The 57,411-nt window shown below is 68.8% G+C and carries 55 protein-coding genes and 5 tRNA genes (2 of these 60 only partly in view); 23 read left to right on the top strand and 37 right to left on the bottom strand.

The features are described 5' to 3' along the window. The 3 genes from BM417_RS48615 to BM417_RS11165 form a co-directional block, all read right to left on the bottom strand. On the bottom strand, positions 1–506 hold the 5' portion of the coding sequence (locus BM417_RS48615; RefSeq protein WP_245821849.1) for a serine/threonine-protein kinase. 775 nt of this gene lie to the left of the window's left edge; only the first 506 of its 1,281 coding nucleotides appear in the window; it begins with the start codon at positions 504–506; its stop codon lies off the left edge, out of view. Positions 507–780: 274 nt separating this feature from the next. After that, positions 781–1,200: an SsgA family sporulation/cell division regulator gene (locus BM417_RS11160; protein ID WP_093591358.1), complete on the bottom strand. Its 420-nt coding sequence runs from the start codon at positions 1,198–1,200 to the stop codon at positions 781–783. A gap of 121 nt (positions 1,201–1,321) precedes the next feature. Continuing rightward, positions 1,322–2,248, bottom strand: a complete 927-nt coding sequence (locus BM417_RS11165) for a DMT family transporter (protein ID WP_245821850.1) — start codon at positions 2,246–2,248, stop codon at positions 1,322–1,324. 81 nt (positions 2,249–2,329) lie between these two features. Here BM417_RS11165 and BM417_RS11170 point away from each other — a divergent pair, with 81 nt between their 5' ends. Further along, a complete protein-coding gene (locus BM417_RS11170) occupies positions 2,330–3,232 on the top strand; it encodes a LysR family transcriptional regulator (RefSeq protein ID WP_093591364.1) in 903 nt (300 codons plus the stop codon). Positions 3,233–3,247: 15 nt separating this feature from the next. Here BM417_RS11170 and BM417_RS11175 read toward each other — a convergent pair whose 3' ends face one another. The 6 genes from BM417_RS11175 to BM417_RS11200 form a co-directional block, all read right to left on the bottom strand. Continuing rightward, positions 3,248–4,888 carry a serine/threonine-protein kinase gene (locus tag BM417_RS11175; protein WP_093591367.1) on the bottom strand — a complete coding sequence of 547 codons (1,641 nt, stop codon included), beginning with the start codon at positions 4,886–4,888 and terminating at the stop codon, positions 3,248–3,250. 118 nt (positions 4,889–5,006) lie between these two features. Further along, entirely contained in the window at positions 5,007–6,326 is a 1,320-nt protein-coding gene (locus tag BM417_RS11180) for a serine/threonine-protein kinase (protein ID WP_245821851.1), read from the bottom strand. A 148-nt stretch (positions 6,327–6,474) separates the two neighbouring features. Further along, positions 6,475–7,317, bottom strand: a complete 843-nt coding sequence (locus BM417_RS11185; RefSeq protein ID WP_093591370.1) for a hypothetical protein — start codon at positions 7,315–7,317, stop codon at positions 6,475–6,477. A gap of 205 nt (positions 7,318–7,522) precedes the next feature. After that, positions 7,523–8,344 (bottom strand): hypothetical protein, encoded by an 822-nt coding sequence (locus BM417_RS11190; RefSeq protein ID WP_093591373.1) that lies wholly within the window; start codon positions 8,342–8,344, stop codon positions 7,523–7,525. Positions 8,345–8,516: 172 nt separating this feature from the next. Next, a complete protein-coding gene (locus tag BM417_RS11195; RefSeq protein WP_093591376.1) occupies positions 8,517–9,371 on the bottom strand; it encodes a hypothetical protein in 855 nt (284 codons plus the stop codon). A gap of 103 nt (positions 9,372–9,474) precedes the next feature. Beyond that, positions 9,475–9,801 carry a hypothetical protein gene (locus BM417_RS11200; RefSeq protein WP_093591379.1) on the bottom strand — a complete coding sequence of 109 codons (327 nt, stop codon included), beginning with the start codon at positions 9,799–9,801 and terminating at the stop codon, positions 9,475–9,477. Between the two features lie 70 nt (positions 9,802–9,871). Between BM417_RS11200 and BM417_RS11205 the strand changes: the two genes are divergently transcribed. Continuing rightward, on the top strand, positions 9,872–10,924 hold the full coding sequence (locus BM417_RS11205; protein ID WP_093593513.1) for an arginase family protein: 1,053 nt from the start codon (positions 9,872–9,874) through the stop codon (positions 10,922–10,924). 21 nt (positions 10,925–10,945) lie between these two features. On the opposite strand, the gene BM417_RS11210 is transcribed toward BM417_RS11205, so the two are convergent. Next, positions 10,946–11,362 (bottom strand): chorismate mutase, encoded by a 417-nt coding sequence (locus BM417_RS11210; protein ID WP_322788958.1) that lies wholly within the window; start codon positions 11,360–11,362, stop codon positions 10,946–10,948. A gap of 134 nt (positions 11,363–11,496) precedes the next feature. Here BM417_RS11210 and BM417_RS11215 point away from each other — a divergent pair, with 134 nt between their 5' ends. Further along, positions 11,497–12,015 (top strand): hypothetical protein, encoded by a 519-nt coding sequence (locus tag BM417_RS11215; protein ID WP_143138604.1) that lies wholly within the window; start codon positions 11,497–11,499, stop codon positions 12,013–12,015. Positions 12,016–12,088: 73 nt separating this feature from the next. Continuing rightward, complete coding sequence (gene pcrA / locus BM417_RS11220) at positions 12,089–14,401, top strand: DNA helicase PcrA (protein WP_093591387.1); 2,313 nt, start codon at positions 12,089–12,091, stop codon at positions 14,399–14,401. A 1,634-nt stretch (positions 14,402–16,035) separates the two neighbouring features. Here the strand turns inward: pcrA and BM417_RS11230 are convergent. Then, a complete protein-coding gene (locus tag BM417_RS11230) occupies positions 16,036–16,824 on the bottom strand; it encodes a M23 family metallopeptidase (protein WP_093591393.1) in 789 nt (262 codons plus the stop codon). Positions 16,825–17,033: 209 nt separating this feature from the next. Beyond that, positions 17,034–18,014: an esterase/lipase family protein gene (locus BM417_RS11235; protein ID WP_245821852.1), complete on the bottom strand. Its 981-nt coding sequence runs from the start codon at positions 18,012–18,014 to the stop codon at positions 17,034–17,036. Positions 18,015–18,150: 136 nt separating this feature from the next. Between BM417_RS11235 and BM417_RS11240 the strand changes: the two genes are divergently transcribed. The 7 genes from BM417_RS11240 (at position 18,151) to purH (ending at position 26,953) form a co-directional block, all read left to right on the top strand. Beyond that, positions 18,151–19,833: a hypothetical protein gene (locus tag BM417_RS11240; protein WP_093591396.1), complete on the top strand. Its 1,683-nt coding sequence runs from the start codon at positions 18,151–18,153 to the stop codon at positions 19,831–19,833. Between the two features lie 230 nt (positions 19,834–20,063). Beyond that, a complete protein-coding gene (gene sucC / locus BM417_RS11245) occupies positions 20,064–21,230 on the top strand; it encodes an ADP-forming succinate--CoA ligase subunit beta (RefSeq protein WP_089915033.1) in 1,167 nt (388 codons plus the stop codon). A 3-nt stretch (positions 21,231–21,233) separates the two neighbouring features. Next, positions 21,234–22,121 (top strand): succinate--CoA ligase subunit alpha, encoded by an 888-nt coding sequence (gene sucD / locus BM417_RS11250; RefSeq protein ID WP_093591399.1) that lies wholly within the window; start codon positions 21,234–21,236, stop codon positions 22,119–22,121. 227 nt (positions 22,122–22,348) lie between these two features. Then, positions 22,349–23,068: a DUF5336 domain-containing protein gene (locus tag BM417_RS11255; RefSeq protein WP_093591402.1), complete on the top strand. Its 720-nt coding sequence runs from the start codon at positions 22,349–22,351 to the stop codon at positions 23,066–23,068. A gap of 112 nt (positions 23,069–23,180) precedes the next feature. Next, on the top strand, positions 23,181–24,722 hold the full coding sequence (locus tag BM417_RS47675) for a cell division protein PerM (protein WP_177320382.1): 1,542 nt from the start codon (positions 23,181–23,183) through the stop codon (positions 24,720–24,722). A 45-nt stretch (positions 24,723–24,767) separates the two neighbouring features. Continuing rightward, positions 24,768–25,385 (top strand): phosphoribosylglycinamide formyltransferase, encoded by a 618-nt coding sequence (purN, locus tag BM417_RS11265; protein ID WP_093591408.1) that lies wholly within the window; start codon positions 24,768–24,770, stop codon positions 25,383–25,385. After that, positions 25,382–26,953 (top strand): bifunctional phosphoribosylaminoimidazolecarboxamide formyltransferase/IMP cyclohydrolase, encoded by a 1,572-nt coding sequence (gene purH, locus BM417_RS11270; RefSeq protein WP_093591411.1) that lies wholly within the window; start codon positions 25,382–25,384, stop codon positions 26,951–26,953. The genes purN and purH overlap by 4 nt, the downstream gene beginning before the upstream one ends. Before the next feature lie 50 nt (positions 26,954–27,003). On the opposite strand, the gene BM417_RS11275 is transcribed toward purH, so the two are convergent. Beyond that, complete coding sequence (locus BM417_RS11275; protein ID WP_143138605.1) at positions 27,004–27,699, bottom strand: hypothetical protein; 696 nt, start codon at positions 27,697–27,699, stop codon at positions 27,004–27,006. A gap of 224 nt (positions 27,700–27,923) precedes the next feature. Here BM417_RS11275 and BM417_RS11280 point away from each other — a divergent pair, with 224 nt between their 5' ends. From BM417_RS11280 to BM417_RS11290, 3 genes are read left to right on the top strand one after another with little or no spacing between them, the layout of a single operon-like run. After that, positions 27,924–28,718 carry a hypothetical protein gene (locus tag BM417_RS11280; protein ID WP_177320384.1) on the top strand — a complete coding sequence of 265 codons (795 nt, stop codon included), beginning with the start codon at positions 27,924–27,926 and terminating at the stop codon, positions 28,716–28,718. Beyond that, positions 28,715–30,217: a DNA polymerase Y family protein gene (locus BM417_RS11285; RefSeq protein WP_245821853.1), complete on the top strand. Its 1,503-nt coding sequence runs from the start codon at positions 28,715–28,717 to the stop codon at positions 30,215–30,217. Before BM417_RS11280 ends, BM417_RS11285 begins: the two co-directional genes overlap by 4 nt. A gap of 60 nt (positions 30,218–30,277) precedes the next feature. Beyond that, positions 30,278–33,565: an error-prone DNA polymerase gene (locus BM417_RS11290; RefSeq protein WP_093591416.1), complete on the top strand. Its 3,288-nt coding sequence runs from the start codon at positions 30,278–30,280 to the stop codon at positions 33,563–33,565. A gap of 2 nt (positions 33,566–33,567) precedes the next feature. Here the strand turns inward: BM417_RS11290 and BM417_RS11295 are convergent. The 6 genes from BM417_RS11295 to BM417_RS11320 all read right to left on the bottom strand — a co-directional run bounded on the left by BM417_RS11295 (position 33,568) and on the right by BM417_RS11320 (position 36,910). Further along, a tRNA-Asn gene (locus tag BM417_RS11295) sits at positions 33,568–33,639 on the bottom strand. Between the two features lie 10 nt (positions 33,640–33,649). Then, positions 33,650–33,738, bottom strand: a tRNA-Ser gene (locus BM417_RS11300). Between the two features lie 8 nt (positions 33,739–33,746). Beyond that, positions 33,747–33,831: transfer RNA gene (locus tag BM417_RS11305), tRNA-Ser, on the bottom strand. A gap of 118 nt (positions 33,832–33,949) precedes the next feature. Beyond that, positions 33,950–34,021, bottom strand: a tRNA-Arg gene (locus BM417_RS11310). Between the two features lie 285 nt (positions 34,022–34,306). Then, a complete protein-coding gene (locus tag BM417_RS11315; RefSeq protein WP_093591419.1) occupies positions 34,307–36,244 on the bottom strand; it encodes a PIG-L family deacetylase in 1,938 nt (645 codons plus the stop codon). Positions 36,245–36,346: 102 nt separating this feature from the next. Then, positions 36,347–36,910, bottom strand: coding sequence for a dihydrofolate reductase family protein (locus BM417_RS11320; protein WP_093591422.1), 564 nt, complete (start codon positions 36,908–36,910; stop codon positions 36,347–36,349). 72 nt (positions 36,911–36,982) lie between these two features. Here BM417_RS11320 and BM417_RS11325 point away from each other — a divergent pair, with 72 nt between their 5' ends. Further along, positions 36,983–37,552, top strand: a complete 570-nt coding sequence (locus BM417_RS11325; protein WP_093591425.1) for a TetR/AcrR family transcriptional regulator — start codon at positions 36,983–36,985, stop codon at positions 37,550–37,552. Here BM417_RS11325 and BM417_RS11330 read toward each other — a convergent pair. From BM417_RS11330 to BM417_RS11340, 3 genes are read right to left on the bottom strand one after another with little or no spacing between them, the layout of a single operon-like run. Further along, the gene (locus BM417_RS11330) at positions 37,542–37,862 is read right to left on the bottom strand and encodes a DUF3017 domain-containing protein (RefSeq protein WP_407656139.1); all 321 of its coding nucleotides are present in this window, start codon (positions 37,860–37,862) and stop codon (positions 37,542–37,544) included. The two genes, BM417_RS11325 and BM417_RS11330, sit on opposite strands and share 11 nt — an antisense overlap. After that, complete coding sequence (locus BM417_RS11335) at positions 37,849–38,697, bottom strand: bifunctional methylenetetrahydrofolate dehydrogenase/methenyltetrahydrofolate cyclohydrolase (RefSeq protein ID WP_093591428.1); 849 nt, start codon at positions 38,695–38,697, stop codon at positions 37,849–37,851. The genes BM417_RS11330 and BM417_RS11335 overlap by 14 nt, the downstream gene beginning before the upstream one ends. After that, positions 38,694–39,614, bottom strand: coding sequence for a DMT family transporter (locus BM417_RS11340; protein ID WP_093591431.1), 921 nt, complete (start codon positions 39,612–39,614; stop codon positions 38,694–38,696). Before BM417_RS11340 ends, BM417_RS11335 begins: the two co-directional genes overlap by 4 nt. 138 nt (positions 39,615–39,752) lie before the next feature. Between BM417_RS11340 and BM417_RS11345 the strand changes: the two genes are divergently transcribed. Next, a complete protein-coding gene (locus BM417_RS11345; protein WP_093591434.1) occupies positions 39,753–42,443 on the top strand; it encodes a TNT domain-containing protein in 2,691 nt (896 codons plus the stop codon). 61 nt (positions 42,444–42,504) lie between these two features. Here the strand turns inward: BM417_RS11345 and BM417_RS11350 are convergent, their stop codons facing one another. Continuing rightward, complete coding sequence (locus tag BM417_RS11350; protein ID WP_093593525.1) at positions 42,505–43,056, bottom strand: pentapeptide repeat-containing protein; 552 nt, start codon at positions 43,054–43,056, stop codon at positions 42,505–42,507. Between the two features lie 140 nt (positions 43,057–43,196). Here BM417_RS11350 and BM417_RS11355 point away from each other — a divergent pair, with 140 nt between their 5' ends. Continuing rightward, positions 43,197–44,177 carry a malate dehydrogenase gene (locus BM417_RS11355; protein WP_093591437.1) on the top strand — a complete coding sequence of 327 codons (981 nt, stop codon included), beginning with the start codon at positions 43,197–43,199 and terminating at the stop codon, positions 44,175–44,177. A gap of 15 nt (positions 44,178–44,192) precedes the next feature. Next, a complete protein-coding gene (locus BM417_RS11360) occupies positions 44,193–45,014 on the top strand; it encodes an inositol monophosphatase family protein (protein ID WP_245821854.1) in 822 nt (273 codons plus the stop codon). Here BM417_RS11360 and BM417_RS11365 read toward each other — a convergent pair. From BM417_RS11365 to BM417_RS11410, 10 genes are all read right to left on the bottom strand, one after another. After that, positions 45,011–45,202 (bottom strand): DUF1918 domain-containing protein, encoded by a 192-nt coding sequence (locus tag BM417_RS11365; RefSeq protein WP_093591440.1) that lies wholly within the window; start codon positions 45,200–45,202, stop codon positions 45,011–45,013. The genes BM417_RS11360 and BM417_RS11365 overlap by 4 nt on opposite strands. Before the next feature lie 96 nt (positions 45,203–45,298). After that, positions 45,299–45,646 (bottom strand): hypothetical protein, encoded by a 348-nt coding sequence (locus tag BM417_RS11370; RefSeq protein WP_143138606.1) that lies wholly within the window; start codon positions 45,644–45,646, stop codon positions 45,299–45,301. A gap of 45 nt (positions 45,647–45,691) precedes the next feature. After that, positions 45,692–46,663 carry an ABC transporter ATP-binding protein gene (locus BM417_RS11375; RefSeq protein ID WP_093591446.1) on the bottom strand — a complete coding sequence of 324 codons (972 nt, stop codon included), beginning with the start codon at positions 46,661–46,663 and terminating at the stop codon, positions 45,692–45,694. Beyond that, positions 46,660–47,457: an ABC transporter permease gene (locus tag BM417_RS11380; protein ID WP_093591449.1), complete on the bottom strand. Its 798-nt coding sequence runs from the start codon at positions 47,455–47,457 to the stop codon at positions 46,660–46,662. The genes BM417_RS11375 and BM417_RS11380 overlap by 4 nt, the downstream gene beginning before the upstream one ends. Continuing rightward, entirely contained in the window at positions 47,450–48,160 is a 711-nt protein-coding gene (locus BM417_RS11385) for an ABC transporter permease (protein WP_245821855.1), read from the bottom strand. The genes BM417_RS11380 and BM417_RS11385 overlap by 8 nt, the downstream gene beginning before the upstream one ends. A 111-nt stretch (positions 48,161–48,271) precedes the next feature. Next, positions 48,272–48,736: a hypothetical protein gene (locus BM417_RS11390; RefSeq protein WP_143138607.1), complete on the bottom strand. Its 465-nt coding sequence runs from the start codon at positions 48,734–48,736 to the stop codon at positions 48,272–48,274. 88 nt (positions 48,737–48,824) lie between these two features. Continuing rightward, positions 48,825–50,195: a serine/threonine-protein kinase gene (locus BM417_RS11395; protein ID WP_245821856.1), complete on the bottom strand. Its 1,371-nt coding sequence runs from the start codon at positions 50,193–50,195 to the stop codon at positions 48,825–48,827. Positions 50,196–50,232: 37 nt separating this feature from the next. Beyond that, a complete protein-coding gene (locus BM417_RS11400; RefSeq protein ID WP_143138608.1) occupies positions 50,233–51,138 on the bottom strand; it encodes an esterase-like activity of phytase family protein in 906 nt (301 codons plus the stop codon). Between the two features lie 113 nt (positions 51,139–51,251). Then, positions 51,252–51,818: an HhH-GPD-type base excision DNA repair protein gene (locus tag BM417_RS11405; RefSeq protein WP_093591464.1), complete on the bottom strand. Its 567-nt coding sequence runs from the start codon at positions 51,816–51,818 to the stop codon at positions 51,252–51,254. Between the two features lie 75 nt (positions 51,819–51,893). Further along, complete coding sequence (locus BM417_RS11410; RefSeq protein WP_093591467.1) at positions 51,894–53,009, bottom strand: J domain-containing protein; 1,116 nt, start codon at positions 53,007–53,009, stop codon at positions 51,894–51,896. 106 nt (positions 53,010–53,115) lie between these two features. On the opposite strand from BM417_RS11410, the gene BM417_RS11415 reads away from it, so the two are divergent. From BM417_RS11415 to BM417_RS11430, 4 genes are all read left to right on the top strand, one after another. After that, a tRNA-Ser gene (locus BM417_RS11415) sits at positions 53,116–53,189 on the top strand. Positions 53,190–53,330: 141 nt separating this feature from the next. Continuing rightward, positions 53,331–54,566: a glycoside hydrolase family 18 protein gene (locus BM417_RS11420; RefSeq protein ID WP_093591471.1), complete on the top strand. Its 1,236-nt coding sequence runs from the start codon at positions 53,331–53,333 to the stop codon at positions 54,564–54,566. 10 nt (positions 54,567–54,576) lie between these two features. Next, positions 54,577–54,999, top strand: a complete 423-nt coding sequence (locus tag BM417_RS11425) for an MmcQ/YjbR family DNA-binding protein (protein ID WP_093591474.1) — start codon at positions 54,577–54,579, stop codon at positions 54,997–54,999. Then, a complete protein-coding gene (locus BM417_RS11430; protein WP_030478439.1) occupies positions 54,986–55,246 on the top strand; it encodes a hypothetical protein in 261 nt (86 codons plus the stop codon). The genes BM417_RS11425 and BM417_RS11430 overlap by 14 nt, the downstream gene beginning before the upstream one ends. Here the strand turns inward: BM417_RS11430 and BM417_RS11435 are convergent. Continuing rightward, a complete protein-coding gene (locus BM417_RS11435; RefSeq protein ID WP_245821857.1) occupies positions 55,243–55,857 on the bottom strand; it encodes a TetR/AcrR family transcriptional regulator in 615 nt (204 codons plus the stop codon). The two genes, BM417_RS11430 and BM417_RS11435, sit on opposite strands and share 4 nt — an antisense overlap. 60 nt (positions 55,858–55,917) lie before the next feature. Between BM417_RS11435 and BM417_RS11440 the strand changes: the two genes are divergently transcribed. Next, positions 55,918–56,253, top strand: coding sequence for a nitroreductase/quinone reductase family protein (locus tag BM417_RS11440; protein WP_093593530.1), 336 nt, complete (start codon positions 55,918–55,920; stop codon positions 56,251–56,253). Between the two features lie 5 nt (positions 56,254–56,258). Here BM417_RS11440 and BM417_RS11445 read toward each other — a convergent pair whose 3' ends face one another. The 3 genes in view from BM417_RS11445 to BM417_RS11455 are tightly spaced (at most 29 nt apart) and all read right to left on the bottom strand, a layout consistent with a single transcriptional unit that may run on beyond the window. Further along, positions 56,259–56,834 (bottom strand): ABC transporter permease, encoded by a 576-nt coding sequence (locus tag BM417_RS11445; RefSeq protein ID WP_093591480.1) that lies wholly within the window; start codon positions 56,832–56,834, stop codon positions 56,259–56,261. A 29-nt stretch (positions 56,835–56,863) separates the two neighbouring features. Then, positions 56,864–57,322, bottom strand: coding sequence for a TetR/AcrR family transcriptional regulator (locus BM417_RS11450; RefSeq protein WP_093591483.1), 459 nt, complete (start codon positions 57,320–57,322; stop codon positions 56,864–56,866). Further along, positions 57,319–57,411, bottom strand: partial view of a medium chain dehydrogenase/reductase family protein gene (locus BM417_RS11455; RefSeq protein ID WP_093591486.1) — the final stretch only. The gene runs 957 nt beyond the window's last position; only the last 93 of its 1,050 coding nucleotides appear in the window; the start codon falls outside the window, past its right edge; it ends in the stop codon at positions 57,319–57,321. The genes BM417_RS11450 and BM417_RS11455 overlap by 4 nt, the downstream gene beginning before the upstream one ends.

A 57,411-nucleotide genomic window follows, 5' to 3' on the forward strand; every position in this document is an offset into this window, starting at 1 on the left:
AGGTAGGCGGGGGTGCCCGAGATCATGCCGGTGTCGGTCATCGTGCCGTCGCCGGTGGCCTTGGAGATGCCGAAGTCGGTGATCTTGACCGTGCCGTCGTGGCCGATCAGGACGTTGCCGGGCTTGACGTCGCGGTGGACCAGTCCGGCGGCGTGCGCCGCGGCCAGTGCCGAGGCGACCTTGCCGCCGATGCTCGCGGCCTGGGCCGGCTTGAGCGGCCCGCGCTCGGCGATCAGCGCCGAGAGACTGTGCGACGGCAGGTACTCCATGACGATCCACGGCTCTTCGTCGTCGCTGCCCACGACGTCGAACACGGCGATCGCGTGCTGGTGGTGCAGCCGCGCGGCGTTGCGTGCCTCCCGCATCGCCCGCTGGTGATCGCCGGTGACGAGCTCCTTGACGGCGACCTCCCGGGCCAGCACCTCGTCCCGTGCCCGCCAGACCACCCCCATCGCCCCGCTGCCGATGCGCTCCAGCAGCGTGTAGCGGCCCCCGATGGTTGTCACACCCTGAGACTAATCAATCGCGCAGACGAGCATCGACTGATCCGGTCCGCCCGTCGGCGATCGGTGAAGTGCGTCGTGCCGAGCCGAAGTCACCGGTGGGGACTGTCTGCCTCTGTGACCGCTCGACCTGTCGAGACGTGCGTTCGCCGCTGCCCACGACGTCGCACAGCGCCGTTCCCGGTGGTCTCCGGTGACGAGCTGGTCGGCCACGCTGCCCCGCGTGCCGGCACCTCGTCCCGCGCCCGTAGAACCACCCCGGAACTTCACCAGGGGACTAGTCGATCGTCGAGACCAGCTTCTGCAGCTCACGGTCGAAGTCGATCCACAGGTCCTCCTCGCCCGGCTGCACGACGTCGTAGGAGCTGTCCAGGAACTCCGCCACGTCCTCGGCGACGGCGCTGAGGATGGCGAACCCGGTCGGCGCGTTCAGCTCGACCAGGACGCGCTCCGGGTCGTCAGAAGCGGGCCGGACGAGGATGTCGCCCTCACCGGACGGCGTCAGCAGGCCGTCGGCCAGCAGGTCGCGGGCGAACATCCACTCGACGCGGCCGGAGCCCGTGAAGAAGATGACCGCGACCGCGTAGGGGTCCTCCGGGTCGTACACGAGTTCGGCCTCGACCGGCGCCGGCGCGGCTCCGGGGGCCAAGAGCTGAAAAGTCGTCCGGGTGGTGACCTTCAGGTTCTCGTTGTTCATGTCGATGTCCTTCCCAGGCTGGTCTCCATGTCCGCTCACAAAGAGGAGACGGCCAAGCAGCCCGTTAAGGACGCGATTCGTCTCGGAACCATCCTATTGGGGGAGACGTGCGTCTCACCCCTCAGCGTTTGACCAGGTCGCGTGTCTCGTTTGGTGAGACGGTCTGACCTGCCGCGACGGGCTTCCTCCGGGTCAACGCGACGCCCAGCAGCACCACCAGCATGCCGACGACGACCCTTGCGTTGAGTTGCTCTCCGAGGAAGATCGCTCCAAGGAGTACCGAGACCACGGGCAGAAGGTAACCGACGGTAGTTGCCGTCGTGGCGCCCTCGTCGGCGATGACGCGGTAGTTGAGGATGAACGCGACGCCGGTGCCGAAGACGCCGAGGATCATCACGGCGACGATGCCGACCCAGTGCAGGTGCAGCGGCTCCAGGCCGCCGAACGGCGTCGCCAGGATCAGCATCCCCATCGCGGTGGTCAGCTGCATGGCGGCGAGCTGCGTCGAGGTGGCGCCCGTGTTGACCAGGTACCGGCCCGCGTAGGAGTAGCCGATGGCGTAGCTCGCGGCGCCGATGAGGCACAGCACCGCACCCCAGCTCGCGATGCTGTTGGCCGACTGCCACGGCGCGAAGATCACCAGCACGCCCGCGAAGCCGAGCGCGAGGCCGAGCATGCGGACCACGTTGCTGATCTTCTCCGAACCGAGCACGAGGCCGATGGCCAGCGCGAACAGCGGCGTCGTGGAGTTGAGCACCCCGGAGACACCCGAGTCGACGGTCTGACCGCCGAACGCGAACAGCGTGAACGGGATGGCGCTGCCGAACAGGGCCACGAAGAGCATGTGCCCCCAGATCCTGCGGTCACGCGGCAGGCTCATCTTCGCCAGTGCGAGCACGACGAACAGCACGAGCGCCCCGAAGAACGTCCGCACGAGCGAGATCTGCAGTGGCGCGAGACTCCCGAGCGCGAGCTTCATCCACAGAAAGCTGGATCCCCACAGCAGGGCGAGCACGCCCATCCTGATCAACGTTCCGCGTTGGTTCACGTGTCAACCATGCGCTCGCTGACACGTAATGACAATTTAATTGTTGTGCGGAACCTTTAAGCACCGCTGTAAGGTCGAGGCATGCTGGACGTGCGACGCATGCAGGTGCTCAGGGCCGTCGTGAGCACGGGTTCCATCACCGCGGCCGCGACGAACCTCGGCTACACCCCGTCCGCCATCTCGCAGCAGGTCGCGGGCCTGGAGAAGCAGGCGGGACTGCCGCTGCTGGAACGCGTCGGCAGGGGCGTGCGCCCCACCGCGGCCGGGCGCCTGCTCACCGAGCACGCCGGCCGTCTCGCCGAGCAGCTGGCCGAGGCCGAGAGCGCCCTGACGGCGTTGCGCAACGGCTGCGCCGGCACCCTGCGCGTCCGCTACTTCGCCACGGCCGGAGCGGCGCTCGTGCCACCCGCGGTGGCGACGTTCCGGGCCGAGCGCTCAGGCGTGGAGCTCGACCTGAAGCTCACCGAGCCGACCGACCCCTTCGTCGAACTGGCGGCGGGCCGCGCGGACGTGGCGATCACCGTCCTCGAACCCGACGCCCCGGCCCCGGAGGGCATGGTCGCGCGGCACCTGCTCGCCGACCCGTTCTACGCCGTGCTCCCGCGAGGCCACGCCCTGGCCCGCAAGCGCGTGCTGGATCTCGGCGAACTGGCCGACGAGCCGTGGATCGACGCGGACTGCGGCGCCGCCGGTCCGTGCGCGGACCTCGTGCGAAATGCGTGCGCGGGCGCCGGATTCTCGCCGCAGGTGGCCGTGGAAAGCGACGACTACGCGACCGCGCAGGGATTCGTGGCGGCCGGACTGGGCGTCACGATCATTCCCCGGCTCGGGCTGGGATATGCGCACCCCGGTGTTGTCCTGCGCAAGGTGCGCAATCCCGAACCCGTCCGGCACATTCACGTGGTCTATCGCGAGGATGCCGCGTGGAATCCTGCTGTACTCACTCTCGCGGAAGCCCTGGAGAAGGCCGCACGGGCCTCCTGACCAGGGCTGTCACGATCAGTAGGAGCCGAGCGACTTGTCACTCGACAGCAGGAAGTTCGGGCTTGCCCACTGGAACGAGATGCCGCGTCGCTCCGTGGTCTTGTCGCCGTTCTTCTTGGTGTACTCGACGACGACTTCCCAGTAGAAGCCTTCTTTTTCCTGGGCGCTGACGACCTTGGCCTGCTTGTACCCGGACCAGTACTCCTGGAAACCGCCGTAACCGCCGGGGTAGCCGCCCTGGAAGTTCGCGTTGCCCATCTTCCACGCGTCTTCCGGTGAGTCCGGAGCGTGGCCGAAGTAGTCGTCCAGGAAGGACCGCATGTCGTCGGGAGTGGGCTGGCTCGTCCACTGACCGGCCTTGCCCGAGGACTTCGGCGGCGTCGACTGCTTCGTCTCGCCGGGGCCCTGCGTCTGCTGCGTCGAGGTGTTCGCGCCCGCGTTGTTGTCGTTGTCGCCGTCGCCGCCGTTCGACAGCATGCTCGCGAACATGATGCCCACGACCGCCGCCGCGACGATGGCGAGTGCGGTGTAGATCGTCGACTTCTTGCTCTTCGACGACGACGACGATTGCGCGGCCGGCCTCGGGCGCTGCGAGTACTGCGGTGCGGCGGCCGGGCGGTGGTTCGACTGGGGCTGCTGGTGGGACACGGCGCGCGGTGGCGGCGTGTGCTGCATGTCGACCCGCGTCGCGTTGGGCGGCGGGGCCTGCTGTTGCCCGTGCGGCGGCGTCAGGGCGCGAGTGGCGGCCTGCTGCTGCGGCTGCTGCACCGGCACACCGCGCCACGACGGCGGGTGGGTCGGCGCGACCACGGCGGGGGTGAAGGCCGGTGCGGCCTGGCCGTTCGCGACCGCGGCGAGCGCGTCGCGGGCCTCGGCCATGGTCGGGCGGTCTTCCGGCTCGGCCCGCAGCAGGCGCATCAGCAGCGCGGTCAGCGGCCCGGCGTTGCGCGGCGGGTTGACCTTGCCGGACGCGACCTTGTGCAGCAGCGCGATGGTGTTCTCGCTCAGCCCGAACGGCGGTTCGCCCTCGATCGCGGCGTACAGCGTGGAGCCCAGCGAGAACACGTCGGACGGCGAGCCGGGGTCGTAGCCCTTGGCCACCTCGGGCGCGAGGTAGGCGGGGGTGCCCGCGAGCATGCCCGTCGCGGTGACGGTGACGTCACCGGTCGCGCGGGAGATGCCGAAGTCGGTGATCTTGACCGTGCCGTCGTCGCCGAGCAGCACGTTGCCGGGCTTGATGTCGCGGTGCACGATGCCGGCGTTGTGCGCGGCGGCCAGTGCGGACGCGACCTGCATGCCGATCGACGCCACGTCACGCGGCGGGAGCGTGCCGCGTTCGGAGAGCACTGCGGACAGGCTCTTCGACGGCAGGTACTCCATGATCAGCCACGGCTGGCTGTCGTCCTCCGCTACGTCGTAGACGGCGACGGCGTGGGGGTGTTGCAGGCGCGCGGCGATACGGCCCTCGCGCATGGCACGTCTCTTGGCCTCGTCCGTGTCAGCTTCGGCTAGTCCAGGCTGCAGGAGGAGTTGCTTGACCGCGACTGTGCGGTGCAGGCGTTCGTCGTGTGCCGTCCAAACGACGCCCATGGCGCCGCTGCCGATCCGCTGGCTCAATCGGTAGCGACCAGCGACCAATCGGCCATCGTCGGTCACAGTTGCTCCCCGCTGTGCGGTCACTTGCTCTCTGTTCAACGGCTGATCACACCTTCGGGTTCAGATCACCCATCGGTGCGGGTACCCACCTTACGAGATTTCAACGGCGTAATGATGCTTAGCCCGCTGGGGGCGCCGTGGTCGTCGTCGTAGTCGTCGTAGTCGTCGTGGTTGACGAGGAGGACGGTGGGGGTGGCGACGACTTCGTCGTGGTTGTCGTGGTGGTCGTAGTTGTAGTCGTCGTCGTTGTAGACGTCGTTTCGCGCGTCGTCGTTGCCTCGGGCGTGGTTGTCGTCACCTCAGGCAACGAACTCGTCGGTTCTACCGTCTGTGACGAACTCGCCGGCGGCGCGGACGGGTTCTGCGGTTCCTTGTTGAAGACCCCGAGCGCGACCATCAAACCACCGATGACCAGCAACAACGCCAGCACCACCGCGGCGATCACCAGCGGCCGGTTGTCCTGCCCCCTGGCGGGTGCCATCGGCGGCGCGGTGCGCGGTGGCGCGGTCCGGGCCACCGGCCGGACCACACGGGTCCGGTCGGGCTCGACGATCGTCGTCGGATCGGGTCCGGCGGTCACCGCCAGGCCGCTGAACGACGGCGAACGGCCGTGCGCGACGGCGTTGAGCACCTCGCGCGCCTGGGCCATGGTCGGCCTGTCGTCCGGCTCGAAGTTCAGCAGGTACAACAGCGTGTCGGCGAGCGGGTGGTCGACGGTCGGCGGGTTGATCCGCCCGGCCGCGACGGCGTGCAGAACACCGAGAGTGTTCTCGCTCACTCCGTAGGGCGGTTCGCCCTCCATCGCGGCGAACAGCGTCGAGCCGAGCGAGTAGACGTCGGAGGCCGGCGTCGGGTCCTGGCCTCGCGCGATCTCCGGCGCGAGGTACGCGGGCGTGCCGGCGATCAGGCCGGTCTTGGTGACCGTGATGTCGTCGGAGGCGCGCGAGATGCCGAAGTCGGTGATCTTGACGACACCGTTCTCGGCGATCAGCACGTTGCCGGGCTTCACGTCGCGGTGCACGATCCCCGCCGCGTGGGCCGCGGCCAGCGCCGCCGCGCACTGGGAGCCGATGCTGGCGACCTCGATCGGGTCCATCGGCCCGCCCTCGGCCAGCGCGTCCGCGAGGCTGTAGGACGGCAGGTACTCCATGACCAGGCACGGGACGCCGTCTTCCTCGACGACGTCGTACACGGCGATGGCGTTCGGGTGGTGCAGCTTGGCGGCGATGCGGCCCTCGCGCATGGCGCGCTGGATGGCCTCGTCCTGCTCGGTCTCGTCGAGGCCGGGCGCCAGCAGCAGCTGCTTGATCGCGACCTCGCGGCCGAGGCGTTCGTCGTGGGCGCGCCAGACGATGCCCATCGCGCCGGAGCCGATGCGATCGAGGAAGCGGTAGCGGTCGGCGATCAGACGGCCGTCCGAGGTGCCGGACGTCGTCACGGGCTCACCTCAGGGGTGCGCGAAGGTGTGACTGCGGCTGCGGCAGCAGATCCCACGCTCGTGCTCCTCGTGCGGTAGTCAGCGGGTCGTCCGGAATGCCCGCACAGGGTACCTGTCGAGGGCGGCCGCTGAAGCTACGTGTCGTACGTCAGTTCACCGGGGCGAAGAAGTCGAATCCGCCGACGGTGTCGCCCACGGTGTTCAGCACCGGGTCGAGGATGCCGAGGTCCACGCTCACGTCGACCGGGTTGGCCGGCGGCGGCACCGGGTTCTGGGAGGTGGGCGGCGTGCTGCTGAGCGGCGGGGTGGCCGTGGAGGAACTCGGCGGCGGAGGCGTCTCACTCGACGGCGGCGTGCTCGGCTGGCTGGTCTCCGTGGAGGACGACGGCGGCGGGGCCGGCGTCGAGGTCTCGGAGGTGGGCTGCTGCGTCGGCTGCTGGGTCTGCTGCGTCGGCTGCTGAGTCTGGATCTTCGGCTCGACGCGCCTGGTCGGGCTCGTGGTCGTCGGGTCGGCCTGCTGGGTCTCGGTGGCGTCGGACTGCTGCGTCTTGTTCGACGGCAGCTTCACGACGCCTTCGGTGCCGGAGCTCGCGCCACGGGCCTGGCCACGCTCGTCGAACCGCACCTCGGCGAGCGGGCGCTCGTCCGGCGAAGAGAGCCACGAGGAGGCGGCGAACGCCACCGAACCACAGATGATCACGCCACCGCTGGCCGCCGCGGCCAGCTTGCCGACGGTGAAGCCGCCGCGGTGGGTGTCGTCGGCGAGGCCTTCACGGCGCAGCAGCTCGGTGATGTGCAGCTCCTTCATGGGCTGCTTCTTCTTGCTGCCAGGAGCCTTGACCGGCTTGAACTTGACGGTCTGCTCGAACTGCTCGAACGACTCGGGGGTGATGTCGTCGGTGATCACCGGGATCTCCACGGTTTCCGCCTCGCGGCGGGCGATCAGCTCGGCGACGGACAGCTGCCCGGTCGACTCAGCCGACCCGTTCAACCGCCGACGATGGTCCTCAATCGACACCGCTCGTTCACCCTTCCAAGTTCGCGTATGCGTACTGGCGGGGATATGGATACCGAATCGTGACCGGAGATGTAACCCCTATGGGGGAATTTTCACGATCAAACCTAGGTTTTCGCGACGAGCGGTCACCGTTCGACTGCGAACGGCGAGCCAGTTGGGTGCGGCCTAACTTCGCGGCCTAGCTCCGCTGCGCCGAAAGGACCTCGGTGCCGACGATGCGCGGCTGGCTCGTGCTGGTCAGCCAGAAGAGCTGCTCGATGCGCAGCCAGCTGCCGTCGGTCTCCTGCATCGAGACGACCGCGAGCACCGATCCGTCCGGTCGTACCGACGTCTGGTCGACGTTCACCGTCTTGACGGTGCCCCAGGACCGGACGAACTCCGCGGGGTTCGCGCCGACGAGCTCGGGCGAGAGCAGCTTGGCGGCCGAGCCAGGCTTGGTCGTGAGCAGCTCGTAGAACCGCTTCACCACGTCCACCTGCGGCTGAGGGCCGACCGAGACCTCGGGCGTGGACAGTTCGGGTTCGCCCGTCTGCAGCAGCAACGCGGACGGCTGCGGCATCGGGACGGCGGTGGTCGCCACCGGTGTGCGCTCGTTCGGCAGCTGCGCCGACAGCACGTCCGGCCGCAACGCGCTCGACCCGGACAGCGCGACGGGCCGTTCGGTGACCGGGACACCACTGTTGGCGGGACGCTTGTTGGCGAGGATCGCCGCGCCCGCGATCGAGGAGACCAGCACGATCGCGCCGGTCAGCAGGCCGGCGGCCCTGGCGAGCCTGCTCGACTTCGTGCGACGGCGGCGACCGGGCACGACCGGGATCACGGTCGTCGTCGCGGTCATGTTCTCGGTCGGACCGAGCAGGGAGGTGACGAGAGCGTCGGTGGCGGCTTCCTCGTTCGACAGGATGCGCATCGGGGTCGGCTGCTGCTTGATCAGCTCAGCCACGCTGATCGAGCCGGCGCGGGTGTGCCGCCGTCCGGTCGTCGCCGCGGGACGCTGCACTGCTCTGGTCCTCCGTACTGTCCGTGTTCACCTGAAGACGTACCGTGGCCTCGCGTGAAGACGCCAGTTTCTTGATGGACTTCACTCGTTCGTGGCGGCCAGCGGCGCTCAGGATTCGCTCGAAGGTGCTACTTACTACGTTCGGTAGCTCCGGCCGTGACCTTTAGCCACTTCAGCCGCCGACCTTCAACCGTTCACTGTTGATCAGCGGCAGGTCGCCGAGCGTGAAGCTGAGCTCGCGCTTCTCGGTGCTGACCGAGCCGTCCTTCTTCGTCACCTGGAGCAGGCTGACGGTGAGGCCCTTGCTCGGGTCGACCGCGATCTCCTTCACCTCGATCAGAGAGATGTCGGCGAGCCTGCCCTCCAGCAACGCGTCGGCGTTCGAGCGCACGGTGTCCGTGGTCATGGCGAGCGCCGTGTCCGCGTTCGTCGCCATCGCGCGGTAGAAGTGCTCGGTCTGCTCGGCGATCTTGCCGCCGTCGACGACGGGGGCCTGGGTGACCGGCACGGTCGTGATGACCGGCGGGGCCGTCCCGGAGGGCTTGGGGTTCGGGACGGCGGAGGCCTGGCCGCTCGTGGCGGGCGCGCTGGAGCCCGTGCCCGGCACGGGGGCGCCCCGCCCGGTGTTCGCGGCAGACGGCGCGGTGCCCGTGGCGGACGGGGTCGTGCCCCCGGTGGGCAGCTGGGAGATGAGCGGCACGTCCGACGGATAACCGGGCAGCCCGACCGACTCGGTCGCGCCGCCACCGCCGACCAGCTTGGCCGCGGCGACGCTCAGGCCGACCAGCACGAGCACCGACGAGACGACGGCGAACCAGGCCGCGCGCTTCCAGGTGCGCGGCGGTGTGACCGAGGCGGGCACCAGCCCGATGTTGAACTTCCGCAGCCCGTCGGTGTCCTGGAGCGGGTCGATCTGACGGCGGCGGGGCAGCGGGATGCGGTCGCCCCGGACGACGGGCCGCGGCTGCGCCTCCGGTGGCAGCGCGACCTCGTCGTCGAGACGATGTTTGCCCGGCAGTTCGTCCATCCCGACACCCCTCTGCGACGCAATCAGGGTAGGGCCGTCTGGAGGTACCGAACCAACCAAAAGGGGGTGTTCAGGACGAGTGACACTCTTTTGTGTGAAGTTCTTACCTCGGTGGGAGTTGCGCTTGACCGCTGTTCAGCTGCTTGCGCGTGTTCTGGACGCCGTTGAGCGCGACCAGACCGCTGCCGCCCGCGATCAGCGCGCCGATCACGTCGGCGCCCAGTGATTCGCCGTTGGTGATCAGCAGGCCGATGACCGCGCCGGCGGTCGTCAGGATCGCGGTCTTCCAACGGCTGCGGACGAACTGCGAGACAGGTGCTCCGGCGAGGCCCTTCTTGTTCGCGGCCGAACCGAGCAAGCCCAGGTAAGCGTCGTGCGCCAAGGCGGCGAGCAGGCCGGCGATGGCGATCAGTGCGGCGATGAGGCCCATGTGTCCAGTGTGCCCCCAGAACTTTTCGGTGGACCATCCGTGATCGCCCTGATATCCGATTCGGGTGGACATGTTCTGGCACGACGACTGCCTCGAGCACGACGCCGGTGAGGGCCTGTGGGAGCTGCCGGGTTCCTGGCCGTGGCTGGACGTCGCCGAGCCGCACCCGGAGACCGCGGCACGGCTGCGCACGTTCCGGCACGCGCTGACGCACGGCCCGGTGGCGCCGCATTTGAAGTGGCACGAGGGGCGCCACGCGTCCGTTGACGAGCTTCTGCGCGTGCACACGGCTGGGTACTTGGACTCGTTGCGCGTATCGGAGCGTGTGGCGCTGGAAGTGAACACGATCGTGGGGCCGGAGACGTGGCGTGCGGCGTCCGCGGCCGCGGGTACCGCGTTGGCGGCGCTGGAGTCCGGTGCTCCTGTTGCGTATGCGCTGGTGCGGCCGCCGGGACACCACGCGCAGCCGGACATGGCGGACGGCTACTGCTTTGTGAACAACGCGGCGCTGGTGGCGGAGACCGCACGGCGCCAGGGGATGCGCGTCGCCGTCCTGGACTGGGACGTGCACCACGGCAACGGCACGCAGGAGGTGTTCTACGACCGGACGGACGTGCTGACGATCTCGGTGCACATGCGGCACGGGTCGTGGGGCACGAACCATCCGCAGACGGGCGCACCATCAGAAGTGGGCGCCAACGGCAGGAACGTGAACATCGAACTGTCACTCGGTGCGGGCGACACGACGTACCTGCGCGCGCTCGACGAGATCGCCTTTCCACTGCTGCGCGACTTCGAACCGGACTTGCTGGTCTGCGCGTCCGGGTTCGACGGGTCGGCGTTCGATCCCAACGGGCGCCACAACCTCACGGCGGACGGGTACCGCGAGATCGGACGGCGGGTGGCGTCGTTCGGACCGCGGGTCGTGCTCACCCAGGAGGGCGGCTACCTGCGCGGATACTCGGCGCTGTGCCTGCACGCGCTGGTGGAGGGCCTGCTGCGGTTGCCGGAGCCGTTGCTCGAGGATCCGCTGGCCTACGTGCCGGACGACTCCCAGCTCGCGGACGCGGACTTCGAGCGCGTGTGCGCCGCCCTGAAGCCTTTTTGGCCCGGCGTGCTGTGACGCCGGGCCCGTGGGGTCCTGCTACCTGCCGAGCGGGCCGCGGCCCATCTTGAGCAGGATCATCGCGAGGTCCTTGCCCTCGGTACCGAGCGGCCGGTACCGGTTGAGGACGTCGATCTCGCGGTTGTGCACGATCTTCGTGCCGCCGGCCGCCATGCGGGCCGCACCGATGATCTTGGATACCTCGACGCGCCGTTGCACGAGGCGAAGGATCTCCGCGTCGAGGTGGTCGATCTCCTCGCGCAGCGCGTTGATGTCGGGTTCGGTGGTGGTGTCCATCGTGGTGACCTCTCGACTCTTCGAGTCCTGGCCCGGAAGCGACGAAGCCCCGGTGTCCGAGGACTCCGGGGCTTCGTGGTGGCTTTTCAGCGCTAGACGACCACGGGAGCCGGAGTCCGGGTCCCGTAGAAAAACTCGAAAGACGTCGCGCGCATGGATTCAGTGTTGCACAGAACCTCCCGCGCCCGCCAAGTCCGCGCGGTTGGAGGGCTCACCAGGTGGGAACCCACCGTTCGAAGATTCCTGCTTCTGCCCTAGCCCCCCGATCGAAATGTGGACATACAGTCATGCCCGTGCCAGCACTCAGACCTGGGGTTCATGTGAAGAACGCGCTCGGGATGGCGGCCGTGGCGGCGCTGTCCCTCACCCTCGCTCCGGCAGCGTCGGCGGAGACCGGCTTCGCCACCGTCAAGATCACGAGGGTCTCCGGCTGGTTCGGCGTCGAGGACTTCTGGACCACCAGGGGCGGATTCATCCCACGGCAGAAGTTCGACGTGGACATCACGAACGTCGTGGGTCGCGACGTTCGGGGCCTGTCCGTCTTCATCTCGCTCCCGACCGACCGGCTCGGCGTCACCGGCTACGAGGGTGACGGCTGGCGGTGCTGGGACGTCAACGAGGGCATCGGCGCCGAAGGCATCAAGTGCACGCAGGATCACCTGATCGTGCACGAGGAGGCCTGGCCGAAGCTCACGGTCGAGACCAAGGCCGAGGCCATCTGGACGCAGGACTCGATCGACGTCTACGCCGAGGCGGACGGCCACGCGGCCGTGCACGCCCAGCAGTGGTTCAGGATCGACACCAGCACCTGATAGCTCCTGCTCATCGAACACATGGTCGGGCGGTACCGGATTTGTCGGTGCCGCCCGGTACCGTGGATGGACGATGAGCGCCTTGTTCGACTTGCCCTCAAGTCCCCCCGTTTCCCGCGCGGGCCACCTGCTCGACGACCTGAACCCCGCGCAGCGCCGTGCCGTCGAGCACGCCGGTTCACCGCTGCTCGTGGTGGCGGGCGCCGGCTCCGGCAAGACGCGCGTCCTCACCAGGCGGATCGCGTACCTGCTCGCGGAACGTGACGTGCATCCCGGCCAGATCATGGCCATCACGTTCACGAACAAGGCCGCCGCCGAGATGAAGGAACGCGTCGCCGACATGGTGGGCGCGCGCGCCCGTTCGATGTGGGTGTCGACGTTCCACTCGATGTGCGTGCGCGTGATGCGCCGCGACGCGAAGACCCTCGGCATGTCGTCGAACTTCTCGATCTACGACAGCGACGACACGCGCCGCCTCGTCACGCTCGTCGCCAGGGACCTCGACCTGGACCCGAAGAAGTACGCGGCCCGCACCCTCGCCGTGCACATCTCGAACCTCAAGAACGAGCTCATCGACCCCGAGACCGCCACCGCCCAGGCCACGAACGACCTGGAACGCCGGGTGGCCGAGGTCTACACCGTCTACCAGCGCCGCCTGGCCGAGTCGAACTCGCTCGACTTCGACGACCTCATCATGAGGACGGTAGAGCTCCTCCAGCGCTTCCCGGACGTGGCGGAGCACTACCGCCGCCGCTTCCGTCACGTCCTGGTCGACGAGTACCAGGACACGAACCACGCGCAGTACACCCTGGTGCGCGAGCTCGTCGGCAAGGCGGGCGGCGAGATCCCACCGGCGGAGCTCTGCGTGGTGGGCGACGCGGACCAGTCCATCTACGCCTTCCGCGGCGCCACGATCCGCAACATCGTGGAGTTCGAGCGCGACTACCCGGACGCCACCACGATCCTGCTGGAGCAGAACTACCGCTCCACCCAGAACATCCTCACGGCCGCCAACGCGGTGATCTCCCGCAACCCGAACCGCCGCGACAAGTCGCTCTGGTCCGACCTCGGCGAGGGCGAGAAGATCGTCGGCTACGTGGCGGACAACGAACACGACGAAGCGGCCTTCGTGGCCAACGAGATCGACCGCCTGGTCGACGGCGGCGAGGTCAACAACTCCGAGATCGCCGTCTTCTACCGCACCAACAACCAGTCGCGAGTCTTCGAGGAGATCTTCATCCGCCTCGGCCTCCCCTACCGGGTCGTCGGCGGCGTCCGCTTCTACGAGCGCAGGGAGGTCCGCGACGCCCTCGCCTACCTGCGAACCCTGGCCAACCCGGAAGACACGGTCTCACTGCGCCGAATCCTGAACGTCCCGAAACGGGGCATCGGCGAACGAGCGGAAGCCTGCGTCTCGGCCTACGCGGAACGCGAACGAATCAGCTTCGCCGCGGCCCTCCGCGAAGCCGTGGACGACCGAGTCCCGATGCTGAACCCGCGCTCCCGCAACGCCATCGCCGGCTTCGTCGAGATGATGGACCAACTGGGCGAGATGGTCGCGCGCGAAGACGACGTGGCCGACATCCTCGAAGCGGTGCTCGACAAGACCGGCTACCGAACCGAACTGGAAGCCAGCGAGGACCCCCAGGACCACACGAGGATCGAGAACCTCAACGAGCTGGTCACCGTAGCCCGGGAGTTCACCGAACTGGAGCTCCCCGAAGGCGCGGAACCGATCCCTTCGCTCCCGGCCTTCCTGGAACGCGTCTCCCTGGTAGCGGACGCCGACTCGATCCCGGACGCCGACTCGGACGGCGTGGTCACCCTCATGACCATCCACACGGCCAAGGGCCTCGAATACCCGGTCGTCTTCAGCACGGGCTGGGAAGACGGCGTCTTCCCACACATGCGAGCACTGGGCGACCCAGCCGAACTGGCAGAAGAACGCCGCCTCGCCTACGTGGGAATCACCCGAGCCCAACGCCGCCTCTACCTCTCCAGGGCCCTGGTGAGATCAGCCTGGGGCCAGCCGTCGGCAAACCCGGCCTCCCGCTTCCTGAGCGAGATCCCGCAGGACCTACTGGACTGGCGCCGAGTAGAACCCTCACGCTCAGGCCCGGCAGCCGCCACGACGTGGGGCCGCTCAGCCTCAGGCGGCATAGCCTCCCGAGGCCTCTCCCGCCCAGCCCCAGGCAAAGCAGGCTGGAAGGACGGCCCAGCGATGAAGCTGGAAGTGGGCGACCGAGTAACCCACGACAAGTACGGCCTGGGCCGAGTGATGGCAGTGGACGGCGAGGGCCTGCGAGCCACCGCGACGATCGACTTCGGCGGCTCAGGCACAGTCCGCCTGATGCTGATCGGCAGCGTCCCAATGACAAAACTCTGACGAGCCACCCCCACCACACGACACAGAGGGCGCGCTCACGGCAAGCCAATGATCGTCGCGATGCCGAAGGCGAGCCGTCTTTACCGTGCGCTAAGGGTGGGGTGGTTTCGTCACGAGTCGTGCCACAGCTCTCGCTGCGCATGAGTAGGGGTGTCAACTCGACACGCTTTTCGTCGAGTTGACACCCCTACTCATGTGTGGCCCGCTCTTGGTGCGGCTCGTGACGAAACCACCCCACCAACGCGCCCCTCTACGCAACGCGCCTCCGCCCAACGCACCAGGCGTGCCATCAACCCGCGTATGGCGTAGGCCCCGGTTTTGGATCAGATTGGCGGGGTCTGGGGCGGAGCCCCAGGAATCAGCCGCCGCATCCCCTCGCACGGTGACCACCTACGGACAACACAACAGGCACCCGCCAACGCAACCGGGGGACGACCCACAAAACCGACGCGCACGCCGAAGGCGGCCCCACGACTTACGGAACGCCACCGACCCACCATCCGGGTGCACGACACAAGCCACATCCCCACCCAAACCGGACCACCCCCACCCCCGTGACCAGCACTTTCCCCACCCCCGAAGAAATCCCCCAAAATTCCTGAAAACCAGCGCAACGGACCGCCGGAACGTGCGTCTATGTGGGTGTCGCAAGCAGCACAGCCAGGGAACGTTCGGGGCGGTCCAAGGCACACGAGCAGCCTGCAGACGAAGGGGAGCGAAGGGACGGCGGGGGCCTATCTTCGCGGCGAAGTGCGGCCGGACCGAACGGGAGAGCGGTCCGGCCGCACTGTCTTTTAAGCACTGTCTTCTCTGGACTGCCTCTGCCGGCAGGGGCCCGGCACAGGCACAGGCAAGGGCCCGGCTTTCTTCGGCACAGCCCCGGCTTCTGCCCGGCGCAGCCCTGGAACAGGCCCAGACGCACCAGTGAGCCGGAAGATCGACGCAGGTCATCCCTGCCGCGTCCAAAAATTGTCAGACCCCCGGAGCATCATCAACCGCATGAGGCCACAACCCCAGCGGGAGAACTCAAGATGGATCACGTACTGGCCGGTGCCCTGCACGAACGTGTGTTCGCAATCCTCAGCCAGCTGGAATCCCCGGAGACGACCAACCTGGTCGAGGCCTGGCGCACCCTGCTCCGCCACCACGAACCAACGGAGAGCGGGTCCTGCAAGGCGTGCGGCCCACGCTGGCGCAGACACATGTGCTCGGTCTGGCGCGTAGCGGCCAACTATTTCGTCCGGCCTGAGATCGCTCGGCCTGAGATCGCTCGGCCTGAGATCGCTCGGCCTGAGATCGCTCGGCCTGAGATCGCTCGGCGGGATGTCGCTCGGCCGGAAGTCTCCCGGCTGGAGCTCTCCCGGCACGAAGGCGCCGAGGAAGGTCCCACGGGAGCACAGCTGGAGCGCAACTAGAGCGACGCCAGAGGCTCCTGGGCCGCATGAGCCCCCTGAGCCCTCTGGGGCTTCTCAAACGCCCTGACCCACACCGCGAGGTGGGCCAGCCGCGAAAATCCCGTCAGAAAGCTACTGAGCCGTAGTTCAATCAATCCCGAACCGGAGGCCCGGAAGACCCGCGAACCGAAGTCCGGCGAACCGAAGTCCGGCGAACCGGTCGACCAAAGGCCAGGTGGATCAGACAGTCACGCCGCGAGCGTTGAGCCAGGTCAGCGGGTTGATCTTCTGACCGCCCGGGTTCCAGACCTCGAAGTGCAGGTGGGGACCGGTCGAGAAGCCGCGGTTGCCCATGCGGGCGATCTGCTCGCCGGCCTTGACGACCTGGCCTTCGCGGACGTTGAACGTGTCGACGTGGCCGTAGACGGTGACGGTGCCATCGGCGTGCTCCACGCGGACCCAAAGCCCGAAGCCGGAGGCGGGACCCGCCTCGATCACCTTGCCGTCAGCGGCGGAGAGGATCGGGGTGCCGATGGGGCCGGCGATGTCGATGCCGAGGTGCATGGTGCCCCAGCGGCCGCCGTAGCCGGAGGTGAAGTCACCGGCGGCGGGGCGGACGAACTTCGGGCGCTTCTTCTCGGCCTCGACGGCCTCGCGCTCGGTGGTGAGCTGCTGGCTGCGCAGGAGCTTGGCGGCCTCGGCGGAACCCTCCGCCGTGGTCTTGGAGACCGCGAGGATCTGCGGGGCGGGAGCGGTGTCGCCGCCCACGCCGTTGAACGTGGCGGCGCCGTCGGCGTGGTTCGCGAGCTGGACGTCACTGCTGTCGTCCGTTGCTGCCTGACCGATCTGACCTGCGCCTGCTGCTGCGAACGCGCCTACTGCGACGGCGGCGACGACGATGCGTCCGCGAAGCGCCGACGGTGGCGGGGGGAGCCGGTGGGAGCTGACCGTGCGCGTGTTGGCGCGGTCGACTGCCTCTTCAAGCGCAGCACTGCGTTCATGGCCGCCGGGGGAGCGGTGGTGACTCAAAGCTTGCCCTTCCGCCTTCGGGGAGCCTGATCTTGTGGACTGCCGGGCGGGGGATTCCCGGTGAGTCAGGATTCGGGGTTCTGACTCGGTGTCCTTCTGTGATCAGACCGTGACAACGGACCGGGGGAAGGTAACGGCTGGGAGCCTCGGAGGGCAAACCCCAGTTCGTTATGTCCTCCCAATGGGCGGCAACCAGCGGGTTTCAACTGTCAACTGTGACCGTCGGTGATTTGAGACGGGCGACACGCCTCACCGCCAGCGGCGATGGGGTGAGCTGACAAGTCATCCGATCGGGTGATGGCCGTCACAACTACGTGAAGAGTCCTCGTGTCAACCGGCAAAGAAAGGTGACCTGAATCACGTATCTGGTGCTCTTCGACGAGTAACGACGAGTGCTCCAGCCGGGCGTTGCGCTGAGGCACGATGATCTGATCCATCTCCGACCAGACCACGACGAAGCGCGTGCGGCACGGCCGGCACGGTTCGGCGAGCTCCTCCAGCAACTCGGAGCCCGGTCGCAGCTGCTTGGTCAGCGGAGTCGGCAGCAGATAGGCGGCGAGCGTGCCGCTGTGCGGGGTTCCGAGTGTCACGAGTGTGCGAACGCGTGCGTCGCCATGCAGCCGCTGTACGTAGTACCTGGCAATGAGCCCGCCAAGTGAATGGCCGACGACATGCACCTGATCGGATCCGGTCTGCTCACAGATCCGCTCGATGTGCGCGCCGAGCAACGCCGCCGAACGGCGGACGTCTCCGGTCAACGCCGTCAGCACGCTGTAGTTGATGGCGTGAACTACGCCGAAGCCCCGCCTTCGCAGCGCCCCCGACAGCACCGCGAAGGCGGAACGGTTGTCCCCGATGCCATGCACCAACACGATCGGGGTGCCCGCCGCGTCCATCGCCGAAACCATCAGGCCGCGCTGGCGCGGTGGCAGGCCGTCCGTGCGGTAGTGCCGGTACTGGCCGTCCTGGCGCAACTGCTCGGCGATCGCGCCCCACGGGTAGAGCACCGCGTGGGTCGTCAGCCAGGCCGCTTCCATCGCGACCCCGCGCATCCCGCCGGGCGTGGCCATCGCCCGCAGGGCCACCTTCACTTCTTCCGCGACATCACGGGCCGTGTGCACGCCCCAGCCGGCACGGTCGAGGACCGCGTCCGTCAGACGCGCGATCCACGACCGGCCGCTCTCGCTCATATGAGCGACGGTAAGTGATGAAGTCACGGGTTAGGAGTACCCGCCGGACGTTTTCCACATGCGAACGAATTTCGTCTTGATACGTCGACCACGTAGGACGCGGAACCCGACACCGGTGTTGCTAGGTTCGCCCGCGATGACTCGCACCGAGCTCGAGAACCAGACCCCGGCGGCCGCGAGGCTGCGCACGTCGTGGGCACTCGCCGCGGCAGGCTCCCTTCTATTGGCCGCCGGCCCGCTGCTCGGCGTGGTCGACGGCGCGGAACCCGCCTTCACGTCGTGGCCGCTGCTCGCCCTGCTGGCGCTGTTGCCGCCGGCGGTCGCGGGTGTGCTGCTGATGCGCGGCCGTCCGTTCGTGGCGGCGGGGCTGATCGCCGCGGTCGGTGTCTTCGCGGTCGGCCGGTTGCTGAGCGACCTCCAGATCGTCTTCGACGCGATGGAGGTGGCGCGACCGGAGCTGTTCCGGCCGACGACCCTCATCGCGGTCGTCCCGTCGGCGGGAGTCTGGGTGCTGATCGCCGGGCACCTGCTGGTGATCGCGGGCGGCGCGCTCGCGGCCGGTCGCGCCGGCATGCCGGCGGACGAGTCGGAGCCCCCGACGCTGGTGGGCCTGCCGGTGATCATCGCCGCGTGGGCCGCGATCGGGTTGCTGGGCAGGCCGTTCATCTCGACGGACCCGTTCCAGCTGGACCGCGGGCCGTGGGACCTGCCGGTGCTCGGCTTGACCGGCGGCCTGCTGATCGCACTGGCCGCACCGCTCGCCACCGCGCTCGCGGCCAGCTCGCCCGACCCGGACACCCGTCAGGGCGGGACGATCGGCGTGACGCTCGCGTTGCTGGCCGTCGTGCTGCCGCCGCTGGCGGCGGGCACCGTCGCGGCCGGTCTGAGCATCAGCGTGGGCTCGATGATCGCGTTGGTCGCCGCTCTCGTGCTGCCCGTCACGCCCCTCTACGGCCGGACCCTGCGACTGCTGCGCGGCAACCGCGACGAGACGCGTGACCCGGCGTTGCCCTCTGCCCGGCGCATGCACCTGGCCGCGGGCGTCTTCGCCGTTCTCGCGGCCGCCGCGATGCTCGTCGGCGCGTTGCTGCCGCAGCTCGTCCTCTCCACGGGCGGTGTGGCGCCCGACCTGGCGTCGGTGAACCTGCTCTGGGTGGCCGGGCTCGCGTTCAGCGGGCTCGGACTCCTGTTGGTGCTGCCGTCCACGGCCGCCGTGGTGCGCCCGGCACTGGTGGGCGGCTACTTCGCCATGCAGCTCGCCGCCGCGGGTGCGACCGAACCGGTGCTGGCGGCGAGTCAGCTGGGCGTCGCGCAGCCGGGAGCGGGTTTCTGGTTGATGACCGCGGAACTGCCGCTCGGCCTGCTGGCGCTGGCCTGCGCGGGCCTCGCGGGCGCGATCGAGCGGGAGAACGCCGACGACGGCAAGAAGAAGGAACAGGTTCCGGTGACCGAGCTGGGCGCGGTCCTGCTGGCCGGGCTCTTCGCGGCAGGCGCCTTCGCGCTGCCGACCCTGCGTGGCGACAGGTACACGTCGCCGACCCTGATCCCGGACAACGACCCGGCGGTCTCCTGGGCCTTGCTGAGCTCCCTCATCGTGCTGATCATCACCCTGGTGCTCGCGCTCCGGTCGAAGCCCGCTCGTGGCGCGGCCACGCTCGTTGGCGGCGCGCTGCTGCTCGGCGTGCGGGCGCTCGAACTGCCGCTGACGGGCGGACGCGTCGAGGGCGCGGTGGCGGCGCCCGGCACGTGGCTGGCGTTGGCGTCGATCGCGGCGCTGCTGATCGCGGCCGGCTTGATGGGGACTCGCGCGACCCGCTGAAACGTGTCGCAAAAGACTCTTAGGGGTTCTCGTGTGCCTGCTTTTCCCTATAACGCGCGCGCATGCGTGATCGACCTCACCGCTGTTGAGACCGACCTCACCAGTGGTGGCGTGCGAGCGGTACCTGCAGCTCGATAGTGTCTGGCCCCAGCCGCGTCAAGTGGGTTCGCACGGCCCCTTGAGGACCACCCAGGCGCGGTGTTCCGACACCGACGTCGCAGGAGACCCGAGTGGACCTGTACGAGTACCAGGCGAAGGACCTCTTCGCCGCCCACGGCGTCCCGGTACTGCCGGGCGATGTGGCTACCAACCCCGCCGACGCCAAGGCCATCGCCGCGAAGTTCGGCCAGGCCGTCGTCGTCAAGGCCCAGGTCAAGACCGGCGGCCGCGGCAAGGCCGGTGGTGTGAAGCTCGCTTCCACCCCCGAGGAGACCGAGGAGAAGGCGACCGCCATTCTCGGCCTCGACATCAAGGGGCACATCGTTCACCGCGTTCTGGTGACGCCCGCCTCCGACATCGCGGAGGAGTACTACTTCTCCTTCCTGCTCGACCGTGCCAACCGCACCTTCCTCGCCATGGCGAGCGTCGAGGGCGGCATGGACATCGAGGAGGTCGCCGCGACCAAGCCCGAGGCCCTCGCGAAGATCGCCATCGACGCCATCAAGGGCGTCGACGTCGCCAAGGCCACGGAGATCGCCGACGCGGCGAACTTCCCGGCCGAGGTCAAGGACCAGGTCGTCGACACGATCGTCAAGCTGTGGGAGACCTTCGTCTCGGAGGACGCCACGCTCGTCGAGGTCAACCCGCTGGTCCGCGACCCGCAGGGCAAGATCGTCGCGCTCGACGGCAAGGTCACGCTCGACGAGAACGCCGACTTCCGCCACCCGGCCCACGCCGAGCTGGTCGACAAGGCCGCTGAGAACCCTCTCGAGGCGAAGGCCAAGGAGAAGGGCCTCAACTACGTCAAGCTCGACGGCGAGGTGGGCATCATCGGCAACGGTGCCGGTCTCGTGATGTCGACGCTGGACGTCGTCGCGTACGCCGGTGAGCAGTACGGCGTGAAGCCCGCGAACTTCCTCGACATCGGTGGCGGCGCGTCCGCCGAGGTCATGGCCAACGGCCTGGACGTCATCCTCGGCGACGAGGCCGTCCGCTCCGTGTTCGTCAACGTCTTCGGTGGCATCACCGCGTGCGACGCCGTCGCCAACGGCATCGTGAAGGCGCTGGAGATCCTCGGCGACTCGGCCACCAAGCCGCTCGTCGTCCGCCTCGACGGCAACAACGTGGAGGAGGGCCGCGCGATTCTCGCCGAGGCCAACCACCCGCTGGTGACCGTTGTCGACACGATGGACAACGCGGCCGCCAAGGCCGCCGAGCTCGCGGCTGCGGGGGTCTGAACGATGGCTATCTTCCTCAACGAGAACAGCAAGGTCATCGTCCAGGGCATGACCGGTGCCGAAGGCACCAAGCACACCAAGCGCATGCTCGCGTCCGGCACGAACATCGTCGGTGGTGTGAACCCGCGCAAGGCGGGCGAGAAGGTCGACTTCGACGGCACCGTCCTCCCGGTCTTCGGCACCGTCAAGGAGGCCATGGAGGCCACCGGCGCGAACGTGACCGTGATCTTCGTCCCGCCGGCCTTCTCGAAGGCCGCCGTGGTCGAGGCGATCGACGCCGAGATCGAGCTGGCCGTCGTCATCACCGAGGGCATCCCGGTGCACGACACCGCCTACTTCTGGGCGCACGCCGTCGCGACGGGCCACAAGACCCGCATCATCGGCCCGAACTGCCCCGGCATCATCAGCCCCGGCAAGTCGAACGCCGGCATCATCCCCGCGAACATCGCGGGCAGCGGCAAGATCGGCCTGGTGTCGAAGTCGGGCACGCTGACCTACCAGATGATGCACGAGCTGCGGGACTTCGGTTTCTCCACCGCGATCGGCATCGGTGGCGACCCGATCATCGGCACCACGCACATCGACGCCCTCGAGGCGTTCGAGGCGGACCCCGAGACCACCGCGATCGTGATGATCGGTGAGATCGGTGGCGACGCCGAAGAGCGTGCCGCGGCGTACATCAAGGAGAACGTGACCAAGCCGGTCGTCGGCTACGTCGCGGGCTTCACCGCCCCCGAGGGCAAGACGATGGGCCACGCCGGCGCCATCGTCTCGGGCTCGGCGGGCACCGCGCAGGCGAAGAAGGAGGCCCTCGAGGCCGCCGGCGTCAAGGTCGGCAAGACGCCGTCCGAGACGGCCGACCTGATGCGCGAGATCATGCAGGGTCTCTGAGGAGACCGCTGAGCGCAGGCACACGAGCCCGCATCGGCCAAATGGCCGATGCGGGCTCGTCGCTGTGGAGCAGCGAAAACAAACACAGTGCCGGGTTCCGCTTACTTTCGGAGTCCGGTCCTCGCTCGTATGGCGGAACCGGCATGATCGGTCCATCGTCTTAGTAGCGGGTGCAGAGCACTGCTAGCGTCAATCGACGCACCCTGGTTTGAGGAGGAGACCTCGACATGTCCGTGCCTTACGGCGCACCCCAACAGCAGCCGCCGGGTCCGGCACAGCACCAGGCTCCGCCGCCGGCCCACGGGGCCCCCGGCGCCAACAACATCAACCTGGCCCTGATCCTCCCGCTGGTCGCGGCGGGTCTCGGCCTCGTCGCGTACCTCGTCGCGTTCGCGGACGACGTCAGCGGCAACGTGACGTACCTGCTCGCCGCGGGCATGCTCGCCGGCCTCTCGGTGCTCCCCAGCATCCCGAAGGGCTTCGTCCCGGTCGCCGCGGTCCTCGCGGGCGTCCAGACGCTGCTCCAGCTGCAGGGCATCATCAAGTCGCCGTCCGTGCAGGGCCTCGACATCGTGCTGCTCATCGTCGCGCTGCTCGAGACGGCCGCGGTCGTGCTCGCGTTCCTGCTCGCCGAGGGCATCGTGAAGTTCGAGCCGAAGCCCGCGAACCCGTACGCGGGTCAGCAGCAGGGGCAGCCGGGCGGCTGGAACCCGCAGTCCGGCGCGTTCCCGCAGCAGGGTCAGCACCCGCAGCACGGTGCGCCCCAGCAGGCTCCGCAGCAGCAGGCGCCCGCGCAGCAGTTCGGCCAGCAGCAGCAGTTCGGTCAGCAGCCGCAGCAGCCCGCGCAGCCGGGTCAGCCGCCGCAGCAGACCAGCTTCATGCCGCAGCCGGGCCAGTTCGGCTCGCCGGGCACGCCGCCCGGCGGCTTCGGCGGACCGCAGCAGTAAGGTCCGCACACCGTTCGACCTCAGGGGTGGTGCCGGTTCTCCGGTGCCACCCCTGTCGTATGACCCGGCGTGCCTGCCCCGAATGGCTCAGGCGGCCTGACACAGTGGAGAAGTGCCCGTGCTGCAACGCGATGTGACCCGCGAGGTCAACACCGTGCGCCCACCGGAGTTCTCGCGGTCCGAACGCACGCGCGTGCTCATCGCCTCCGCGGTCGGATCGGTGGTCGTCGGATACGCCGCGGTCGCGGCGGTCCTCGCGCTGGTCTCCGCGACGGCCACGTACGCCGAGTTCTCCACGTCAGGCGTGCTCAGCGCCGCCGCGCCCGCCTGGCTGGCAGCGCACCACGTGCCGTTGCGCTTCGACTCAGGTCAGCTCGGCGTGCTGCCGCTGCTGCCCACGGCGTTGCTGATGCTGCTGGTCGGCCGCACCGCCGCGGGTGCCGCCGACCGTCTCGGCCTCTACGAACCGCTGCAGGTCCGCGGCGTCGTGCTGAGCATCGCCGGATCGCACGCGGTCGTCGGCGGCACGATCGCGCTGGTGATGGGCGAGGGTGTCGTGCGCGCCACACCGGCCGTCGCGTTCTTCGGCTGTGCGGCGGTGTCCGGTCTCGCGGCCACGATCGGCGTCGCTCGCCGGTGCGGCCTGGTCGAGGTGGTGTTCGACAAGCTCGACCCGGTGGCGCTGCACGGTCTGCGCGGCGGTTTCATGGCATTGTTCGCGCTGGTCAGCATGGGTGCGTTGGCGGTGGCGGCCGGTCTCGCGGCGTCCTGGCCGACGACCGGCATGCTCTTCGCGGAGGCCGGTCCGTCGTTCGGTGTCGGCCTCGGCGTGTTCCTGCTGTGCCTCGGCTATCTGCCGAACGCGATCATCGCGGGCTTCTCGTACGTCGTGGGCGCCGGTTTCTCGCTGGGCGGGGTCGAGGTCGCGCCGACGCGGTTCGTCGGCGGCCCGGTGCCCCCGGTGCCGCTGCTGGCGGCCATGCCGGAGAGCGCCTTCGCGTGGAGTCCCGTCGTGCTGACCGGCGGCGCGGTGATCGGCGTGCTGGTCGGCTGGACCTGTCGCAAGGTGTCCGACCGGCCGGCTTCGCGGCTGCGCGCGGTGCTGGTGGCGGCGATCACGGCGGGCGTGGGCAGCCTGGTGCTCGCCGCGACGGCCGGTGGACGGCTGGCGGGCGGCGCGTTCGACCCCGTCACGGTGCCCGCAGGCCTGCTCGCGCTGCTCGTGGCGTTGTGGGTATTGGTGCCCGGCGCGCTGGTGGCCTGGCTCGCGGGGAATCGCAGGAAGGTCGCGGTCGCGGACGGCGCCGAGTTCGTGGAGCCGGACTACGACGAGGACTCGGAGGGCGTCGACCCGGACGTCGTGTTCGAGGACGACGAGCTCACCGACCAGTTCGAGCAGCTCGAAGTGGTGGACGAGGACGAGTTCGAGGTCGAGGAGGACCTCGAGGACGACGACTACTACGACGAGGACGAGTACGCCGAGGAAGAGCCCGAAGACGTCGACGAGGCCGAAGACGTTGAGGACGAACAGGAAGACGAACCCGAAGACGACGCTGACGAGGACCTCGAAGACGAGGAGGACCTTGATGCGGAGTTCGACGAAATGCTCGGTATGGAGTCCGAGGAGGACCTGGACGGCAAGCCGGGACGGTGACGTCCTAGGCTGCTCCTGAGCTGCTGCAACGACCAGGAGTAGACGCTGAGCACCGAACTTCGGCTTCCCACACCGGCGCGCGTCGTCGTACTCGTCTCCGGTTCCGGAACCCTCATGCAGGCCCTGCTGGACGCGGACCTCCCGATCGAGGTGGTCGCGGTCGGCGCCGACCGCGAGAACATCGAGGGCCTCAAGCGCGCCGAACGCGCCGGGGTGCCCCACTTCGCCGTGAAGCTGCGCGACCACGCCGACCGCACGGCCTGGGACGCCGCCCTGACCGCGACCGTCGCGTCCTACGAACCCGACCTGGTCGTGTCCGCCGGCTTCATGAAGATCATCGGTGAGCAGTTCCTCGCCCGCTTCGGCGGCCGCATGATCAACACCCACCCCGCGCTGCTGCCGGCCTTCCCCGGCGCGCACGGCGTGCGCGACGCTCTCGCCTATGGCGTGCACGTCACCGGATCGACGGTGCACCTGGTCGACGCGGGCGTCGACACGGGGCCGATCCTCGCGCAGGAGGCCGTTGTCGTCGAAGCCGGCGACACCGAGGAGACCCTGCACGAACGCATCAAGGTCGTCGAACGCCGGCTGCTCGTCGAGACAGTCGGCCGGCTCGCCCGTGAGGGCTGCACCGTGAACGGACGAAAGGTGAGCATTCCGTGAGCACTCCTGCCGAGAGGCGACCGGTCCGCCGGGCCCTGATCGGGGTCTCCGACAAGGCCGGCCTGCTGGAACTGGCCACCGGCCTGCACGCGGCCGGAGTCGAGATCGTGTCCACCGGCGGCACCGCGAAGGTGCTGGCCGACGCGGGCGTCCCGGTGACGCCGGTCGAGCAGGTCACCGGGTTCCCCGAGTGCCTCGACGGCCGCGTGAAGACGCTGCACCCGCGCGTGCACGCCGGTCTGCTGGCCGACCTGCGCAAGGACTCGCACGTCCAGCAGCTGCGCGAGATGGACATCGCGCCGTTCGATCTGCTGGTCGTGAACCTGTACCCGTTCACGCAGACCGTCGCGTCCGGTGCCGACGCCGACGAGTGCGTCGAGCAGATCGACATCGGCGGCCCCGCGATGGTCCGCGCGTCGGCGAAGAACCACGCCAACGTCGCGGTCGTCGTGGATCCGGCCCGCTACGACTGGGTGCTGGAGAACGTCCGCGAGGGCGGCTTCACCCTGGCCGACCGGCAGCGCCTGGCCGCCGACGCGTTCCGCCACACCGCCTCCTACGACGTCGCTGTGGCCTCGTGGATGGGCAACGTGCTCGCGCCGGACGACGAGGGCAGCGGCTTCCCCGGCTGGGTCGGTGCGACCTGGAACCGGTCGAACGTGCTGCGCTACGGCGAGAACCCGCACCAGAGCGCCGCGATCTACACGCAGGGCGACGGCCGTGTGGGCCTGGCGTCGGCGAAGCAGTTGCACGGCAAGGAGATGTCGTACAACAACTACCTCGACGGTGACGCCGCGTGGCGTGCCGCGTGGGACCACGAGCTGCCGTGCGTCGCGATCATCAAGCACGCCAACCCGTGCGGCATCGCGGTGTCCGAGCTGAGCATCGCGGACGCGCACCGCAAGGCACACGAGTGCGACCCGGTCAGCGCGTTCGGTGGCATCATCGCGGCTAACCGCGAGGTCACCGTGGAGATGGCCGAGTTCGTCTCGGAGATCTTCACCGAGGTCGTCATCGCTCCGTCCTATGCGGACGGTGCGGTGGAGGTGTTGCAGCGCAAGAAGAACGTGCGCATCCTCGTCGCCGAGGCGCCTGCTCGCGGTGGCGCGGAGATGCGTCCGGTGTCCGGCGGCCTGCTCCTGCAGCAGCGCGACGCCATCGACGCGTCCGGTGACTCGCCGGCGAACTGGACCCTGGCGGCCGGCAAGCCCGCGGACGAGAAGACGCTGGCGGACCTCGAGTTCGCGTGGCGGTCCATCCGCGCGGTGAAGTCGAACGCGATCCTGCTGGCGGACAACGGCGCCACCGTCGGCGTCGGCATGGGCCAGGTCAACCGGGTCGACTCCTCGCACCTCGCGGTGAAGCGCGCCGGTGAGCGGGCCAAGGGCGCGGTCGGGGCCTCCGACGCGTTCTTCCCGTTCCCGGACGGCCTCGAGGTGCTGCTGGAGGCCGGCGTGCGCGCGGTCGTGCAGCCCGGCGGTTCGGTGCGCGACCCCGAGGTCATCGCGAAGGCTGAGGAAGCGGGCATCACGCTGTACCTGACGGGTACGCGTCACTTCGCTCACTAGGCAAGGTGTTGCGAGGGGCCGCTCCCGGTTCGGGGGCGGCCCCTTTCGCGTCAGATCTTCGCGACCATCTCTTCGGCGACGCCCCTGGCGGCTGCTTCGAGCTCCGCGGGGTCGGGCTTCGTGTTGGCGAACAGCCCCGCGTCCCAGCCGGAGAGGTCGACCTCGACGATCATCTCGCCCTGGCGCACGATGACCGACATCTCGGTGAACGCCGACTTCGTCTCCACGAGGATCACCACGGCCTCGTCGCCGAGTCCTTCGATCGGCTTCTGCAGCGGCGTGCCCTGGGTGTTGGCCATGTTCATCGAGATGGACCGGCCGAAGGCGGATTCCGCCTCCTCCCGCTCGTTGGTGACGGAGACGTCGGTGGTGCGGTGGCCCTTGCCGTCGACACCCTTGGTCTGGTTCCACGAACAGGTCGTGCGCACGCCCTTGGACAGCTTCGTCTCACGCGACATGAGCCCGTTCGGGTTCGTCGTGCGTGCCTTGGCCAGCGTCGCTTCGGAGACGTTGCCGCACAGCGCGGGCAGCTTGTCGGCGCGCTTGCTGGTGCCGCTGTCCTGGTTGACGCTGAGGTAGAGCACGAGCCCGGTGACGACGCCGGCGAGCACCAGCACACCGACGAGGATGCCGACGACCAGTGGCGCCTTGCTCTTCTTGGGTGGCTCTGGCGGACCCCAGCCCGGCGGTGGTCGCTGTGGAGGCGGCGGCTGCTGATGCCAGCCGTGCGGGGGTGGTTGAGTCACGGTTTCCCCAGTTCCCAGTAGTGCTGAGGGCGCCGTAGAGGAGCCTCCGGACCCGTGTGGCCGTGTCCACCAAAAGGGTGACGTTCTGGGATTGACACAGGGGTGCGCTCGCACGCTACGATCATCTCGTTCGTTCGAACAGGAGTTCGAATAAGCAAGTCGCCGAACTTCCCTCGGCGGTCGTGCACAGGGGTGCGCACGGTCCGTGACGGGAGGTGGGTGGAGTGTCCAGGTCGGCAACGGCGTCGTTGGCCGCGCTCGGGGTGAACCCGGCCAGCGAGCTGACCAGCACCACCACCGACCACGCCACGGGGCGGGTTCTGCCGGTTCGCGGGGAACTGGCGGGCCTGCTCCCGTGGGGCGGCTTGCGGCGTGGCAGCACGGTGTCGGTGGGCGGATCGACATCGTTGCTGCTCGCCCTGCTGGCGGGTGCGACCGCGGACGGCTGCTGGGCCGCCGTGGTCGGCCTGCCCCAGGTGGGAGTGCTGGCCGCGGCCGAACTGGGCGTCGCGGTGCAACGCCTGGCACTGGTCCCACGCCCCGGCTCCGATCCGGGCCCGGTCATCGCGGCCCTGCTGGACGGCATCGACCTGGTGGCCGTCGCCTGCCCACTACCTCCCTCACTGGCCCGCCGCCTGACGGCCCGCGCCCGCCAACGGCGTTCCGTGCTCATCGCCTTCGGCCCCTGGCCCTCGGCCGACGTGGAACTGACAGCGGAGTCCGTGAGCTGGAACCCGCTGCACGACGGGGCGGAAACGTTGCGGCGCCAGGAGATCACCGTGCGCAGCGGCGGCCGAGGCTCGGCAGGGCGCGCCAAGAACGTGCTGCTGACCTTCGGCGCGGAAGAAATCGAGCTCCCGCTGGTGGCCGGTGACCCGGACCGCTCCGACGAGCCGGCTGATGCCGGTCCGGGCCGGGCCGACGAACTGGCCGCCAGGCGGGCTGACAGTGCCGTCACCAGGCGGGCGGAAGCAGTGGAGCGCCTGGTCAGGCTCGCGCAAAAGGGTCCATCGGAGTGAAGGACACACGGCTGCTCGCCGTCTGGTGCCCCGACTGGCCCGTCATCGCCGCCTGCACCGCCACCGGCACCGCCCCGCACGTGCCGGTGGCGGTGGTCGACGGCAACGAGATCGTGTCCACCTCGGCGGTGGCGCGGGCCGAGGGCATCCGGAAGGCGATGCGCAAGCGCGCGGCCGAGGCGATGTGCCCTGAGCTGATCACCTTCGAGCACGATCCGCAGCGCGACGCCCGGTTCTTCGAGCCGGTCGCGGAGGCCGTCGAGGAGCTCGCGCCCGGCATCGAGGTCGTGCTGCCCGGGCTGGTCGCGGTGCCGGCGCAGGGGCCGGTCGGCTACTTCGGGTCCGAGGAGCAGGCGGCCGAACGGATCGTCGACCACGTCGCGACCCGCACCGGGACCGAGGCTCAGGTGGGCATGGCCGACAGTCTGTTCGCGGCCACGAAAGCCGCGCACCGCAACGTGATCGTGCCGCCCGACCGGACGCCGGAGTTCCTCAGGCCGTTGGGCGTGCACGAGCTTGATGCCCCAGAACTGGTCGACCTGCTCAGAAGGCTCGGCCTGAAGACGCTCGGCGCGTTCGCGGAGGTGCCGGAGAACGCGGTGGCGTCGAGGTTCGGCGGCCCGGCCACCCGGCAGCACCGGCTGGCACGCGGGTTGCCGGAACGTCCGCTCGACAAGCGCAGGCCCGCGCCGGAGCTGGCGGTCACCGAGACCTTCGACGAACCGGTCGAGCGCATCGACGCGGCCGCGTTCGCCGCGAAGATCCTGTCGGAACGGCTGCACGAGAACCTCGCGGCCAGAAGTCTCGCGTGCACGCGGCTCGGCATCCACGCCCGCACCGAGAACGACGAGGAGCTGCACCGGGTGTGGCGGGCCGCGGAACCGTTGACACCGCGGGGAATCGCGGACCGGGTGCGCTGGCAGCTCGACGGGTGGCTCACCCGCGAACGCCTCACCTCCGGCATCCGCACGCTCACCCTCGAACCCGTCGAGGTCGTCAACGGCACCGCGCTCCAGCTCGGGTTGTGGGGCCACGACGACGAACGCGCGGTGCGGGCGTTGCTGCACGTCCAGGGTCTGCTCGGCCCGGACGGCGTGCTCACCGGGGTCATCGACGGCGGCAGGGGGCCGCAGGAACAGGTCAGGCTCGTGCCATGGGGTGACGAACGAACCCCGGCCCGAAATCCGGACCACCCGTGGCCCGGCCGGCTCACCAGGGCACCCGCGACGCTCGCCGACGACCCCGCGGAACTGAAGGACGAGGCAGGCGGCGAGGTCGGCGTGACCGGCCGGCTCGAGCTCACCGCGCAGCCGAAGAAGCTGACCGTCAAAGGGAGAACGCGCGAGATCACCGCGTGGGCCGGGCCGTGGCCGGTCGACGAGCGGTGGTGGGCGCCGGACCCGCACCGGGCCGCGCGCATCCAGGTGCAGACGAACGACCAGGCGTTCCTGCTGATCCGCAGAAACAAGAAGTGGTTTCTGGAAGGGGTGTACGACTGATGTACGACGAGTACTGGGATCTGCTGGAGACCCTGATCCCGTTGCCGCGCAAGGAACCTGATGGGCTGGAATAACCCGCCCGTCCGCTGGAGGGAGCTGGAACGGGCTCTCTCCGGCAAGCCCTACGAACAGAAGCCCGACGGCGGTGACGGTCCGGGGTGGGGAAGACACCGCGACCGCTACACCGCTCCACCGGGTTTCGAGCTGCGCGCGGACGAGCTCGCGACCACCCGCAAACGCGTGCCGTACGCGGAACTGCACTGCCACTCCAACTTCAGCTGGCTCGACGGCGCGAGCCACCCCGAGGAACTGGTCGAGGAGGCGCAACGGCTCAAGCTCGACGCCATCGCGATCACCGACCACGACGGCATGTACGGCGTGGTCCGCTTCGCCGAGGCAGCCAAGGAGCTCGGCATGCACACGGTGTTCGGCGCCGAGCTGAGCATCGGACTGAACAGACCCGCCAACGGCGAACCGGATCCCGAAGGAGATCACCTTCTTCTCCTTGCGCGCCAACAACCCGGCTACCACGCGCTGTGCCGCACGCTCACCACCGGTCATCTCGACGACAACGCCGAGAAGGGCAAACCCGTCTACGACATCGACCAGATCGTGGCCGACACCAAGGGCGACGTCGTGGTGCTGACGGGCTGCCGCAAGGGAACCGTCCGCCGGGCGTTGGTGAGAGAAGGCCCGGAGGCGGCGTTCGAGGAGATCGTCAGGCTCACCGACCTGTTCGGCAGGGGCCGCGTCTACGTCGAGCTGACCGACCACGGCCTGCCCGAGGACAGCAGGCGCAACGACATCCTCAACGCGATGGCGCAGAAGCTACAACTCCCAGTCGTGGCAACGAATGCGGTGCATTACGCGACCCCGAGCCGGGGCAGGCTGGCCGCCGCGATGGCCGCCGTGCGCGCGCGAAGCAGCCTCGACGACATGGCCGGCTGGCTGCCGCCGTCACCCGCCGCGTTCCTGCGCAGCGGTGAGGAGATGTTCCACCGGTTCCGCCGTTTTCCCGGTGCCGTGCACAACGCCGCGTTGCTCGGCATGCAGCTGGCGTTCGACCTGCGGCTGGTCGCGCCGAAGCTGCCGCCGTTCGACGTGCCGGACGGCCACACCGAGATCAGCTGGTTGCGCCACCTCACCTACGAGGGCGCGCGCCGGCGGTACTCCGACAGTGACGAGAAGGCGTTCCGGCAGATCGAGCACGAGCTGAGGATCATCGAACAGCTCGGGTTCCCCGGCTACTTCCTCGTCGTGCACGACATCGTGGACTTCTGCAAGAAGAACGACATCCTCTGTCAGGGCAGGGGCAGCGCGGCGAACTCCGCGGTGTGCTTCGCGCTCGGCATCACCAACGTCGACGCGGTCCGCTTCGACCTGCTCTTCGAACGGTTCCTGGCGCCCGCCCGCGACGGCCCTCCCGACATCGACGTCGACATCGAGTCCGACCGGCGCGAGGAGGTCATCCAGCACGTCTACGCCAAGTACGACCGCAGGCACGCGGCGCAGGTCGCGAACGTCATCACCTACCGCGCCCGTTCCGCGGTGCGCGACATGGCCCGCGCGCTCGGCCACTCGCCGGGCCAGCAGGACGCGTGGAGCAAGCAGATAGACAGGTGGGGTCCGCTCGACGCCACCACCGACGACTGCGACATCCCGCGTGACGTGCTGGAACTGTCCGCGCAGCTGGAGAACTTCCCGCGCCACCTCGGCATCCACTCCGGCGGCATGGTGATCTGCGACCGCGCCGTCAGCGAGGTGTGCCCGGTGGAGAAGGCGCGCATGGACAAGCGCACGGTTCTTCAGTGGGACAAGGACGACTGCGCGTCCATCGGCCTGGTGAAGTTCGACCTGCTCGGCCTCGGCATGCTCTCCGCGCTGCACTACGCCATCGACCTCGTCCGCGACCACGAAGGCGTCCACGTCGACATGGGTGAGATCGACCTCGCCGACTCCGCCGTCTACGACATGCTCCAGAAAGCCGACTCGGTCGGTGTCTTCCAGGTGGAGAGCCGCGCGCAGATGGCGACGCTGCCGCGCCTGAAGCCGCGCAAGTTCTACGACCTGGTCGTCGAGGTCGCGCTGATCAGGCCCGGCCCGATCCAGGGCGGCTCGGTGCACCCGTACATCCGGCGCCGCAACGAGGTCGAGAAGTGGGACTACGACCACCCGTTGCTGGAGAACGCTCTGCACAAGACCTACGGCGTGCCGTTGTTCCAGGAACAGCTCATGCAGATCGCGGTGGACGTGGCCGGCTTCACCGCCGCCGAGGCCGACGAACTGCGTCGCGCGATGGGCGCCAAGCGCTCGACCGCCCGCATGGAACGCCTGCGCGACCGCTTCTACGAGGGCTGCGCCGCGAACGGCATCGGCGAGGAACTGGCCGGCCGCATCTACGCGAAACTCCTGGCGTTCGCCAACTTCGGCTTCCCGGAGTCGCACGCCCTGTCGTTCGCGCACCTGGTGTTCGTGAGCGCGTGGTTCAAGCTCTACTACCCGGCGGCGTTCTGCGCGGCCCTGCTCAGGGCCCAGCCGATGGGCTTCTACTCGCCGCAGTCGCTGGTGATCGACGCCCGCCGCCACGGCGTGACGGTGCACGGCCCGTGCGTGAACCGATCGCTTCCCTGGGCGGGTCTGGAACCGTTCGAGGGCAAGAACTCCGTCCGCATCGGGCTGACCGCCGTCCGTGGCATCGGCGACGCGGACGCCGAGCGAATCGTTGCCGCACAACCGTTCCGCGACATGGAGGACTTCGGAACCCGCGTGCAGCTCACGGCAGCCCAGGTGGAGGCCCTCGCCACCGCGGGAGCCTTCTCCTGCTTCGGCCTGGAACGCCGCGAGGCGCTCTGGGCGGCCGGCGCGGTGGCCGCCATCAGGTCCGACCGCCTGCCCGGCACCGTGGTCGGCGTTGACGCGCCCGCGTTGCCCGGCATGGACGACGTCGAACTGGCGGTGGCGGACGTCTGGGCCACGGGCCTGTCCCCGGACAGCTTCCCGACCCAGTTCGTTCGATCCACTTTGGACTCGATGGGCGCACTGCCGGTGACCACCCTCGCGTCCGTCGAACCCGGCACACGAGTGCTGATCGGCGGCGCCGTGACGCACCGGCAACGGCCGGCGACGGCGGGCGGGGTCACGTTCCTCAACATCGAGGACGAGACGGGGATGGTGAACGTCGTGTGCTCGCCGGGTCTGTGGGCGCGGTACCGGCAGGTGGCGCGCGGCAGCGGTGCGATGCTCGTGCGGGGCGTGGTCGAGTCGGCGGAGGGCGTGGTCAGCCTGCTGGCGGACCGGTTGCAGCACCTGGACCTGCGGATCCCGTCGAAGTCACGGGACTTCCGCTGAAGTTCCCCTGCCAGGATTCGAACCTGGTCCTCCCGCGTAACAGTCGGGCGTGCTGCCATCAGCACTTCAGAGGACACGGTGGAGCGGAGGATGCAGGATTCGAACCTGCGCAGCGCTCGCGCGCTGACCACTGTTTTCGAGACAGCTGCCTTACCGGGCTCGGCCAATCCTCCCCAGGACGCGGAGGGCGCGCGGATCGAACGCGCGCCAGACGTTGCTGGACCTCGGATTAGCAATCCGGTGCCTTACCACTCGGCCAGCCCTCCTTTGCCCTGTACAACCGGTGCGTTCCGAAGAACGCCTTTCCGTCGGATGCCCGCGAGTCGAACGCGGTGTGTCCTCATCCCAAATGAGGTGGGTTGCCGTCTCCCTCGCACCCGTGAGTACCCCTGCCAGGAGTCGAACCTGAATCTCGGCGTTCGTAGCGCCGCACTCTTTCCATTGAGCTACAAGGGCGAATTTAATGCACAGCAAACAAAGAGAGCCGCCCTGATCGGTTTCCCGATGGGCGGCTCCCCGTGTGACCTGAAGCTTGGCCACTACAAGGAGCTCACCTGCGAAAACGGTCGCGAGGAGCTGGGGAGCCGCGATGAGCGCACGCAGGCGACGACGCTGCTGGAGCGTCCGCGTCGCATGTCCTGGCTCGTCATGACGTTCCCCTTCGGCTTGGTGTGTGGCACAAGTATTGCGGCGGGTGATGTCCGCCGTCAATCATTTTTTCGAACGAATTCAATTGTTCGGCTAGTTACCGGCGGCCTGCCAGTTGTCGAACGGGTTCGCGGGGCCGGCCGCGCTCTGCTTGCGTTCGTAGAGCTTCGCGTCCGCGCCGACGACCAGCACCCGCACGAAACCCGAGGCGTCGCGCACGGCGGCAGGGCCGACCTCCGCGTATCCGCCGAGGTCCTCCCACGGGCCGAACGTGTTGCCGCTGGTCTGCCGCGCCACGCTGATGCCGTAGTTGTCGTTGCGCGCGAACGCCAGCACGCGTGCGGCCGTTCCACCGCCAGAGGTCACTGCCGCGACCGGTCCGACACCGCCTTGCCCACCGAGGTGGGCGAGCGCGCCGAACGTGCCGTTGCTCGAGCCTTCGGCGACCGTGCCGACAGCGCCGTCGCCGTGCTCGCGGACGATCGCGCGGACCTTGTTGCCGTCCATCGCGACGGCGGGTGCGTGCGTGCACTCGACGGACCCGAGCGACTTGTACCCGAGAGACGCGCCGGGGTTCTGCTGCCAGTGGGCGACCTGGCCGTTGTTGTCGGCGAACAGGTGCAGGCGGCCGGTCGACGACGTGAAGCCGACAGGGGGCGACACGACCATGCTGGTCATACCGCCGCTCGACAGCGCCTCCCACCCGCTGAACGACCCGTCGCCGTTCTGCCAGGCGTTGCTGACGCCGTTGGCCTCGTTGATCGCGAACAGCTCGAGGCCGCCGTCGCCGTTGAGCACGAGACCCGGCGTGCCGAACGCGGGCGTGGCTCCGTCCGGGTTGCCGACGTCGACCCAGGAGCCGAACCCGCCTCCCGGCGAGGACTGGCCGGCGACGAGGATCGAGCCGGTGTCGAGGTCCAGCACGGCGACGTGCACGAGGCCCGATCCGTTGAGCGCCACGGCGACACCCGGCGCGAACGTGCCGGAACGCAGGGCCACCGGGCCGGTCCAGGCGCCGCCGACGGCCTGGTGCCACCACATGATCGAGTCACCGGCGGCGACGAACGCGTGCAGCTTGCCCGTGCTGTCGACGATCGCCCACGGCGCGACGACGGGCCACCGCTGGTAGTTGTGGAACACGTGCTCGTCGAAGGCGTTGCCCGTGACCGGGTCGTGCTCGGCGAACGCCTGGTAGGCCGCGCTCTTCGGCCCGGCCAACGCGTCCGGCACGTTCCTGGGCGACGCGGCGATGTTGTAGCAGCGGTAGCGGGTGAGCAGCACGAACCCGCGACCGGTGGTGCCCTCGTAAGCCTTGACGGCCTTGGTCGCGAACTTGGCCGCGTGGATGTGGTCGGTGTGCTCGGTGTCCTGGTTCGGGAAGCTGAGGGACGGCAGCGGGTCCTGGACGCGGATCACCGTCGGCTGGAACTCGTCGAGCAACGCGAGCAGCACGTTGTTCACGTCCGCCTGGTTGTACCACTGCGGGACCTGGACCGGCCCGCCCGTCGGCCTGATGGCCGGGGCGGCGTGGTTCGGGTCGTTCCACAGCTTCTCGAGCGCCTTGTCGTGCTCGGGGAGGTCGCCGCCGCCGTCGGGCAGCTGCAGGTAGATCAGCTGGACGTTCGGCGCGCCCACGAGGGTGTCGATCTCGAGGACCATCGTCGCGACCTCCTTGGTCGCGCGGGTCCAGTTGTTCGGCTTGCCCGCGAGCGTCGCGTAGGCGGAGCGCTGGCCCTCCTGCACGCTTGCGGCCAGGTCCTCGCGGGTCAGGCTCCCGTGGCCGTTGTACTGGTCCGCGGTCAACACGATCGTCCTGACCGGGAGCCCGGAGAGGATGGACGGCTGGATGTCCGGGTTGAGGAACAACAGGTCGTCGTCGGTGTGCGCGACGATGTTGACGAAACTTCCCTGACCGGGCAGGGCGCTGGTGCCTGGTGCCGCGGCGAACGCGATGCCGGTGTTGGCGATCGCGGTCGCGGCGGCGGCAGTGGCACCTGCGACGAGCACTGTGCGTCGGCTGATGCAGGTCATCGAGAATCCCCCAGATTCTGTCCAATGCAACAAACCACAGGACGCACGGTCCTGCTGGAGGTTGCACACGAGGTTCAGACCACTGGGGGACCGCAGCCGTGCTCAGGGACGTTCGTAGGTCATGAACGAAACCCCGCTCTCGAACAGTTGCGCAGCCGTGCGCTGGAACTTCGTGATGTCGGCCTTCCCGTCGAACAACGGGATGCCGCGCCCGAACACCACCGGGTGGATCTTGAGCAGCAGCTTGTCGATCTCGGGCAGGAGTTCGCCCGCGAGCTTGCCGCCGCCGCACAGCCAGATGTCGAGGCCGTCCTCCGCCTTCAGTGAGCGCACACGCCCGAGGACGTCCTCGCCGATCAGTTCGACGTCGTCCGGGGTGTCGAGCGCCTGGGACGTCACGACGAACTGGCGCAGGTGCGCGTAGGGCGAGGCCAGGCCACCGGGGATCTGGTAGGTGTTGCGGCCCATCAGGACCGTGTCGAAGTTCCGGTTCGGTGCGTCCTGGAGCCCGAGTGCCTCGCGGAACTGGGTGGGCAGCGTGTCCGCGTACACGGCGTTGATGCCCTCCATGTGGTCGCCTTCGAAGACGAACCCGTCGAAGGTCCCGTCTTCGGCCGCGATGTAACCGTCCAGCGTGACGGCCACGTAGTAGACGAGCTTTCGCATGCAAACCCCCTGGATCTCGTTCAACCACGACAACTGTAGTACTATGCCTGTAGTGGTTGTCAAGGAGGCATCGTGGTCCGGAACGAGGCACGGCGAACTTCTCTGCTGGACGCGGCGATCGACGTCCTGGCCGAAGAGGGCGCGCGGGGACTGACCTACCGCGCGATCGACGCGAAGGCGCAGGTGCCGGCAGGCACGGCGTCGAACTACTTCGCGAACCGCGACGAGCTGATGTCGAACGTCATGACGCGGGTGCACGACCGGCTCATGCCGTCCGACGAGTCGGTCGCCCAGTCGCTCGCGTTGCCGCGCGACAGGTCGCTGACGGTGAAGTTCATGCACGACATCATCAAGCGGGCGGACGCCGACAAGGCCTGCTACCTCGCGATGATGGAGCTGCGGCTGGAGGCCACGAGAAGGCCGGAGATCCGGCAGGCGCTCACGAGGACGATCGCCGGCAACATCGAGGCCAACGTCGCGTTCAACGAGGAGTCGAAGCTGCCGGGCGACCGGATGACCGTCGTCTCGCTGTACTTCGCGATGACGGGGCTGATCTACGAACGGCTGACGCTGCCGGACGTGGTGGCCACCATGGACCTCGACGAGCTGGTCGAGGTCATGGTGGACCGCGCTATCGGCTGAGGGGGCCGCCGGTGATCGTCAGGGCGACGGCGATCACCACGATGCCCAGCGTCGAGTACAGGAACGCGTCCATGCCACGGCCGCGGATCTTGATCAGACCCGCCTGCTCGTCGGTCACGAGGATCCGCAGCACGGCCGCGACCAGCAGCGACACACCGAGCAGCACGGCGCCCTGCCGCCAGTGGTACTGGAAGATCCGCACCAGCCCGAGCGCACCGACCCCGAGCACCAGCGCGAACGGCAGGTGCTTCCCGGGGCCTGAACGCCAGCGCTGTTCGCCCATGAGCGCTTCCGCGTCAGACCGCTGCATTGGCGCGCTCGGCGGCTTCGACGGTGTTGGTCAGCAACATCGCGACGGTCATCGGGCCGGAGCCACCGGGGATCGGGGCGAGCCAGCCGGCGACCTCGCGGACCTCGGGGGCCACGTCGCCGACCAGACCGGCCTCGGTGCGGGTGATGCCGACGTCGACCACGGCCGCGCCCGGCTTGACCATGTCCGCGGTGATCAGGCCGGGGCTGCCGGCACCGGCGATCACGATGTCCGCGCGGCGCACCTCGGCCGCCAGGTCCTTGGTGCCGGTGTGGCACAGCGTCACGGTGGCGTTCTCGCTGCGGCGGGTCAGCAGCAGGCCGATCGGGCGGCCCACGGTGACACCACGGCCGACGACGGTGACGTTCGCGCCGGCGATCGGCACGTCGTAGCGGCGCAGCAGCTCCACGATGCCGCGCGGCGTCGCGGGCAGCGCCGCGTCCTCGCCGAGCACGAGCTTGCCGAGGTTGACCGGGTGCAGGCCGTCGCCGTCCTTGGCCGGGTCGACGCGCTCCAGGATCGCGTTCGCGTTGAGGTGCTTGGGCAGCGGCAGCTGGACGATGTACGCGGTGACCTCGGGGTTCGCGTTCAGCTCGTCGATGACGGCCTCGAGCTCCGCCTGCGTGATCGACTCGGGGAGGTCGCGCCGGATCGACTTGATGCCGACCTTCTCGCACGCCCGGTGCTTGCCCTTGACGTACGAGCGCGAGCCGGGGTCGTCGCCGACCAGCACGGTGGCCAGACCGACTGGGCCGGGCAGCGCGGCGACCCGCGCCTTGAGGTCCTCGAACAGCGCGTTCCGGGTTTCGTTGCCGTTGAGCAGCGTCGCAGTCACGTCCTCATCCTCCCATTGGGCAGGGCCGCGACGCCCACCGACACCAGCGTCAGCGCCACGCCGATCACCGTCGGCAACGCCAGCTGCCCGCTCACCGCGTCGAGAAGCACGGCCCCGATGAGCTGCCCGCACACGCCGCACAACCCGACCATCAACACGCCGATGAACCGCACCGACGTGATCGCGCCACCCACGCCGACGATGCCCAGCAACCCGCCGAGGTACAGCCACCACTGCGAGGGGAACGCGCCGGGCACGCCACTCCACGTCACGGCGTTGACCAGCGACAACGCCGCCGTGCCCACGCTGAAGTTCACCAGGATCGTCGCCACCGAGCTGACCGCGGCCTCGCGCACCAGCCCGTTCACCGCCTGCTGCCAGCCCATCAGCAGGCCCGCGACCAGCGGCAGCACCGCGAGCCACAACGCGCCGGGCGACGTGAACCGGTTCGACACCGCGATCGTGACGGCGATAACACCGACGGCCGCTCCGACGACACGTGTCTTTGTAATCGGCTTCGAGTCGCCGGGACCGACCCCGAGGTTGTCCATGACCATGCTGCTCACGACCTGCCCGATCACCACCGCGACCGTGAACACCGCCACACCGATGGTCGCGACCGCGAGCCCCTGCGAGCCGACGAGCACCGCGCCGCTGACGCCGCCGACGCACTCCCACCACCGGATGCGCCGGTGCCGCAGCGCGTCACGCAGCCGCAGCAGCCCGTCCCGTCCGGACTGCCGGGACAGCACGACCGCGAGCAGCACGAACCACCCGCCGCCGAAGGAGATCAACGCCGCGAGCAGGCCGTTGCCCAGCGACTGCGCGAGCGACCCGTTGACGCGCGCCTGGACCGCGATGGCCACTCCGCCCGCCGCCGCCAGCAGACCACCGGTCACCTGCGCGGACCGCGTCACATGGCCTCCAGACCGGACGAACGTGTTCTTGATCAGCTTTAACCATGCACGTCCACCGCGTTATGGTCGGGCCTCCACCGTTCGGCGCATCGGCGGGGGACGTGTGCGATCCGGCGAGTTGCGGGGGAAGATGTTGGCGTGTCCGAGCCGAAGCCGTTGAACCCTACCGAGCAGGACACTCTGGTTAAGCAGATCGGCCTGACTCTGATGCGGGCCGCACCAGAGGACTGGCGCAGTGTCATCGCGCAGTACCGCGCCACCGGCCGGTACTTCGAACTGGAGGCCGAACTCAAGCTGCAGGACGGCTCCAAGCGCGCCTGGGCGGTGCCGCAGGAGGCGGCCTCGCTGTTCGCGCGCCTGCGGGCCGGAATGCATCGCGAGGGCCGTGGCAGCTGGACCAATGCCCGGTACCAGCTCGACCATCCCTCCAGCTACAACCTCGACTTCGACCGCGCGGAGCCGAGCTGGCAGACACCACCTCCGCAGCAGGCGTACTTCGACGAGATGCGGTTCTTCCCGCGTGCCGAGGAGAACGTCCCGGAGTGGCTGCGCCGCAGGCTGAACCCGCCGACGCCGGTGTTCCGCACCGTCCGCGTGTTCGACGGCGCCGGACCGAACGGTCGTCCGTCGGTCAACCGGCCGCCGGTGCCGGAGCCCGAGGTCGCGCCGCTGCTCACGTACCTGTCGAACGCGCCGGTCGCCGTGGCCGGGCGTGGCTTCGACAACGACGTGCTGCACCCGGACGCGCCGCCGGTCGTGCCGTCCGGGTTCCAGACGGACGGTGCGTGGATCTGGCCCGCCGGAGTCGCGTACTACCTGCGCAAGTACGGCGTGCCGCCCGAGCCCGAACTGGTCGAACGCGCGCGTGCGGCCGGTTTCACCCTGCCGGAGGTCAGCGAGGAGTCGAGGCTCGCCGCCGCGGCGAACCTGGGCGCTCCCGCCGCGCCTCCCGGCACCGTGGTGCCGACGCCGGTCGAGCCGGAACCGGAACCGGAGCCCGAACCCGCGGTGGACGCGACGCAGTTCGTCACGCCTCCCAAGTTCGAGGCCACGAAGTTCGAGGCTCCCCAGTTCGAGGCTCCCAAGTTCGAGACGGCGGACGAGGCGGAGGAGGAGTACGACTTCGAGCCGCTGTACCCCGAGCCGCCGGTCGTCGAGGAGCCGCAGCGCAAGCAGAAGCCCGTCGACGACCTCGGCGAGACGCTCGCGGTGGCCGTACCGCCGCTGGGTGGTGACGGCCCTCCCTACCGGGTCGTCTTCGACTCGGACGGCGTGCCCGGCACCGTCGACGACCGCACCCTGCGCGACACGTACGGCGCGGGCATGGACCTCTTCGCCCCGCATCCGAGCGAGGTCGCGGAGGCCGAGGCACCGGCGCCCGCCCCGGAGATCGTCCGGGAACCGGAGCCCGTCGCCGAGAAGCCGAACGAAACCGACCTCCAGGACGAACACGTAGACGTGGACGCCCCCGAGGAACCCGAGATCCCCACCGCAGGGCCGGACGAGCCCGAGCTCCTCACGCACCACCGCGAAGCGGAGCTCACGGACCACCTGGTCGCCGAGACCGAGGAACATCCGCGCGACGCCATGCAGGACACGATGGCGTGGAGCCCCGTTCTCGACGAGCCGCTGGAGAGCCCGGCCGAAGTCACCGAGGAGCACCCGGTCGTCGCGGTGACCCAGGACGAGCCGGACCTCGCCGAGGAGGAGATCGAGTCCACGACCTCCTTCGAGGCGACCGCGTTCGAGCCGGAGTTCGAGGACCGCTTCGAGGCGCAGCTCGACTCGCACTTCGAACCGGAACCCGTCGCCGAGGCCGTGCCGGTCGTGCCCGTGGTTCCCGTGTCCCCGCCGGCGCCGACGCGCTCCGAGGAGACCACCCAGTTCGACGCGGCGCTGTTCAACGAGCCGGAACCCGAGCCCGAACCCGAACCGGAGCCGGTCAAGCCGCCGCGGCAGGTCACGCAGGAGGAGGACCGCGAGCTGGCGGGCACCCGCCGTGCGCTCGACGACCTCAACGTGCCGCACGGCGTGTTCCGGATCGGCGGCGAGCCCGCCGACCGCACCTGGACGCTGCGCCTCGACGGCGACAGCTGGGAGGTGTGCTGGTTCGACCACGGCCCGAAGAGCCCTGTGCGGTTCGACAAGGTCGAGGACGCGTCGGCGTACCTGGTGGGCAAGCTGGTGCTGGGCAACTTCCGCACGATTCCGCGGACGCCGCCCCCACCCCCGCCGCGGCCGATCACCAACGGCTTCCGCGAGGAGCCGCGCCGTCCCGTTCCGCCGCAGCGCCCGCCGATGCCGCAGCCTCAGGCACAGCCTCAGCCTCAGGCACAGGCGCCGACGCAGGTGCAGCAGGCGCCGTTGCCCCCGGCCGCGGCCCCGACGAAGGTCCAGCCGGTTCCACCACCCGCACCGCAGCAGGCCCCGGCACCCTCGCCGGTCGCCGCCGCCGTGGCGCAGGAGGAACCGTCGAAGCGGAAGTTCCCGATCTCGCCGCTCGCGGGCGAGCCGCCACTGACGTTGTTCCGCCACAAGCAGATGTTCGAACTGCCGGCGGGCACCGAGATCGACCGCTACGGCGACCAGAGCGGCAACCTCGTCTACGTGGCGGGCACGCCGTTCCCGGAACGCAGCCTCGTGCCGTCGTGGATCAACCGCCCGTACCGCGTGTACCGGTTGCGCCGCCCGCTCGAGGTGCTGACGGGCGTGGCCGTGCCGTGGTTCGAGCAGCCCGGTGGCGGTACCGCCTACCTGCTGCCGAGGGCGGTCGAGGAGATGGTCGCGGACGGCGTTCTCGTGGAGATCACGGGATCAGCCGACCACTGATCGCTTGCTTCTGAGGTGGCCGGGATCCTCGCGATCCCGGCCACAGCCGTGTGAGCGCACTTCACGACACAACCAGGCCGTAGGCGGCCGCGAAAGCGATCGCCTGGTCGATGTCGATCAGGGCTCCGGCGAGCTTGGCCTGCCGGAGTCCGTTCGCGTCCACCACCGCCCCGCGCAGGTCGGCGCCCTCCAGCTTGGCGTCGAGCAGCCGTGCGCCCAGCAGGTCCGCCTTGCTCAGGTCGGCGTTGCGCAGATCCGCCTCGCTGAGGTTCGTCTCGCGGAACCGCTGACCGCCCAGCTTCAGGTCGTACAGCGGCGCCTTGACGAACGACGCCAGTGTGAAGTCCACCTCGACGAAGGTGACGGGCCGCAACACGCAGTCGACGAAGTTCGAACCCATGAGGCTGCACGAGTTGAACGACGACCGCGTCAGCACCGTGCGGTCGAAGGTGCACTGACGGAACGCCGTCGCCTGGTGCTTCGACTCGCCGAGGTCCGTCCGGGTGAAGTCGCAGCGGGTGAACGTGCACCCCGTCGTGACGAGTTCGCGAAGGTCGGCCTCGGTGAAGTCGCAGTCGGTGAAAGACCGCTTCTCCCAGTGCTGACCGGGCATGACGGCGTCGGAGTAGTCCTCGCCGATCTCTTCGTCGGGGATGTCCACTCTCACACTCTGCCATTGGCCACGTGTTGGTAACGTGCGGGTCGCCGGGCGACCTGCCCGACGTCAACGAGGACCGTCATTCGGGAAGGCTCATGACCCGCACGCCCGTGAACGTCACTGTCACCGGTGCAGCCGGCCAGATCGGCTACGCACTGCTCTTCCGCATCGCTTCCGGCCACCTGCTCGGCCCGGACACCCCGGTCAACCTGCGGCTGCTGGAGATCACCCCCGCGCTGAAGGCCGCCGAGGGCACCGCGATGGAGCTGGACGACTGCGCCTTCCCGCTGCTCAAGGGCATCACGATCACCGACGACGCGAAGACCGCGTTCGACGGCGTGAACGTGGCCCTGCTCGTCGGCGCCCGCCCCCGCACCAAGGGCATGGAGCGCGGCGACCTCCTCGAAGCCAACGGTGGCATCTTCAAGCCGCAGGGTGAGGCGATCAACGCCGGCGCCGCGGACGACGTGAAGGTGCTCGTGGTCGGCAACCCGGCCAACACCAACGCCCTCATCGCCCAGCAGCACGCGCCGGACGTCCCGCGCGAGCGCTTCACCGCGATGACGCGGCTGGACCACAACCGCGCCCTGTCGCAGCTCGCCAAGAAGCTGGGCGTCGCGGTCACGGACATCCAGAACATGACGATCTGGGGCAACCACTCGGCCACCCAGTACCCGGACCTGTTCCACGCCAAGGTCGGCGACAAGACCGCCGCCGAGGCCGTGAACGACCAGGCGTGGCTGGAGAACGACTTCATCCCGACCGTCGCCAAGCGCGGTGCGGCGATCATCGAGGCCCGTGGCGCGTCTTCCGCCGCGTCGGCCGCGAACGCCGCCATCGACCACGTCTACGACTGGGTCAACGGCACCGAGTGGACCTCGATGGCCATCCCGTCGGACGGTTCGTACGGCGTGCCCGAGGGCATCATCTCGTCGTTCCCGGTCCGCACCTCGGGTGGTTCCTACGAGATCATCCAGGGCCTGGAGATCGACGAGTTCTCCCGCTCCCGCATCGACGCCTCGGTCGCCGAGCTCGTCGAGGAGCGCGACGCGGTCAAGGGCCTCGGCCTGATCTGAGTTTTTCGTGGCAGTGTGGGGAACGTGCTGATCCCGTGGGACGTTCCCCAGCCACAGCTCTCCGATGACGTGCACCCTGCGCTCGCTGATGCCGCTCGCGCGGCGTCGGCGGCGTACGGGCGTGCCCGATCTCTGCACACGCGCCTCGAACTCCGCGAAGAAGTGGCGGACGGCGCGGACGGAACACCGACGATGCTCGTCGACCGCATCGTCGAGGACGCGATCCTGGAGTCCATTCACCGCAGTCGCGTGAATCTGCTCTCCGAGGAAGCCGGGTTCGTCGACAACGGTTCCTCGATCACCCTCGTCATCGACCCGGTCGACGGGTCCGCGAACGCCGCGTTCGGCGTCCCTCTCTCCTGCTTCGCCGGTGCCCTCGTCGAGGACGGCACGGCAAAAGAAGCTCTGACGACATGGTTCGACACGGGCCGTGCGTGGCATGCGCTCGCCGGAGTGCCGACGTCGTTCCGCACCACCGGACGTACGACGCTGGACGGCGCGTCGGTGTGCATCATGCGTCCCAAGAAGGGCACTCAGGACGCGTGGCTGCGCATCGCGAACCGCGCCGACCGCATCCGTGTGCTGTGCACGACGTGCCTGGAGACCATGCTGGTCGCGGAAGGCACGGTCGACGCGTTCATCGATCCGGGCAGCGACACGCACCGGATCATGGACCTCGCGACGGCACTGGTCACCGTCCCCGCCGCGGGCGGGGTGCTGGTCGACCTGCACGGGCGGCCGTTCACGTTCGAACCCGACCTGACCCACCGGTGGTCAGGCGTGGCGGCAGCGACTCCTCAGCTGGCCGAGGAGCTCATCGCGACCGTGCTGGGCTAGACCGTGCCCCGCGACTCGACGACGCAGTCGGGGCCGGGGAACACCAGGCCCTCGTGACCGTCGTTGAAGCGGACGAGGTACGGCGGATGCCCATCGCTCCCGCGCACTTCGAGGATCTCGCCGAGGCGTTCCTCGAGGCCGACGGAGCGGCTGTGGACGTGGAGCCTGTCACCCACTGTTGCTTGCATGGTGCTGCAACACCTCCGGTGTGCGGCCGAGGCTTGGCGCGTTGAACGCGTCAAAGCCTAGGCGCACACCGGAGGCGCGCAACAGGGCTCAAGTGCTCATCCGCCGCAAGCCGAGGAGACCTTCGCGGCGAGGTCGGCCTTCTGGGCCACCCAGTCCGCCGCGGAGTTCACGTTCTGCATGCCGTTCGCGGCCTCTTCGAGAGCCTTCTTCACCTGCTCGTCCGGCGCCGAGTTCGCGAGGGTCTCGAGCTCCTTCGCCTTGGCCTGGGTCTCCTCCAGGGCCTTCTGCGGGTCGCTCATGTCCGGCGAGAAGCCCAGCAGCGAGATGGCGTCGGCGCACAGCTTCACCTTGTCCGCGGTGTCGCTGACGCCCTGGATCGTGTCGCACGCCGTCAAGCTGCCCAACGCGATGACAGCCGCGGCAAGCGGTCCAACTAGGCGCATTCGCGCTCCTTCTGCCCGATGTGTCCGTTTGTGTTGCCTATGACTCTACCGACGTACGTCTTGATCGAGTTGGCGTTGGTAGAGCTTGCGGATGACGTCGTCGATTTCCGGCTCCACGACGGCGAGGTCGTGGACCTCCACCTGCCGCACCACCTGGGTGATCAACTGTGCCGCCGTCGTCTCCGCCCTCCTGAACGTGAGGTGGTGTCGCAACCCGTTGGCCTCGCTGCGCACCGCCGTTACTCCAGGGACGTCCGGTGCCGGTCCGGGTTCCCTGAGGTCGATCACGAGCTCGCGGTCCGGGGTGACCTCGGCACGCAGCTCGTCCAGTGGGCCGTCGGCGAGCACCCGGCCGTGGTCGATCACCATCAGCCGCGGGCAGAGACGTTCGATGTCGTCGAGGTCGTGCGTGGTGAGCAGAAGCGTTGTGCCGCGGCGGGTGTTGATGTCCGCGAGGAACTCCCTGAGGCGTTCCTTGGACTCCAGGTCCAGGCCGATCGTCGGCTCGTCCAGCACCAGGAGCTCCGGTGCGTGCAGCAGAGCCGCGGTGATCTCGCCGCGCATCCGTTGCCCCAGCGAGAGCTGCCGCACCGGGGTGATCAGAAGCTCTTGCAGGCCAAGGAGTTCGACGCACTCGTCGAGCCGCTTCCGGTAGTCCTCGGCTGACACGCGGTAGATGGACCTGAGCAGGTCGAAGCTGTCCCTGAGCGGCAGGTCCCACCAGAGCTGGCTGCGCTGGCCGAACACGACACCGATGCGTTTCGCGAGATCACGCCGTTGCCTCGACGGGTCCACACCGTCGACTGTGATGTGCCCGCTGGTCGGCACCAGGATCCCGGTCAGCATCTTGATCGTCGTGGACTTGCCGGCACCGTTCGGTCCCACGTACCCGACGGCCTCCCCGGCCTGCACCTCGAACGTGACGCCGTCCACCGCCGTGACGGTCTTGTAGTTGCGCCGCAGGCCCTTCGACGTGGCGACCTTGAACTCCCTGCGGAGCTCCCTGACCTCGATCATGATCCCGTTCCCCGGTAGTGCCTGATCGCGAACCGCCACACGAACCCGGCAACCGTGGCTGCCAGGGCCGCGACGAGCGGTGATGTCCAGCCGACCCAGCCAGGAAGGCCGAGCGGATCCTGCTTCCCGAGCAGCGCGAGGCTCGGGTAGTACGCGACGAACGCCCCCGGCACGATGAACGCCATCAGCCAGCGCAGCGGCCGCGAGTAGACGTTGATCGGGTACGACGTGAAGGCGTTGCTGCCATAGGTGACCGCGTTGGCGAACTCGCGCCCCTCGACGATCCAGAAGCAGACCGAGCACGCGACCACCCAGACCGCGCTGTAGATGACCGCGCCCGCCATCGGCGTCACGATCGTCAGCACGACCTTCGCCGGCGACCAGTCGATCGGCACCTGCGCCAGCGCGTAGAACATGACCGCCAGCGCACCGGTGATGCGCCCGATCCGACGCAGCCTGATGTCGGAGCACATGATCTGCGGCAACGTGCCGAGCGGCCGCATCAGCAGCACGTCGAAGCTGCCCGTGCGGATGTAGGTCGGCAGGTTGTCGAGCTGCCCGGCGAACAGGTCCGCGACCCCGAACGCCGCACCCGCGAACGCGTACATCAGCAGCACTTCGTTCTTCGTGAACCCGCCGAGCGCGTTGATCTGGGTGAACAGGATCAGGATGACGATCAGCTCGTACCCCTGCGCCAGCACCTGCGTCACGAAGTCCATCGCGAACGACGCGCGGTAGGAAAGCTGACTGCGCAGCCGCGCCCCGATCAGCTTCGGGTAAATGAGGTCAGCCACCCTGCACCACCACCTTGCGCACCGCTCGTTGCAGCGTGAGATGGCCGATCGCCAGGATCACCACGGCCCAGAACGCCTGCAGGAGCAGGAGTTTCACCGGATCGCCGTGCCCGAGGAACACGTCGATCGGCGCCTGGAGCACAGCAGGGAACGGCGTCAGCCAGAGCACCTCGCGCGCCCACTCGGGGAAGAACGAGATGGGCACGGTCAGCCCGCACAACAGGCCGGACGAGACGTTCCAGAACCCGTAGAGCCCCCGGTTGTCGATCAGCCAGAACGAGCTGATGTCGATGAGGAACCGGAAGCCGAAGCTGATCACCAGCGCGATCAGCGCGCTGACCAGGAACAACGGCCACTGCACTGCGGTGGCGGGGAACTGGAACGGGAACAGCAGCATGCCGAACACCATCGGCGGAGCGAGCCGCGTCAGAAACGCGTAACCGCCCCGCCCGACGTCCTCCGCGAGAAGGGCGCCCTGCAGGTTCCACGGCCGATAAAGGTCTACTACTACGTCACCGGATCGCACGCGCTCGGCGAGCTCGTTGGTTCCCCACAACAGGATGAACCCGAGCAGCCCCTGCCCGATCCAGACGTAGGTGTTGGCGGCAGCGACGGTGTAGTCCGCGATCTCGCCGTTCGCCGCCTTGAGCGCGGCGACGAGGATGGCGACCCGCAGCAGGCCGAAGACCACGTTCGTGGTCATTCCGGCCAGCATCGCTTGTCGGTAGGTCGAGTACCTTCGGAATCCAGCAATGATCAAATCGGCGTGAACACGCACGTCGGTCTACGTTACCGACCGTCGCAAGTGGATTAACTAGTTGATCTGGACCCTCTTCTCGTTGTCCGGGCCGGGGGTCCTCCAGTACAGCCCGGGTACCGGCCTCTCGCCAGGGTAGGTCGCGGTGTTGCCGAACCCCGCAGGGCAGTGGCCGAGACCAGGAACAGGCTCCATGTTTCCGCCTGCGGAGAAGTGCGTGGCACTCACCCAACCCCAGTACCCGTTGTCTCCCAGGGTGTAGGCGAACCAGTTGTTGATGAGATCCGGGCTGCCGTTGACCCCGTAGGTCAGCGTGATCCCGAAAGAGCGCTGGCAGACGAACCAGCTGTTACCCGCGTTGAGGATGCCCTGGACGTTGCCGACCGGGGTGAAGGTGTTCCCGCCGTACATCGCCCACTGGTGGTTGAGGCGCCAGATGCTGCAGGTGTACGTCGTCGAGTACCCGGCGTGGGCACCGGACTGGTAGCAGGCGCCGGCTGCCTGCGCTGCCGGAGCGGTCACGACCAATGAACTTGCGACCGCGAGGCATGCGACAAGTGCGCGAAGCTTCTTCATGATCCCCCCAGGATGTTTGTCCAGCGGATCATAGTCAGCTGCCGAACGCGCTCGTCACGTCTTCGCCGACCTCAGGGTTCTTGGCCAAGCACAGGTAGTAGTTGCGGGTACCGTCCTTGAAACCGACCGCGGTGATCTCCCATCCGGCCGTGTCCACACCCTGTCTCGTGTTGGCCTTCATGACCTCGGACGTGCACGTCTTCGCGAGCTCCGGGGACTTTGCCAGGTCGTCGGGGTCAGCGACGGGAAGCTCGCCGGACAGCCACCCGCCCGCGAAGGCTTCCCAGTAGTGCTCTTCAGCGCAGCTTCCACGACGACGGGCGACGGGGGCGTTGCCGCCGGAATGGGTGATTCCGCCGTAGCAGGTGGACTTGTCGACGCAGAACTTGTCGCCGCACACCTTGAGGAACGGCGGGACGTCCTCCGCGCCGCCCGGCTGTGTCGTCGCCGGTCCGGGCCCCTGGGCGGTCGCCTTGTCCTTGTCGAAGAGGTTCCACACGAGCACGCCCGCCACGATCGCGACGACCAGCCCGGCCGCGGCGACCAGCGGCCACGCCTTGCGCTTGGGCGGGGCAGGAACCGGCACGGTCGGCATCCGCATCGGGTCGACCAGCTCGTCACGCAGCTGCGCGGCACTGGGCGTGCGCAGGTTCGCGTCCGGGTGCAGCGCTCTCGCCAGAGCCTCATGCAACGCGGGCGGCACCCCCGGCACCGCGGGCACGGGCCGGCGCAGGATCTCGCCGAGCTGGTCGAACGACGTGATGGGCCACGGCACCGGGCGCGGCGGCTTGCCCGCGAGCAGCGTGTAGAGCGTCGCGGCGAGCGAGTAGACGTCGGCCTGCGGCGTCGGCTCGGCCATCGCGAACGCCTCGGGCGGCGCGTAGCTGGGGCTCAGGGCGTCACGCGTGACCGTGCTGCCGCCCTGAGCGTCGAGCAACGCCGCGAGCCCGAAGTCGGCCAGCTTCGGCGTGCCGTAGCGGTCGACGAGGATGTTGCCCGGCTTGATGTCCCGGTGCAGCACGCCCGCCTGATGCGCGGCGGCCAGTGCGTCGGCGAGCTTGATGCCGAGATCCCGCACCTGGTCCGGGTGCAACCGGCCCTGCCGGTCGAGCTGGTCGGCGAGCGACCCGCCCGTGCACAGCTCCATCACGATGTACGGCGTGCCCTGACCGGTGATGTTCGCGTCGTGCACCCCGACGACGTGCGGATGGCCCGACAACTTGGCAGCCGCCTGCGCCTCGCGCAGGAACCGCCTCCGGTCGCGTTCGTCGACGAGCACCCGGTTGTCGATCTTGACGGCGACGTCGCGACCGAGCTGTGCCTGGTGCGCGGTGTAGACGGTGGCGAAACCGCCCGCGCCCAACGGTCTCAGGTCGGTCAGGCCGGGGATGTGGGGTGCGGTCACGCGCGGGAGCATAGTTCCGCACCCCGACAATCCTCTTCTAGACCGTGCAGTTCAGCGAACCGCTCCTGAGCGCGTGGCTGCCCGTGTTGTCGTCGTCCGACCACAGCACGACCTTCTTGCCGCTCACACAGGTCGGCGAGATCGCGAAGCCTTCGAGGTTCACGTTCGGCAGCTTCGCCGGCCGGTCGTACGTCGCCGTGACCTTGAACCTGCCGTCACTGATCGCGAGCGTCGTCGCCCGCCCGCTGCAGTTGCTGTCGCACGTGGCCCAGAGCCTGTTGTTCTCCCACTCCAGGTCCATCACCTGCGCCTGCCCGCTCGCGAACTTCGAGACCAGCTTCGCCCCGCCGTCCTGGAGCGCGTACAGGAAGATCCCGCCCGTCGCCTCCAGCCCGACCGCGAACAACCCGGCCCCGTGCGCGGGGTAGTCGGCGGGGTTGTAGAGCTTGCCGGTGTCGTCCTTGAACTGCCGCGCGGTGAGGAACGAGTCCGGAATCCACGAGATGGCCTCGGGCCCGTCGTTGGGGTCGACCGACGGCATCCCGGGCAGCTTCCACTCGGCCACCGCGTTGCTGCCACTGCCGAACTTCAACACCATCGGCGAACTGACATCACCGTTGTCGTTGTCCCGCTCGGTGACGACGAACAGCCCGTCCGGCGTGCTCACCACACCCTCGGCGTCCGGGTCGCCCTGCCCGTTCTTGAAGTTCAGCGACCGCTTCGAGTCGACCTTCCACGTGCTGCCGCTGGGCACGAGCCGGTAGAGCGTGGACGGCCCGTTCTTCACCGCCCACACGACCCCGGCACTCTCGAACGACAACCCGCTCAGGTTCTTGCCGAACACGTTGGTGCCGTCAGCCGTCCTGGTGGCCGAGTCACCGGGCCACGTGGTGGCAGCGCCGGCCACCGCGGTGCCCAGACCGAGCGCCAGGACCGTGAACACGCCAATCGCCTTGATGCGCAACGAAACCGCCCCTTCTCTCACGAGGCAGCAAGATCGCACCTCGTGCGGACAGGCGGCGGACGTCCAGTGCACCAGACGATGAACAGTCCGTGCTACTTCTTGGCGGCGGCCTTCGCGGCCTTCTTGAAGTCGCGAACCTCGAGCAGCGACTTCTGATCGCGCACGTCAGCGACGCTACGTCGGCTTCCTTCGTCCCCGTAGTGACCGGCCGCCTCACGCCACCCAGCGGGCGTGACGTCGAACTGTTTGCCCAAAAGGGCCAGGAAGATCTTGGCCTTCTGATCCCCGAACCCGGGCAACGCCTTGAGCCGCTTGAACACCGCGGCCCCGTCCCCGTCGGCCCAGATCCGCGTGACGTCCCCGTCGTAGGTCTCGACGACGAACTGCGACAACGCCTGCACCCGCTTGGCCATGGAACCGGGGAACCGGTGCACGGCGGGCGGCGTGGCCATGATGGTGGCGAAGGCCTCCGGGTCGGCCTCGGCGATGCGGTGCACGTCCAGGCCGCCCATGCGGTCGGCCAGGACCTTGGGGCCGGAGAACGCCTTCTCCATCGGAATCTGCTGGTCCAGCAACATCCCAGTCAGCAGGGCGAACATGTCCGACGCGAGGAGTGCGTCCGCGTCCGGGTTCTGCGCGAGGCACAACGTGCGGGTCATGGCGGCAATCCTGACACGAACTGCTCCGTCCGGCCTCACGCCGGTTGGTCGTCAGGCGCGGGTGGGCGCGGGCGTTCAGGCGCCGGCCACGCGGACCTCCGAGATCACCTGACGCACCAGGGCGCGCAGGGCCTCGCGGTCGACGGTGGCCGGGTCGTCGGCCAGCCAGTCGCCCATCTCGCTGACGAACTGCTCCGGGGTCATCGGCGGTACGTCGAAGTCGAGGTCGTCGTCGCAGGTGACCTCCCCGGCGCGGCTCGGGTAGACGATCAGGGCTCCTCGGACGTCCAGCCACGGCAGGAGTTCGGCGAAGCGTTCGACGCCTTCGAGCAGTTGTGAGCCGCCGCCGCGGAACGGGTGGCCGTTGCGCCAGAGTTCGCCGTCCTCGTCGCAGTAGTAGTGGCCGGGCAGCCACGACTTCGACTCGATCAGGACCAGGCGGCGGCCGCAGAGCAGGGCGTGGTCGATGTCGGTGAAGACCGAACCCGGCCAGGCGAGGCCGTGGAAGATGCGCACGCCCGGTAGTTGGGTCATGTACTCCGTGAGCAATCCGGCGGTCAGCCGTTCGCGTCTGTTTTCACCCGGACGGCCGAAAATCGTGTTCCCGTCGTACTCACCGGCGAACGCCCGTTCGGCCCGCGCGACCGTCATGTAGCGGCGCACCAGTCGGAACGCCCCGTAACCGGCGCCCGCGATGAGCGGTAGCCAGACGGCGAGGAGCAGTGGTGACAGCGGCATCGCCAACGGGATGAGCAGGACGAACCACCCACCGATCGCGGCCGCCGCGGGGGCGTGGCCGAGGCCGGTGGCGGGGACGTAACGGACGCGCGCGCCCAGGTCGATGCGGTTCCACCACTCCATCGAGCCGAGGTCGACGCGGGGGCGTGGCGCTGCGTAGTTCGGGTCGTCGCCGAAGTCGCGCAGGCGGCCCGTGTGGCCTGTTCGGCGAGGTCGCGGGCGTGTTTGCGGGCGAACGACCGGAGGTGGCGGTGCGGCTGGGCGGTCGTAGTCGGCGCGCCGGACCGGGTCCTTCAGCGTCTCGTAGGCCTCCTGGAGCAGCCGGAAGCTGCCAGACGTCCCACCCGCGTCGGGGTGCATGACCTTGGCGAGAGAGCGGTAGGCCGACTTGATCTCCGAGGCACTGGCGCCCCGGTTGACACCGAGCAACTCGTAGTAGTCGATCCCGGGCACGACACCGTCCAGTTCGGGGTTGGTCCGTGAACCTTATTGGGTCCAACACTTTCGCAGGGCATACGGCCCGCAGTTCGCCGACTAGTGTGAAGGGCGCGGTGGCTAAGGGGCCTGTAGCGCAGTGGTCGACGCGCCCTCCGGAACGGAGGGAGAACGCCGGTTCGAATCCGGCCGGTCCCGCTCGGAACGTTCACTGGCTCCCGCCTTTCCTCTTCCTCGTACGGCTCTGCCGTGTCGCCGGTTCAGCTGTTGACGGCAGTGGTCTAGTCCACCTAGCTTGAGAGCAGCGCCGCCGCGCAGTCACCCATCGAGGAGACCGCTATGTTCAGGCGCAGAATCATCGCGGCGGCAACGGCACTCTTGACGGCGGCCACGCTCGCGGCACCGGCATCACAAGCCGCACCACAGCAGGAGATCGGCGCGCAGGCGATCGCGAAACGCGTCGTCGGCTACTTCGTGCAGTGGGGCGTCTACCAGCGCAATTATCACGTGAAGAACATCCGCAGCTCCGGCTCGGCAAGCAAGCTCACGCACATCAACTACGCGTTCGGCAACGTGAGCGGCGGTCGTTGCGTGCTCGGCGACGCCTACGCGGACTACGACAAGTTCTACGACGCCGCGTCCTCTGTGGACGGTACGACGGACACGTGGGACGCGGGTGCGTTGCGCGGCAACTTCAACCAGCTGCGCAAGCTCAAGAAGCTGAACCCGGGCCTCAAGGTCCTGTTCTCGTTCGGCGGCTGGACCTGGTCCGGCGGTTTCCCGGCGGCGGCGAGCAGCCCGAGCGCGGCGGCGGCGTTCGCGGACTCCTGCTACAAGCTCGTCGAGGACCCGCGCTGGGCGGACGTGTTCGACGGCATCGACATCGACTGGGAGTATCCCAACGCGTGCGGACTCACCTGTGACACCAGCGGTTTCAACTCGTTCAAGACGCTGATGCAGGCCGTCAGGAGCCGCTTCGGCAGCGGCAACCTGGTGACCGCCGCGATCACCGCGGACGCGTCGACCGGCGGCAAGATCGACAAAGCCGACTACGCCGGCGCCGCGCAGTACGTGGACTGGTACAACCCGATGACGTACGACTTCTTCGGTGCCTGGGCGGCACAGGGCCCGACCGCCCCGCACTCGCCGCTCACGTCCTACCCCGGCATCCCGACCGCCGGGTTCAACACCGACGCGGCGATCCAGAAGCTCAAGAGCAAGGGCATTCCGGCGAGCAAGATGTTGCTGGGCCTCGGTTTCTACGGCCGCGGCTGGACCGGCGTCACCCAGGCGGCGCCCGGCGGCACGGCGACCGGCGCCGCACCCGGCACGTACGAGGCGGGCATCGAGGACTACAAGGTGCTCAAGACCCGTTGTCCCGCCAACGGAACCGTCGCCGGCACCGCGTACGCCAAGTGCGGCAGCCAGTGGTGGAGCTACGACACCCCGGCCACCGTCCGCAGCAAGATCTCGTGGGCGAGCGGCCAGAACATGGGTGGCGTGTTCTTCTGGGAGCTCTCCGGTGACACGACGAACGGCGAGCTGATCAGCGCGATTCGCGCCGGCACCGGCTGACCCACCGAAAATGGCGCAGGATGTTCGGGTGGACGCACTCGAACACCTGCGCCGCCTCTGTCTCGCGTTGCCAGAGGTGACGGAACGCCTCAGTCACGGCGAACCGACCTGGTTCGTCCGCGGCAAGAAGACCTTCGTGACCTCGGCCGACCATCACCACGACGACCGCAGGGCGTTCTGGTGCGCGGCAGGCCCTGGCATCCAGGAGACCCTCATCGCCCAGGCTCCGGAGAACTACTTCCGGCCGCCGTACGTCGGCCATCGTGGCTGGCTCGGTGTGTATCTGGACGTGCCCGTCGACTGGGACGTCGTCGCGGATCTCGTCGAGGACGCCTATCGGGTGATTGCCCCGAAGACGCTGGTCGCGCAGCTCGACGTTCGAGTTGCCGACCCGAGTGACCTGCCGCAGTCTTCCGCGCATGGCGACCTGTGACGTCTGTGGCAACGAGTACTGGATGGCCTTCGAGGTGCGCACCGTCGGCGGCGGCGTGCACACGTTCGACAGCTTCGAGTGCGCGATCCAACGGCTGGCGCCGCGCTGCGAGCACTGCGACTGCCGCGTGATCGGGCACGGTGTGGAGGTGGAGGGCAAGTTCTTCTGCTGCGCCCACTGCGCGCGGATGGGTTCCGCCGACCTCGGCGCGATGATCCGCGACACCGTCGGCGCCCACCCGGGCTAACTGAGCACGAGGTCCAGGCTGAGTGGCACGGGCGGCGGCAGAACGTCCGTGCCACTGCGGAACGACTCCAGCAGGTAGGCGACGAGGCGCCGGGAGGCGGCCGTCGCGACCTCCACGGGCACGCCGGACAGCCCGCTGTTGGCCATGAGCACCAGCGTCAGGTCGTGCGGTGAGAAGTCGGCCCGCAACTGTCCGCTGTCCTTCGCCCGCCGCACCAACGCCGCGAAGTGCTCCCAGGTCCGGTCGCGCACCTCGGAGTGCAGTTCGGGGAACGAGGCCGTGAACGCGGCGGTGAACCCGCGGTCGGCCGCCTGAAGCAGGCACACCTTCTCGATCACCGTGCAGAGCCCGCGCCACGGGTCCGGGTCGCGCAAAGCGTCGTCGATGACGCCCTGACACACCGCGAACTGCTCGGCGAAGGCCTCCATGACCAGCGATTCCTTGGTGGGGAAGCGCCGGTACAGCGTGGCGATGCCGACTCCGGCCCTGCGTGCGATCGCGGCCATCGGCACTTCCAGCCCGCGTTCGGCGAACAGTTCGCGGGCGACGGTCAGCACCCGTGCCCGGTTCTCGCGGGCGTCGGCGCGCATCTGAGACGGTTCAGCGGTCACTTCTTCTCACTTCGCCTCAAGCGGACGGGGGTCTCCACTTAGCAGGCTACGGTGGTGAGCATGAACTTCAGGAGCCCGATCGTGAACCGCGTCAACAGGTTGATCGTCGGACTGCGTGACGCGCCGCTCGTCGGGAAGCTCGTGCGCAAGGGGATCACCGTCGTGTCCTACACGGGCCGGAAGTCGGGCCGCACGTTCACCACACCCGTTGGCTACCAACGCAAGGGCGACACTGTCGACATCCAGGTGATGATGCCGGACTCCAAGACGTGGTGGCGCAACTTCAACGGCGAGGGCGGTCCGTTGACGCTCGAACTGGATGGCGCCGAGCGGACCGGACACGCGACTTCGCACCGTGACGACAAGGGTCGTGTCACGGTGCGAGTGCAGCTGTAGAAGCCTTACGCCGCAAGGCGTCGACGCTCCAGGAACGCCGCCAGCAGGTAGGCGCCGCCACCCAGCACGGCCAACACGCCGAAGAAACCGGCTCCCGGGACGAACAGCGTCGCGGCGGCGACCAGCATGAGCCACGTGCCCAGGTTGTAGTGCAGCGCGTTGCCGCGGATGGCGCCCTCGGCGATGTAGATCAGGCCGACCACGATGGTCGAGCCGGCGGGCCACAGCACGGTCTGGAGCTCTGGCTTGTCGAACACCGTGCTCACGCCGGTGACCGCTAACGCCAGCGCCGCGAAACCGGTGATCCAGGCCGTGCCGACCAGTTTCTCGGCTCGTCGCCGCGCTTCGGAGGCGGCTTTCTGAGCGCGCAGCGACGCGGTCATGGCGAAGACCGTGCCGGCGAGCAGACCGGCGGCGAGCAGCGCGATCGGCAGCCACGAGGGCATCAGGACGGCGCCGGACCTCGAGAGCAGCGCGGCGCCGTGGCCGAAGACGTAGGCGAACGCGAAACCCAGGTAGGCGGCGCGGTTGTCGACCTCGGTGGACGCGACGGTGGTGGCGCGAACAGCGGTGGCGTTCATGGTGAGGACTCCCGGAAAGTCGGATGAGCTCAGATGAGTGAACTGATCAGGCGCGGTGCGATGACGACGAACTGAGGCGAGCGGCGGATCGCGGCGCGCTGGTCGGCGAGCCCGTGCAGGCCCAGCCAGAACGTCATGGCGCGATCGGAGTCGGCGAGGACTCGGGTGAACAACCGCAGCGCCTGCTCGGAGAGGTCGGCCGCACCGAACATCACGCGGTAGCGGCGGGGGTGCAGAACGGCGAAGTCCAGGTAGGCGAGGCCTGCCGCGTAGGCGTCGGGTGCGCCGAGAACGGCGGCTTCGAGTTCGCGGAAGGCCTCGTGGCACACGGCCGGCAAGATCGCCGTCACATCAGGGAACTGCAGGTAGATCGACGAGGTGGGGACGTCCGCCTCGCGGGACACGGCCCGCAGCGTCACGGCGTCGTCCCGGTCGACCAGGGCGGTCGCCGCCGCCACGATCAGCTGACGGCAGCCCTGCCTGCTCACGGCTCCGGAACGATGACGACCTTGCCCAGCACCGTGCGCGACTCGGCCAGCGCCAGAGCGGAGGCCGCGTCTGACAACGGGATGCGCGC

The sequence above is a fragment of the Lentzea waywayandensis genome (genome assembly GCF_900115955.1).
Classification (GTDB): domain Bacteria; phylum Actinomycetota; class Actinomycetes; order Mycobacteriales; family Pseudonocardiaceae; genus Lentzea; species Lentzea waywayandensis.

Coding starts and splice junctions, on each gene's coding strand:
- pcrA (WP_093591387.1), top strand. CDS start 12,089: ATGAGCGCCTTGTTCGACTTGCCCTCAAGTCCCCCCGTTTCCCGCGCG.
- BM417_RS11430 (WP_030478439.1), top strand. CDS start 54,986: ATGGCGACCTGTGACGTCTGTGGCAACGAGTACTGGATGGCCTTCGAG.
- BM417_RS11440 (WP_093593530.1), top strand. CDS start 55,918: ATGAACTTCAGGAGCCCGATCGTGAACCGCGTCAACAGGTTGATCGTC.
- BM417_RS11350 (WP_093593525.1), bottom strand. CDS start 43,056: ATGCCCGGTCAGCACTGGGAGAAGCGGTCTTTCACCGACTGCGACTTC.
- BM417_RS11240 (WP_093591396.1), top strand. CDS start 18,151: ATGACTCGCACCGAGCTCGAGAACCAGACCCCGGCGGCCGCGAGGCTG.
- BM417_RS11355 (WP_093591437.1), top strand. CDS start 43,197: ATGACCCGCACGCCCGTGAACGTCACTGTCACCGGTGCAGCCGGCCAG.
- sucD (WP_093591399.1), top strand. CDS start 21,234: ATGGCTATCTTCCTCAACGAGAACAGCAAGGTCATCGTCCAGGGCATG.
- BM417_RS11290 (WP_093591416.1), top strand. CDS start 30,278: ATGGGCTGGAATAACCCGCCCGTCCGCTGGAGGGAGCTGGAACGGGCT.
- BM417_RS11445 (WP_093591480.1), bottom strand. CDS start 56,834: ATGAACGCCACCGCTGTTCGCGCCACCACCGTCGCGTCCACCGAGGTC.
- BM417_RS11320 (WP_093591422.1), bottom strand. CDS start 36,910: ATGCGAAAGCTCGTCTACTACGTGGCCGTCACGCTGGACGGTTACATC.
- BM417_RS11365 (WP_093591440.1), bottom strand. CDS start 45,202: ATGCAAGCAACAGTGGGTGACAGGCTCCACGTCCACAGCCGCTCCGTC.
- BM417_RS11235 (WP_245821852.1), bottom strand. CDS start 18,014: ATGAGCGAGAGCGGCCGGTCGTGGATCGCGCGTCTGACGGACGCGGTC.
- BM417_RS11195 (WP_093591376.1), bottom strand. CDS start 9,371: ATGGACGAACTGCCGGGCAAACATCGTCTCGACGACGAGGTCGCGCTG.
- BM417_RS11170 (WP_093591364.1), top strand. CDS start 2,330: ATGCTGGACGTGCGACGCATGCAGGTGCTCAGGGCCGTCGTGAGCACG.
- BM417_RS11315 (WP_093591419.1), bottom strand. CDS start 36,244: ATGACCTGCATCAGCCGACGCACAGTGCTCGTCGCAGGTGCCACTGCC.
- BM417_RS11425 (WP_093591474.1), top strand. CDS start 54,577: ATGGCGCAGGATGTTCGGGTGGACGCACTCGAACACCTGCGCCGCCTC.
- BM417_RS11160 (WP_093591358.1), bottom strand. CDS start 1,200: ATGAACAACGAGAACCTGAAGGTCACCACCCGGACGACTTTTCAGCTC.
- BM417_RS11405 (WP_093591464.1), bottom strand. CDS start 51,818: ATGACCCGCACGTTGTGCCTCGCGCAGAACCCGGACGCGGACGCACTC.
- BM417_RS11370 (WP_143138606.1), bottom strand. CDS start 45,646: ATGCGCCTAGTTGGACCGCTTGCCGCGGCTGTCATCGCGTTGGGCAGC.
- BM417_RS11330 (WP_407656139.1), bottom strand. CDS start 37,862: ATGCAGCGGTCTGACGCGGAAGCGCTCATGGGCGAACAGCGCTGGCGT.
- BM417_RS11200 (WP_093591379.1), bottom strand. CDS start 9,801: ATGGGCCTCATCGCCGCACTGATCGCCATCGCCGGCCTGCTCGCCGCC.
- BM417_RS11255 (WP_093591402.1), top strand. CDS start 22,349: ATGTCCGTGCCTTACGGCGCACCCCAACAGCAGCCGCCGGGTCCGGCA.
- BM417_RS11375 (WP_093591446.1), bottom strand. CDS start 46,663: ATGATCGAGGTCAGGGAGCTCCGCAGGGAGTTCAAGGTCGCCACGTCG.
- BM417_RS11205 (WP_093593513.1), top strand. CDS start 9,872: ATGTTCTGGCACGACGACTGCCTCGAGCACGACGCCGGTGAGGGCCTG.
- BM417_RS11420 (WP_093591471.1), top strand. CDS start 53,331: ATGTTCAGGCGCAGAATCATCGCGGCGGCAACGGCACTCTTGACGGCG.
- BM417_RS11385 (WP_245821855.1), bottom strand. CDS start 48,160: ATGACCACGAACGTGGTCTTCGGCCTGCTGCGGGTCGCCATCCTCGTC.